General features: G+C 47.7%; 55 protein-coding genes (1 of these 55 running past the window's edge). 30 read left to right on the forward strand and 25 right to left on the reverse strand.

Going from position 1 to position 56,872, the window contains the following annotated elements; all coding sequences use genetic code 11:
- Window positions 1–39, reverse strand: partial view of a DUF3630 family protein gene (locus ACXAFQ_RS18340; RefSeq protein WP_474824847.1) — the 5' end (the start) only. Its footprint begins 270 nt before the window's first position; only the first 39 of its 309 coding nucleotides appear in the window; the start codon lies at window positions 37–39; the stop codon falls past the left edge of the window.
- Window positions 27–1,451, reverse strand: coding sequence for a protein adenylyltransferase SelO (locus ACXAFQ_RS18345; RefSeq protein WP_474824848.1), 1,425 nt, complete (start codon window positions 1,449–1,451; stop codon window positions 27–29). The genes ACXAFQ_RS18340 and ACXAFQ_RS18345 overlap by 13 nt, the downstream gene beginning before the upstream one ends.
- Window positions 1,452–1,658: 207 nt before the next feature.
- On the opposite strand from ACXAFQ_RS18345, the gene ACXAFQ_RS18350 reads away from it, so the two are divergent.
- Window positions 1,659–2,321, forward strand: a complete 663-nt coding sequence (locus ACXAFQ_RS18350) for a glutathione S-transferase family protein (protein WP_474824849.1) — start codon at window positions 1,659–1,661, stop codon at window positions 2,319–2,321.
- A gap of 24 nt (window positions 2,322–2,345) precedes the next feature.
- Here ACXAFQ_RS18350 and recQ read toward each other — a convergent pair whose 3' ends face one another.
- Window positions 2,346–4,190 (reverse strand): DNA helicase RecQ, encoded by a 1,845-nt coding sequence (gene recQ / locus ACXAFQ_RS18355; protein ID WP_474824850.1) that lies wholly within the window; start codon window positions 4,188–4,190, stop codon window positions 2,346–2,348.
- Window positions 4,191–4,315: 125 nt separating this feature from the next.
- Between recQ and ACXAFQ_RS18360 the strand changes: the two genes are divergently transcribed.
- Together ACXAFQ_RS18360 and rarD are read left to right on the forward strand one after the other, a co-directional pair.
- Window positions 4,316–5,653: a magnesium transporter gene (locus tag ACXAFQ_RS18360; RefSeq protein ID WP_070125848.1), complete on the forward strand. Its 1,338-nt coding sequence runs from the start codon at window positions 4,316–4,318 to the stop codon at window positions 5,651–5,653.
- A gap of 50 nt (window positions 5,654–5,703) precedes the next feature.
- Entirely contained in the window at window positions 5,704–6,663 is a 960-nt protein-coding gene (gene rarD / locus ACXAFQ_RS18365) for an EamA family transporter RarD (RefSeq protein WP_474824851.1), read from the forward strand.
- Here the strand turns inward: rarD and ACXAFQ_RS18370 are convergent.
- On the reverse strand, window positions 6,639–7,883 hold the full coding sequence (locus ACXAFQ_RS18370) for a diguanylate cyclase (RefSeq protein ID WP_474824852.1): 1,245 nt from the start codon (window positions 7,881–7,883) through the stop codon (window positions 6,639–6,641). The two genes, rarD and ACXAFQ_RS18370, sit on opposite strands and share 25 nt — an antisense overlap.
- Before the next feature lie 57 nt (window positions 7,884–7,940).
- Window positions 7,941–10,112, reverse strand: coding sequence for a DNA helicase II (uvrD, locus tag ACXAFQ_RS18375; protein WP_474824853.1), 2,172 nt, complete (start codon window positions 10,110–10,112; stop codon window positions 7,941–7,943).
- A gap of 300 nt (window positions 10,113–10,412) precedes the next feature.
- Between uvrD and ACXAFQ_RS18380 the strand changes: the two genes are divergently transcribed.
- Together ACXAFQ_RS18380 and ACXAFQ_RS18385 are read left to right on the forward strand one after the other, a co-directional pair.
- Window positions 10,413–11,549 carry a hypothetical protein gene (locus tag ACXAFQ_RS18380; RefSeq protein WP_474824854.1) on the forward strand — a complete coding sequence of 379 codons (1,137 nt, stop codon included), beginning with the start codon at window positions 10,413–10,415 and terminating at the stop codon, window positions 11,547–11,549.
- An 83-nt stretch (window positions 11,550–11,632) separates the two neighbouring features.
- Window positions 11,633–12,592: a YihY/virulence factor BrkB family protein gene (locus ACXAFQ_RS18385; RefSeq protein ID WP_474824855.1), complete on the forward strand. Its 960-nt coding sequence runs from the start codon at window positions 11,633–11,635 to the stop codon at window positions 12,590–12,592.
- Between the two features lie 87 nt (window positions 12,593–12,679).
- Here ACXAFQ_RS18385 and ACXAFQ_RS18390 read toward each other — a convergent pair whose 3' ends face one another.
- Window positions 12,680–12,871 carry a CsbD family protein gene (locus ACXAFQ_RS18390; protein ID WP_070125842.1) on the reverse strand — a complete coding sequence of 64 codons (192 nt, stop codon included), beginning with the start codon at window positions 12,869–12,871 and terminating at the stop codon, window positions 12,680–12,682.
- Window positions 12,872–13,249: 378 nt separating this feature from the next.
- Between ACXAFQ_RS18390 and cysE the strand changes: the two genes are divergently transcribed.
- Window positions 13,250–14,062: a serine O-acetyltransferase gene (gene cysE / locus ACXAFQ_RS18395; protein ID WP_474824856.1), complete on the forward strand. Its 813-nt coding sequence runs from the start codon at window positions 13,250–13,252 to the stop codon at window positions 14,060–14,062.
- Between the two features lie 32 nt (window positions 14,063–14,094).
- On the opposite strand, the gene ACXAFQ_RS18400 is transcribed toward cysE, so the two are convergent.
- The 8 genes from ACXAFQ_RS18400 to ACXAFQ_RS18435 are packed head-to-tail and all read right to left on the reverse strand — an operon-like array spanning window position 14,095 to window position 20,363.
- Complete coding sequence (locus tag ACXAFQ_RS18400; protein WP_474824857.1) at window positions 14,095–14,811, reverse strand: HAD-IA family hydrolase; 717 nt, start codon at window positions 14,809–14,811, stop codon at window positions 14,095–14,097.
- 23 nt (window positions 14,812–14,834) lie between these two features.
- Window positions 14,835–15,752, reverse strand: coding sequence for a tyrosine recombinase XerC (gene xerC / locus ACXAFQ_RS18405; protein WP_474824858.1), 918 nt, complete (start codon window positions 15,750–15,752; stop codon window positions 14,835–14,837).
- Window positions 15,752–16,450 carry a DUF484 family protein gene (locus ACXAFQ_RS18410; RefSeq protein ID WP_474824859.1) on the reverse strand — a complete coding sequence of 233 codons (699 nt, stop codon included), beginning with the start codon at window positions 16,448–16,450 and terminating at the stop codon, window positions 15,752–15,754. The genes xerC and ACXAFQ_RS18410 overlap by 1 nt, the downstream gene beginning before the upstream one ends.
- Window positions 16,447–17,277, reverse strand: coding sequence for a diaminopimelate epimerase (gene dapF, locus ACXAFQ_RS18415; protein WP_474824861.1), 831 nt, complete (start codon window positions 17,275–17,277; stop codon window positions 16,447–16,449). Before dapF ends, ACXAFQ_RS18410 begins: the two co-directional genes overlap by 4 nt.
- A 35-nt stretch (window positions 17,278–17,312) precedes the next feature.
- Window positions 17,313–18,563, reverse strand: a complete 1,251-nt coding sequence (gene lysA, locus ACXAFQ_RS18420) for a diaminopimelate decarboxylase (protein WP_474824862.1) — start codon at window positions 18,561–18,563, stop codon at window positions 17,313–17,315.
- Complete coding sequence (lptM, locus tag ACXAFQ_RS18425) at window positions 18,563–18,721, reverse strand: LPS translocon maturation chaperone LptM (protein ID WP_474824863.1); 159 nt, start codon at window positions 18,719–18,721, stop codon at window positions 18,563–18,565. Before lptM ends, lysA begins: the two co-directional genes overlap by 1 nt.
- 51 nt (window positions 18,722–18,772) lie before the next feature.
- Window positions 18,773–19,840, reverse strand: coding sequence for an MJ1255/VC2487 family glycosyltransferase (locus ACXAFQ_RS18430; RefSeq protein ID WP_474824864.1), 1,068 nt, complete (start codon window positions 19,838–19,840; stop codon window positions 18,773–18,775).
- Window position 19,841: 1 nt separating this feature from the next.
- Window positions 19,842–20,363: a phosphatase PAP2 family protein gene (locus tag ACXAFQ_RS18435; protein ID WP_474824865.1), complete on the reverse strand. Its 522-nt coding sequence runs from the start codon at window positions 20,361–20,363 to the stop codon at window positions 19,842–19,844.
- A gap of 302 nt (window positions 20,364–20,665) precedes the next feature.
- Between ACXAFQ_RS18435 and rraA the strand changes: the two genes are divergently transcribed.
- Window positions 20,666–21,151: a ribonuclease E activity regulator RraA gene (gene rraA / locus ACXAFQ_RS18440; RefSeq protein ID WP_474824866.1), complete on the forward strand. Its 486-nt coding sequence runs from the start codon at window positions 20,666–20,668 to the stop codon at window positions 21,149–21,151.
- A 65-nt stretch (window positions 21,152–21,216) separates the two neighbouring features.
- Here rraA and ACXAFQ_RS18445 read toward each other — a convergent pair whose 3' ends face one another.
- From ACXAFQ_RS18445 to mpl, 3 genes are read right to left on the reverse strand one after another with little or no spacing between them, the layout of a single operon-like run.
- Complete coding sequence (locus tag ACXAFQ_RS18445; RefSeq protein ID WP_474824867.1) at window positions 21,217–22,020, reverse strand: S1/P1 nuclease; 804 nt, start codon at window positions 22,018–22,020, stop codon at window positions 21,217–21,219.
- A 20-nt stretch (window positions 22,021–22,040) separates the two neighbouring features.
- On the reverse strand, window positions 22,041–22,664 hold the full coding sequence (locus tag ACXAFQ_RS18450) for a flavin prenyltransferase UbiX (protein ID WP_474824868.1): 624 nt from the start codon (window positions 22,662–22,664) through the stop codon (window positions 22,041–22,043).
- A gap of 47 nt (window positions 22,665–22,711) precedes the next feature.
- Window positions 22,712–24,061, reverse strand: a complete 1,350-nt coding sequence (gene mpl, locus ACXAFQ_RS18455; RefSeq protein WP_474824869.1) for a UDP-N-acetylmuramate:L-alanyl-gamma-D-glutamyl-meso-diaminopimelate ligase — start codon at window positions 24,059–24,061, stop codon at window positions 22,712–22,714.
- A 299-nt stretch (window positions 24,062–24,360) separates the two neighbouring features.
- On the opposite strand from mpl, the gene ACXAFQ_RS18460 reads away from it, so the two are divergent.
- The 4 genes from ACXAFQ_RS18460 to ACXAFQ_RS18475 all read left to right on the forward strand — a co-directional run bounded on the left by ACXAFQ_RS18460 (window position 24,361) and on the right by ACXAFQ_RS18475 (window position 29,473).
- Window positions 24,361–25,338, forward strand: coding sequence for a class 1 fructose-bisphosphatase (locus ACXAFQ_RS18460; protein ID WP_474824870.1), 978 nt, complete (start codon window positions 24,361–24,363; stop codon window positions 25,336–25,338).
- 182 nt (window positions 25,339–25,520) lie between these two features.
- Window positions 25,521–26,054 carry an inorganic diphosphatase gene (gene ppa, locus ACXAFQ_RS18465; RefSeq protein ID WP_070125827.1) on the forward strand — a complete coding sequence of 178 codons (534 nt, stop codon included), beginning with the start codon at window positions 25,521–25,523 and terminating at the stop codon, window positions 26,052–26,054.
- A 620-nt stretch (window positions 26,055–26,674) separates the two neighbouring features.
- A complete protein-coding gene (locus ACXAFQ_RS18470) occupies window positions 26,675–27,700 on the forward strand; it encodes a sensor histidine kinase (protein WP_474824871.1) in 1,026 nt (341 codons plus the stop codon).
- A gap of 192 nt (window positions 27,701–27,892) precedes the next feature.
- Window positions 27,893–29,473 (forward strand): methyl-accepting chemotaxis protein, encoded by a 1,581-nt coding sequence (locus ACXAFQ_RS18475; protein WP_474824872.1) that lies wholly within the window; start codon window positions 27,893–27,895, stop codon window positions 29,471–29,473.
- Between the two features lie 49 nt (window positions 29,474–29,522).
- Here ACXAFQ_RS18475 and ACXAFQ_RS18480 read toward each other — a convergent pair whose 3' ends face one another.
- A complete protein-coding gene (locus ACXAFQ_RS18480) occupies window positions 29,523–29,816 on the reverse strand; it encodes a YebG family protein (protein ID WP_474824873.1) in 294 nt (97 codons plus the stop codon).
- 100 nt (window positions 29,817–29,916) lie between these two features.
- Between ACXAFQ_RS18480 and ACXAFQ_RS18485 the strand changes: the two genes are divergently transcribed.
- The 3 genes from ACXAFQ_RS18485 to ACXAFQ_RS18495 all read left to right on the forward strand — a co-directional run bounded on the left by ACXAFQ_RS18485 (window position 29,917) and on the right by ACXAFQ_RS18495 (window position 32,188).
- Window positions 29,917–30,333: a S24 family peptidase gene (locus ACXAFQ_RS18485; RefSeq protein ID WP_474824874.1), complete on the forward strand. Its 417-nt coding sequence runs from the start codon at window positions 29,917–29,919 to the stop codon at window positions 30,331–30,333.
- Window positions 30,321–31,577 (forward strand): Y-family DNA polymerase, encoded by a 1,257-nt coding sequence (locus ACXAFQ_RS18490; protein WP_474824875.1) that lies wholly within the window; start codon window positions 30,321–30,323, stop codon window positions 31,575–31,577. Before ACXAFQ_RS18485 ends, ACXAFQ_RS18490 begins: the two co-directional genes overlap by 13 nt.
- A gap of 104 nt (window positions 31,578–31,681) precedes the next feature.
- Window positions 31,682–32,188: an HAD family hydrolase gene (locus tag ACXAFQ_RS18495; protein ID WP_474824876.1), complete on the forward strand. Its 507-nt coding sequence runs from the start codon at window positions 31,682–31,684 to the stop codon at window positions 32,186–32,188.
- Here ACXAFQ_RS18495 and ACXAFQ_RS18500 read toward each other — a convergent pair.
- Window positions 32,185–32,352: a hypothetical protein gene (locus tag ACXAFQ_RS18500; protein ID WP_474824877.1), complete on the reverse strand. Its 168-nt coding sequence runs from the start codon at window positions 32,350–32,352 to the stop codon at window positions 32,185–32,187. The genes ACXAFQ_RS18495 and ACXAFQ_RS18500 overlap by 4 nt on opposite strands.
- Before the next feature lie 253 nt (window positions 32,353–32,605).
- On the opposite strand from ACXAFQ_RS18500, the gene ACXAFQ_RS18505 reads away from it, so the two are divergent.
- From ACXAFQ_RS18505 to ACXAFQ_RS18515, 3 genes are all read left to right on the forward strand, one after another.
- Window positions 32,606–36,382 (forward strand): hybrid sensor histidine kinase/response regulator transcription factor, encoded by a 3,777-nt coding sequence (locus ACXAFQ_RS18505; RefSeq protein ID WP_474824878.1) that lies wholly within the window; start codon window positions 32,606–32,608, stop codon window positions 36,380–36,382.
- Window positions 36,383–36,597: 215 nt separating this feature from the next.
- Entirely contained in the window at window positions 36,598–37,884 is a 1,287-nt protein-coding gene (locus ACXAFQ_RS18510; RefSeq protein WP_474824879.1) for an ammonium transporter, read from the forward strand.
- Window positions 37,885–38,046: 162 nt separating this feature from the next.
- The gene (locus ACXAFQ_RS18515; protein WP_474824880.1) at window positions 38,047–38,790 is read left to right on the forward strand and encodes a sugar-binding protein; all 744 of its coding nucleotides are present in this window, start codon (window positions 38,047–38,049) and stop codon (window positions 38,788–38,790) included.
- A 57-nt stretch (window positions 38,791–38,847) separates the two neighbouring features.
- On the opposite strand, the gene ACXAFQ_RS18520 is transcribed toward ACXAFQ_RS18515, so the two are convergent.
- The 4 genes from ACXAFQ_RS18520 to ACXAFQ_RS18535 all read right to left on the reverse strand — a co-directional run bounded on the left by ACXAFQ_RS18520 (window position 38,848) and on the right by ACXAFQ_RS18535 (window position 45,235).
- Complete coding sequence (locus tag ACXAFQ_RS18520) at window positions 38,848–39,531, reverse strand: chemotaxis protein CheB (RefSeq protein WP_474824881.1); 684 nt, start codon at window positions 39,529–39,531, stop codon at window positions 38,848–38,850.
- Window positions 39,503–43,183 carry a chemotaxis protein CheB gene (locus tag ACXAFQ_RS18525; RefSeq protein ID WP_474824882.1) on the reverse strand — a complete coding sequence of 1,227 codons (3,681 nt, stop codon included), beginning with the start codon at window positions 43,181–43,183 and terminating at the stop codon, window positions 39,503–39,505. Before ACXAFQ_RS18525 ends, ACXAFQ_RS18520 begins: the two co-directional genes overlap by 29 nt.
- A gap of 152 nt (window positions 43,184–43,335) precedes the next feature.
- Entirely contained in the window at window positions 43,336–44,502 is a 1,167-nt protein-coding gene (locus ACXAFQ_RS18530) for a flagellar assembly protein T N-terminal domain-containing protein (RefSeq protein WP_474824883.1), read from the reverse strand.
- 4 nt (window positions 44,503–44,506) lie between these two features.
- Window positions 44,507–45,235 (reverse strand): flagellar basal body L-ring protein FlgH, encoded by a 729-nt coding sequence (locus ACXAFQ_RS18535; protein ID WP_474824884.1) that lies wholly within the window; start codon window positions 45,233–45,235, stop codon window positions 44,507–44,509.
- Between the two features lie 203 nt (window positions 45,236–45,438).
- On the opposite strand from ACXAFQ_RS18535, the gene ACXAFQ_RS18540 reads away from it, so the two are divergent.
- Entirely contained in the window at window positions 45,439–46,260 is an 822-nt protein-coding gene (locus tag ACXAFQ_RS18540) for a hypothetical protein (protein WP_474824885.1), read from the forward strand.
- Between the two features lie 39 nt (window positions 46,261–46,299).
- Here the strand turns inward: ACXAFQ_RS18540 and ACXAFQ_RS18545 are convergent, their stop codons facing one another.
- Window positions 46,300–48,522: an ATPase, T2SS/T4P/T4SS family gene (locus ACXAFQ_RS18545; RefSeq protein WP_474824886.1), complete on the reverse strand. Its 2,223-nt coding sequence runs from the start codon at window positions 48,520–48,522 to the stop codon at window positions 46,300–46,302.
- A 496-nt stretch (window positions 48,523–49,018) separates the two neighbouring features.
- Here ACXAFQ_RS18545 and rpsJ point away from each other — a divergent pair, with 496 nt between their 5' ends.
- The 12 genes from rpsJ to ACXAFQ_RS18605 all read left to right on the forward strand — a co-directional run bounded on the left by rpsJ (window position 49,019) and on the right by ACXAFQ_RS18605 (window position 56,082).
- A complete protein-coding gene (gene rpsJ, locus ACXAFQ_RS18550; protein ID WP_008845776.1) occupies window positions 49,019–49,330 on the forward strand; it encodes a 30S ribosomal protein S10 in 312 nt (103 codons plus the stop codon).
- A gap of 18 nt (window positions 49,331–49,348) precedes the next feature.
- On the forward strand, window positions 49,349–49,987 hold the full coding sequence (gene rplC, locus ACXAFQ_RS18555) for a 50S ribosomal protein L3 (protein WP_474824887.1): 639 nt from the start codon (window positions 49,349–49,351) through the stop codon (window positions 49,985–49,987).
- Between the two features lie 18 nt (window positions 49,988–50,005).
- On the forward strand, window positions 50,006–50,611 hold the full coding sequence (gene rplD / locus ACXAFQ_RS18560) for a 50S ribosomal protein L4 (protein WP_474824888.1): 606 nt from the start codon (window positions 50,006–50,008) through the stop codon (window positions 50,609–50,611).
- Window positions 50,608–50,907: a 50S ribosomal protein L23 gene (gene rplW, locus ACXAFQ_RS18565; RefSeq protein WP_474824889.1), complete on the forward strand. Its 300-nt coding sequence runs from the start codon at window positions 50,608–50,610 to the stop codon at window positions 50,905–50,907. Before rplD ends, rplW begins: the two co-directional genes overlap by 4 nt.
- Window positions 50,908–50,921: 14 nt before the next feature.
- A complete protein-coding gene (gene rplB, locus ACXAFQ_RS18570; RefSeq protein WP_070125807.1) occupies window positions 50,922–51,746 on the forward strand; it encodes a 50S ribosomal protein L2 in 825 nt (274 codons plus the stop codon).
- Window positions 51,747–51,761: 15 nt separating this feature from the next.
- Window positions 51,762–52,037 (forward strand): 30S ribosomal protein S19, encoded by a 276-nt coding sequence (rpsS, locus tag ACXAFQ_RS18575; protein ID WP_115592705.1) that lies wholly within the window; start codon window positions 51,762–51,764, stop codon window positions 52,035–52,037.
- Between the two features lie 10 nt (window positions 52,038–52,047).
- A complete protein-coding gene (gene rplV / locus ACXAFQ_RS18580; protein ID WP_070125805.1) occupies window positions 52,048–52,380 on the forward strand; it encodes a 50S ribosomal protein L22 in 333 nt (110 codons plus the stop codon).
- A 9-nt stretch (window positions 52,381–52,389) separates the two neighbouring features.
- Window positions 52,390–53,094, forward strand: coding sequence for a 30S ribosomal protein S3 (gene rpsC, locus ACXAFQ_RS18585; protein ID WP_119499834.1), 705 nt, complete (start codon window positions 52,390–52,392; stop codon window positions 53,092–53,094).
- Window positions 53,095–53,097: 3 nt separating this feature from the next.
- A complete protein-coding gene (rplP, locus tag ACXAFQ_RS18590; protein WP_070125803.1) occupies window positions 53,098–53,511 on the forward strand; it encodes a 50S ribosomal protein L16 in 414 nt (137 codons plus the stop codon).
- Window positions 53,511–53,702, forward strand: coding sequence for a 50S ribosomal protein L29 (rpmC, locus tag ACXAFQ_RS18595; protein WP_070125802.1), 192 nt, complete (start codon window positions 53,511–53,513; stop codon window positions 53,700–53,702). The genes rplP and rpmC overlap by 1 nt, the downstream gene beginning before the upstream one ends.
- On the forward strand, window positions 53,702–53,959 hold the full coding sequence (rpsQ, locus tag ACXAFQ_RS18600; RefSeq protein WP_070125801.1) for a 30S ribosomal protein S17: 258 nt from the start codon (window positions 53,702–53,704) through the stop codon (window positions 53,957–53,959). The genes rpmC and rpsQ overlap by 1 nt, the downstream gene beginning before the upstream one ends.
- A 245-nt stretch (window positions 53,960–54,204) precedes the next feature.
- Entirely contained in the window at window positions 54,205–56,082 is a 1,878-nt protein-coding gene (locus tag ACXAFQ_RS18605) for a DUF885 domain-containing protein (RefSeq protein WP_474824890.1), read from the forward strand.
- Between the two features lie 82 nt (window positions 56,083–56,164).
- Here ACXAFQ_RS18605 and ACXAFQ_RS18610 read toward each other — a convergent pair whose 3' ends face one another.
- The gene (locus ACXAFQ_RS18610) at window positions 56,165–56,809 is read right to left on the reverse strand and encodes an MOSC domain-containing protein (RefSeq protein WP_474824891.1); all 645 of its coding nucleotides are present in this window, start codon (window positions 56,807–56,809) and stop codon (window positions 56,165–56,167) included.
- Between the last annotated feature and the right edge of the window lie 63 nt (window positions 56,810–56,872).

Raw genomic sequence — 56,872 nt, forward strand, 5'->3', positions numbered from 1 at the left:
TGCGGACTGCCGGATTTGGTTCACGTCTAACTGCTGCACGACAACATGCCTCCTTGATTGGCTTCTGAGGGTTTGGCGTATTTATGGTTATCCCAGCATGTGTCGAAAGGCGACGTTACGGCCTGAAACAACGCTTCGCACTCGCTAAAATCGCCAGCCTCTGCGTGCTCAATGGCTTGTTGTAGCAAATGGGTGCGCGGCACAACCACAGGGTTCAAATTGAGCAGCGTGTTTTGGGATACTGAATGATCTCGATATTGTTGGTACTGATGCCACCAACTATCGAACTGCTGCCGGTCGATAAAGTTGTCGCGCAAGGTAGACGGGTTATCTGTATGGTTGGTAAGTGCTAACTTTCTAAATGACGACGTATAATCAGCACGCTCTTTTTCAATGAGTTCGAGCCACTGGTTCACTATATTCTGCGTTTCCGGTGCATCTGCAGGAAGGCCCATGCGTGCAGCCATTACATGCTGGAATTGGCTAATAAACGTTGTCTCGTATTTCATTAGTGCAGCGCGAATGCCATCAACTGAACAATAATCACTGAAACAGTGCGCCAATACATTCAGGTTCCATAAGCCAATGCTTGGCTGTTGGTCGAAGGCATAGCGGCCCTGATGGTCAGAATGATTAAACACCGCATTGCTCTTGAATGATTCCATAAACGCATAAGGACCATAATCGAAGGTAATGCCGTGAATTGACATATTATCGGTGTTCATGACGCCATGGACAAAGCCGTGATTTTGCCAAAGGGCGATGAGTCGAGCGGTACGAAGCACAATAGTGTTAAGTAGCGCCAAGTGCGGATTTTCTGCGTCTAAGCATTCAGGGAAATGGTTGGCTAATGTGTACTGAAACAATGCGTCCAGTTTCTCTTTTTCACCGCTATGATAATAAAACTCGAAGTGTCCAAAGCGAATATGACTGGGGCTAGTTCGAATCATCATTGCGCCGGGTTCGGGCTGTTCACGAAACACAGTTTCATCGCTACTGAACAGACATAAACTTCGGGATGAGGCAATGCCAAGCGAATGCAGGGCTTCGCTGCCAAGGTATTCACGAATTGTAGAACGTAATACGGCGCGTCCATCAGCACCCCGTGAATAAGGCGTCTGGCCTGCCCCCTTGAGGTGAAGGTCAAAAGAATGTCCGTTCTTGTCTGTAGCTTCACCCAACAGTAACCCTCGTCCATCACCGAGATACGGGTTCCATTGTCCAAACTGATGGCCTCCGTATTTCTGTGCAACGGCGCCAGCGCTCAGCACTGAAGCTGGGCAGGACAATTGCTCGGTAATGTGATTTTGCTGCCACCAGGATTCTGGCAGTCCAAGGGAAGTCGCAAGTGCATGGTTTACTAATTGAAGACGCTGACCAGACAACACCTGCGGCGTAACGGGGGATGCCAGGGCCGACAGATTTTCTGCATAGCGATGAGTAAGCGGCATAATGACCACCAGATTGACAATCAGGTGGGCAGTGTAAGAAATCCGGCGTCAGTGTGCCAGTGTTCTCAGGTGATTGATAACTTTCATTTCGCCCCTCTGTATTCACATTCGTGTTGTTAATGAAATTTAATATTCACAACGCTAAACTGCCTGAGTAGACATTGCGTAACGATTACTACCAATTCTTACTTTGCAGGGAGTTTGCACGTGTTAACGATTCACCATTTAAATAACTCGCGTTCGCAGCGCATTTTGTGGCTGTTGGAAGAACTGGGTGTGGAGTATCACCTGGAAAAATATCAGCGTGATGCGAAAACCGGCCTTGCCCCTGCTGAAATGAAAGCCGTACATCCGCTGGGTCGTTCACCTGTGTTAACCACCGATACCACGACGCTCGCTGAATCTGGCGCCATTATCGAATTCATTGTCCGGCACTACGGGAAAGACAGCTTTGCAAAGCCGTCGAACGAGCAAAGTTTGCAACAGTATGAATTTTGGATGCACTTTTCAGAAGGGTCATTAATGCCTGCGAAGGTAGCATTAATGGTGTTTTCGAAAGCAGAAGAGAAAGTGCCGGGGCTTATTCGCCCTATGGTTCGCAAACTCTTAGGCGAAATTGCCAACGCCTACTATCGGCCTAACCTGAAGCAGAGTTTGAAGTACACCGAAAGCCATTTGCAGAACCATGCCTGGTTTGCCGGTAGCGAACCCACAGGGGCCGATGTGCAAATGATTTTCCCTTTGGAAGCCATGGTGGCTACAGGGAAGGCAGCTGATTACCCGGCCATTAAAGCTTATGTAGAAAAGGTGCATCAACGCCCGGCCTACCAACGTGCATTGGAGAAAGGTGGTAAGTACGACTATGCCTGATCACTGCTGCCGCTTTTCGGCGCTTTAATCATTTAGGGTGCTGTCGAGGTAATCTTTTATTAACTGCAGGAAAGCCTCGCCATAACGCTCAAGCTTTGTTTTACCCACTCCGCTAACATCCAGGAAATCGTTCACAGTTGTCGGTGTTTTTGCAGCCATGTCGGCCAGTGTCGCATCACTGAAGATAACGTAAGGCGGCACGCTGTGTTCTTCTGCCAGCGCTTTTCGAAGGTGTTTCAAGCGTTTGAAGAGGGCCTTATCGTAAATTGCTGGTGTTTTGCTCACCCGTGTATCAGGTTTAAAGCTCAAACGCGGCACAGCAAGCTCCAGTGCCACTTCGCCTTTCAATACCTGACGGGCATTTTCATTCAGTCTTAACATGGCTCCGGCGGTAAGGTCGACTCTCACCAGTCCTTTGTGAATAAGCTGGTTAATCATACTATGCCAGTAACCGTCGGGCTTTTCCTTTCCGATCCCATAGGTACTTAAATTTTGATGACCGGCTTCCATGATGCGCTTCAATGCTTTGCCACGAAGCACATCAATAAGGTATTGCGAGCCAGCCTGTTGTTCTAGACGTAAAATACACGACAGAATTTTTTGCCCAATCACCAGGCCATCTATGAGTTTGGGTGGGTCGATGCAAATATCGCAGTTACCGCAGGCGGTATCACTGTATTGAGAGAAATAGTTAAGTAATACCTGACGGCGGCAGGTTTGCGCTTCAGCGAACGCTTCCATAGAGGCAAATTTCTGTAACTCTACGTTTAACCTGTCAGTGGCTTCGCCTTGTTCAATCCACTGCCGAACCCGCGCGGCATCCTTTTCATCGTAAAGCAGCATCGCTTCAGACTCGAGGCCATCACGACCAGCGCGCCCCGTTTCCTGGTAGTAGTTTTCAATACTGCGGGGTACGTCGTGATGCACAACAAAGCGTACGTTAGATTTATTGATACCCATGCCGAACGCGACCGTGGCAATAACGACATCGACCTGATCGTTGAGGAAGCGGCGCTGCACATACTCTCGCTCATCGGCGTCCATTCCGGCGTGATAGGCTGCACAGCTGATGCCCTCTCTGTGTAAGCGGGCGTGTAAATCGTCTACCTTGGCACGGCTATTACAATAAATAATGCCACTGCCGTCTTGTTGTTTAACATAGTCACGTACTTGATCAAAGGCTTTGTATTTTGCCATTACCCGATAGCGAATATTCGGTCGATCGAAACTACCTTTATAAACGAAGGGCTCGTTGAGATTTAATTGCACCAGAATGTCCGCCTGGGTGGCGGCATCTGCGGTGGCGGTGAGGCCGATAACTGGAATATTTGGGAAGCGCTGTTTTAGTAAGCCCAGCGCGCGATAATCCTGGCGGAAATCGTGACCCCAGTGGGAAACACAGTGGGCTTCATCCACGGCAAACAGCGCAACGGTTTGGGCTTGCAGAAAAGACATGAGCCAAGGAGTGAGCAATTTTTCAGGCGATACGTATAAGAGCTGCAAGTTGCCACTGGTGATACGCGCAAGAACGGACTGCTGTTGTTCCTGGTCTTGCGTGGAGTTAATGTAAGCGGCGCTAACACCCACTTCCCGCAGTTGTTCAACTTGGTCTTGCATGAGTGAAATTAGTGGTGATACCACCACTGCCACCCCTTGCCTGACAAGCGCCGGAATTTGATAACACAGAGATTTTCCGCCACCTGTGGGCAACAGCACCAACGCATCCTGCCCGTTCACTACGGCATCGATAACAGCTTGTTGGCCATCTCTGAATTTATCGTAGCCGAAAACTTTCGACAGTACCTCTAGGGGCGTCGACGGCAGTTCAGGCGTTATATTTTCGGCGGTTGGGGAGTCAGAAGTTGTCATCGGCGGTGATTTTACGTGTTTTCTCGCAAGTGTTCACGGCATTTGCGGTACAGTTTACTTTATGTTGTTGTGTTGCCGTGAAAAAAAGCTAACATCAGCAGCACAGAATGTTGGAGGAATGAAATATGGCCGAACCGTTACCGGATCTCATTGAGGAGTTGGTTTCTGACGCTCAGAACGAAGATCCCGCCGCCGTATTAACAACGCTTGCCAGCGAAGATGATGTCTCTATCGCTACGGTGCTGGAATCATTACCTGTAGAGCTGCGTATTTCTACCTGGGAAGGGCTACCGCGGGATCGTAAAATCGACGTGCTGGTTGAGATGCGTAGTGATCCCCGGGAAATTTTAATAGATGCGACACCGGATACAGAATGGGCGCTGATGTTTGCAGACATCGAGGCGGAGTCGCTGCTGGAGCTAATGGATTCGCTACCGTCGCGACTCATGGACCTGGCTTTCAAAGCCCTGGATGAACAGCAACAAGCCTTCTTTCGCGAAGCCACGCAGTTTACTGACAGCGAGATTGGTCACTGGATTTCCCACGAGCAATTGGCGCTGCCCATCAACGCTAAAGTACGAGACGCCTTGCGTCTGATTCGCCGGAATGTGCCTAGTCACTCTGACACGATTTTCCTGACTAACCGCTCTGGTCAGTTCTCTGCTGCGGTAAAGCTGACTAAGGTGTTCGGGGCGCCTGAGCACGTTCCGCTGGTAGAACTCACCATCGAGAATATGCCGGTGCTGAAGGTTACCGATGACACCACCGTTGCCTCGCTGCAGTTACAACGCTCGGGCTTCGCGTCGCTGCCTGTGGTAGACGACAACAATAAGCTTATGGGGCGCTTAGATGTGACCTCTGCCAGTGAATTGGTTAATGAGAATTACGAACGTCAAGTCATGGCGTCTGCAGGTATGGATGAAGACGAGGATTTGTTCTCGCCCGTTGCAAAAAGTGCCCGAAACCGCGCCCTGTGGCTAGGCATTAACTTGCTAACGGCATTTTTGGCTTCCTGGTTTATTGGCATGTTTGAGGGAACGTTGCAGCAAGTCGTTGCGCTGGCGGTACTGATGCCGGTGGTGGCTAGCATGGGCGGTATCGCCGGTAGCCAAACGCTTACACTGATTGTGCGGGGGCTAGCACTGGGCCAAGTAACCAAAGCTAACTTCCGGGCGCTAATGATGAAAGAGCTCAAAGTCGGCGGCCTTAATGGTGTTATTTGGGCGATTATTATCGGTATTGTTGCGTCGGTATGGTTCTCCAGCGCTGCCCTGGGTATTGTGATTTGCCTGGCTATTCTGGTGAACATTGTATCAGCGGCCCTTGCCGGGGTGTTTCTGCCGGTATTGCTGGACAAGCTGAAAATCGACCCCGCGCTTAGCGGCTCCGTCATCCTCACAACCGTGACAGACATCGTCGGCTTTGTCGCATTTCTCGGATTGGGAACGCTTTTTCTGCTGTAATCTGCCTGCTATCTCAAAGGACTTGCGTTTGATGAAACATATCATCAACAATGCAGGTCCTTTTTTGTTTCCGTGGAATTCCATTGAGTCAGTCCTCCGCCTCCCAGGCCACCAAAGTCGGCGTCATTTGCGCCATTGCCGCTTACACGATGTGGGGCGTTGCACCTGTGTATTTTAAGCAGCTGCAGGTCTTACCGGCCATGGATATACTGATGCACCGGATAGTCTGGTCTGCAGTACTGTTATTTGGGCTCATTTTTGCGCTGAAACAATGGCCGAAAGTCTCTGCTGCACTACGCAGCCCCACCGTCATGAAAGTCCTGTTCTGCGCCGGCTTGCTATTAGGTGCGAACTGGCTGCTTTTCATTTGGGCAATTAATAACGATCACTTGTTGGAAGCCAGTTTAGGTTATTACATCAATCCATTGATAAACGTGTTCTTTGGGCGCTTGTTCCTGGGAGAAGTATTGCGGCCAATGCAAAAAGTAGCGGTAGGATTGGCACTCACTGGGGTAGGGATCCTGATTTTCACTTTTGGTCATTTACCCTGGATAGCGTTGGTGCTGGCTATCACTTTCAGTATTTACGGTTTACTGCGTAAGAAAGTGGCGGTGGATTCTTTGCCGGGGTTGTTTATAGAAACCACATTACTGTTGCCATTTGCATTGGTTTACTGGGTGGGTTTCGCCAGTGAACAAAGCGATTTATTTGCCAATGAATGGTCTCTGAATGCCTTAATTGTGGCTGCTGGTTTAGTGACTACGGCACCCTTACTGTGTTTTACAGCAGCTGCCCGTCGCATAATGTATTCCACTCTCGGCTTTTTTCAGTACATTGGGCCGTCGATCATGTTTGTGCTGGCCTTATTCGTGTACAACGAGCCGTTTGAGATGTCCAGATTGATTACCTTCGGCTTTGTCTGGTTGGCGCTGGTGGTGTTCAGTACCGATTCATTGCGCGCGTATCGTCAGCAACAGCGCAAACTTCAGATAGAGCGGGCGCAAACCTGATTTCGCCCGCTCGACTTCGCCTTATAAAGCAGCTTGTCGGCTTCTGTAAGCAAGGTTTCAATATTCTCCCCATGAGCAAACACCAATCCGATACTGCTGGTAATGCTAAGCAACTTGTCTTTGTAAAGAACGGGGGTTTCTGACACCAGAAGACGGAAATCTTCAACACGCTTTTGCGCTTCTTGTGCCGACTGGAAAGGCAGAAATACACAAAATTCTTCACCGCCGAAACGTGCCACTGGCACATCACTAAAGAGTGATGCGATAAGTTCAGCAACGGTTTTCAACACCGCATCGCCGGCATCGTGGCCGTAGGTATCGTTCACCGATTTAAAGTGGTCTAGGTCGATAAGTGCTAATGCCTGATTTTCTGGCGACTGTCGATATTGCGTGGCAATAGAAAAAAAGAAATGACGGCGGTTTGGTAAGCCAGTGAGGTAATCAGAATTGGCTACCCTACGCAGGGTTTCAACATTCTCTAGCAATTCCAGGTTCTGCATGACCCGGCACAAGAACTCTTCATGGCAAAAGGGGCTACGTAAAAAGTCATTGGCGCCGCTTTTTAAAAACGTAGCTGGCAGTAGGCCTGTTCGGTCTTCCGCGATACCAATAATCGCCATTTCTTCTTTTGAATAGGCCCGGCGTAGCTCAGCGATAAAATGAATGCCTTCGTTACCATCTATGGTGTAATCGACAAGCATCAGCTGAATATGCGGATTGTCCGATAAGTACGCCATGGCCTCGTCTTGCCCATTGGCAGAATAAACGAGAAAGTTGTGACGTCGCAGCAGCGATACCATGGCGGTGCGACTTTTACGCTTGTCATCGACCACCAATACACCAATCGATTTATTTTTATCCAACCGGGCAAGCAGGCGGCTTAAATAGTCGTAAATTTGATGATTATCTTTTACTAGATAATCAACAATTTCACGGCCGAGAATGGCTTTACGGGTTTCGGCATCGGCTTGGTCTGTCACCACAATGGTGGGCATGAACGCAGAAATGGTAAAGTCGATCGCCTCGCCATGTGGTGCATCGGGCAGGCTGTAAGCGACTACCGCACAGAGGTATTCCTCTGGAGTAGACAGAGAAAAGCGCACTTGGGCTTCGGTAAGGGAGCTCACTCCAACAGGGATCAAGCCAGCCTTACGCACTAGCTTTGACACCAATTGAAGGCCCTTCTGGCTACTTTCAATCACCAGCACTTTCGTTTGCATTTCCGACCCCAGCGAGGCTAACTCTGTAAACTATAGACGTATCTGAAAGGTATCGGCTTAGGCTGGCTGAAGTTTAGCGTAAGCCAGCACCAGCCATTTACTGCCGAATTCATCAAAGTTTACCTGCACTCGGGCATGGTCGCCAGAACCCTCGTAATTCAGCACAATACCTTCACCGAATTTGCGGTGAGTCACCCGCTGCCCTAACTGGAAGCCGGTTTGTTCGAAGCTTTCGTGTGATGTGGCACGAGAGAAACGGTTATGTACCGGACGTGATACCGTGGATTTAAGCCGCACTTCTTCAACGCACTCAGTGGGAATTTCACGAATAAAACGGGAAGCCGTATGGTATTTATCCTGTCCATATAGGCGACGACTTTCTGCATAAGTGATAAACAGCTTCTTCATGGCTCGCGTCATACCTACATACGCAAGTCGACGCTCTTCTTCCATGCGGCCGGGTTCGTCGTTGGTCATTTGGCTTGGGAACATGCCTTCTTCCACCCCGGCCATAAATACCAGGGGGAACTCCAGACCTTTCGCTGTATGGATGGTCATCATTTGCACCGCGTCTTGATCGGAGTCGGCCTGGGTTTCTCCTGCTTCAAGAGAAGCGTGGGCAAGAAAGGCACTCAGCGGCGTCATTTCATCGGCCTCTTCTGGCACGACAAACTGCTTACAGGCGGTAACCAACTCTTCAAGGTTTTCTAATCTTGCCTGGGCCTTTTCCCCTTTTTCAGCCTGGTACATGGCATAAAGGCCGGACTGACGGATGGCTTTATCTGCCTGTTCTTCCAGTGGCTGGCCTTCGGTAGCCTGTTCAAGCTCTGTGATCAGTAAAATAAAACTCTGTAGTGCATTGGCTGCGCGGCCTTTTAATGCGCCCTCAGCGATTAATAAATTACTCGCCTGCCACAGTGAACAGTTGTGCGCTCGCGCTGTTTCCCGGATGGTGGACAGGGTTTTTTCTCCCATACCTCGACTTGGTGTATTCACCACGCGCTCGTAAGCGGCATCGTCGTGTGGATGGTTAATCATGCGCAGGTAACCAAGAGCGTCTTTGATTTCCTGACGTTCGAAGAATCGTAAACCACCATAAATACGGTACGCCAAACCTTCATGAAGTAGAGCTTCTTCCAAAACCCGCGACTGGGCATTGTTACGATACAAAATGGCGGATTCAGCCAGCGGATGACCTTGCTGCAACCAGGATTTAATTTGCGAGACGATGAAACGGGCTTCATCAAGCTCATTAAAGCCGGCATACACCGATACCAGTTCACCTTCGGCGCCGTCAGTCCAGAGTTCTTTACCCAGGCGGCCGGTATTATTGTCGATAACGGCGTTAGCGGCTTTGAGTATGGTACTGGTAGACCGATAGTTCTGCTCTAGGCGGATTGTTTCTGGCTTGGGGAAGTCTTTTAGAAATTTATGAATGTTATCGACGTTAGCACCACGCCACCCGTAAATTGACTGGTCGTCATCACCTACGATCATAATGGTGTTATCACCAGTGCTACACAGCATGCGTAGCCAGGCGTACTGAATATTGTTGGTGTCCTGGAATTCGTCGACCAGTATAGCGCGGAACCGCTTCTGATAGTGAGCGAGGATCTCTGGATTGCGAGCCCATAGTTCGTGGGCACGCAGTAGTAACTCGGCAAAATCCACCAATCCTGAACGATCACAAGACTCCTGGTAAGCCGCGTAGATGTCGCGCATTTTTTGTTGGGTATGGTCGTTGTGCGTATCAATGTGCTGGGGGCGTAAGCCTTCGTCTTTATTGCCGTTGATATACCACTGCACCTGCCTTGGCGGCCAATGCTTTTCGTCCAAATTCATGGCTTTGAGGATACGTCGGATTAGGCGGTACTGATCGTCTGAGTCGAGGATCTGAAAGTTTTCCGGTAACCCGGCTTCGGCGTGATGCGCGCGCAGCAACCGGTGAGCTAAACCGTGAAACGTGCCCATCCACATGGTATGCATGCTACGTTTCATCAAACTTTCAATGCGGCCACGCATTTCTTTGGCCGCTTTATTGGTGAACGTAACCGCCAAAATTGAGAAAGGCGCAATGTTCTCTACTTCCATCAGCCAGGCGATTCGATGAACCAGCACTCTGGTTTTACCACTTCCCGCGCCGGCTAACACTAGCATGTTGGTTTGTGGGGCTGCTACGGCTTCACGTTGTTTATCGTTGAGGTCGTCGAGAAGTAAAGATACATCCATCAGGCAAGTCACCGCTGAGTTGATTAGTAAAACCGCCTGATTATGCCAGACCCCGCTGTGAATTTATACAGTAACTAAAAGGAATAGTTATTCTCGAAACACCTCGACAGCAAGATTAAATATCAGTAACTTTGACTAAAGTATAATGAACGGAAAATAACCAGTCTGGTACAGTCTTACAAATACTGTTTGTTAATTCATCGATGCGGTGTGCAGTTACGGGTAGCAGTATTTTTAGGCTTAAGCAATAAACGTTGAGTTTTCTGAATTGGAATGCTGACCTCGGATGGCCGAACTGTTATGGATTACGACGTTAAAAATGAAACCGTAGATTTCGATAACCTTATTATCGAAATCTACGATGCAGCACTTACCCGGAAGTGGGGAAGAGTGCTTGCCACATGCAATCAGGTTTTTCAGGCAGATAAAACCTTCCTGTTGCTCAGAGATCTCGTCAACGAACGGGAAGTCGCCCTTCGCATTAAAGTGCAGGAAGAAGCAGTCCATAATCCTGAAGCACTTGCTTCTCTCTCCTCTCTCTCTGTTTTTAAGCCTTTGTTTCTAAAACTCCACGAAGGCGATATTTTCGATACCAGCGAAAAGGTATTTCGTGATCAGAAAGATGCGCCCACTTTCATCGAGCAGATCCTGTCTCCGCTGAATGCTGAAAAAATGCTTGGGGCGCTATTAATGCGGGATGCCCGCTATGAAGCTTACCTGGGCGTGTGCAGAGCAGAGCAAAACGACGACTTTTCGACCTTCGAGCATGTTGCATTCAAACGATTAGTGCCTCATTTTATTCGTGCTGCCCGCTTCTTTCGAGACGAAGAAGTCTTCAGGCAACAGCGCCACTTAGCGCAAGGTTTGTACGATCATATCAAAACGGCGTTTGTGGTGTGTAACAGTAAGCTAGAAGTACAGGCGTACAATGTTCAGGCCGAATCCTATTTCGCGGAAAGCGGTGTGCTTGCGGTGAAAAATCGTAAACTCGCATTTAGCGCTTCGTCTCAGCAGAGCCGTTTTAGCGATAAGGTCAGCGAGTGCCTTCATGAAGCTGGGCTGGGAGTGGGGTCGGAAAAAGTATTGGTGATTGATGACCATGTAGACAAAATCGAGATCTTCCACATTCACAAGCTGGGCTCTCAGGCTGAAGGCGAGCGTAGAGAGGCCATGGTGGTGGTAAATATTCAATCTCGAATTAAACCCGACTGGAAAAACGTGCAGTCATGCTATGCACTGAATAAGAAAGAAGTTTTGATAGCTCGCATGCTCTATAAAGATACCCCGTACGGCGATATCTCAGTGGCCGTAAACCTGCCTGAAAGCGAAGTGAAAGATCATGTACACCGTATTTTAAAAGCAGTAAATGTTCGTAATGAGGAAGCGCTTATTGGTAAGCTGTCGATGTTTGCTCATTCTCTTTCTGGCATAGAGTAAGTGGCTGGAAAACTGCACTAACCGGTAAACATTTGCGTACCAAGCCTAATGGTTTCGCATTGTTTTAATTACCGGAGTGTACTTTGACTCACCGTAAACACTATTCGTCAGAAGCGGAGAAGCTCTCAGATTTTTCTTTAGGCGCCTGGTGGCAAATTGCAAAGCGTACTTATGTTCGTCAGAACGCTCACGATCTCTCGCTGGTTTCCGCAGGCGTGGCATTCTATTTTCTACTCGCCGTATTTCCTTTACTTACGGCGGTCATTTCACTGTACGGACTTTTAGTTACGCCGGAACAATTGCACAGTCACATGGCTCATCTCATTGACGTTGTGCCAACAGATAGTCGCTATATCATTGAAGAACAACTCACCAAACTTACCGGAAACTCAGATACGACCCTCAGTTGGGGGGTAATGCTGAGCCTGCTCATTACCACCTGGAGTAGCTCAAAGGGAGCGAATGCCCTAATCACGGCTTGCAACATCACTTACAACGAGAAAGAAGGGCGTCCATTTTTATGGGGATTGGTGGCACGCATGGTGTTAACCGTTGGCATCATTGCTTTTGTTATTGTGGCATTGTTGTGTATCTCAGTGTTGCCAGAAGTGCTGAGTTATATTGCGGGTGCTGCATTAAGTGAAAAAGCGGCGATGTGGCTCACTTGGCCGGTTATGATTTTGCTATTTAATGTCGCGTTGGCAGCGCTATATCGATATGGCCCACATCGTCGCCCAGCTAAATGGCGCTGGGTGACAGCAGGGTCACTGTTTGCGTCCATTTTCTGGGTCGTAGCGTCTTATGCGTTTTCTATGTATCTGAACGCCTTCGCCTCGTACAGTAAAACCTATGGGTCACTGGGTGGCATTGTTATTCTTTTGATGTGGTTTTACCTAAGCGCCTATATCATTTTATTAGGGGCAGAACTGAATTCAGCGACAGAATATCAAACTGACCAGGACAGTACAGCAGGGGAAGACAAACCTAAGGGGAAGCGGGGCGCTTATGTTGCCGACCATTCTCCGGGGGACGGTAAAAACTGAGTGAAAGCCGTAAATGAAAATGGCCGGATAAACCGGCCATTTTAAAGAGTCAGAAATTGATATACGCTGACTCGAGAATCCTACAGATTAATTAAAGTAGCGATCTACTTCTTTCTCTGCTTCATCACGGCTTTTGCCGTAATTTTTCTGAATCTTACCTACTAACTCTTCGCGGCGACCATCAATCTTGTCGAGATCATCATTAGTGAGTTTACCCCACTGTTGTTGGATTTTACCTTTCATTTCTTTCCAGTTACCTTCAATACGATCGCTGTTCATATCAGTCTCCTCGTGTTGTTAACTTGTTTCGCCGCGTTGTGCGACTGAATGTTTCAGAATGAGTAATACAAGGCCTGTTCCAACAAGTTGCATCTCAAGATAAATACATGAATTCAATTAATTATTTTATATTCTCGATTGCGATGGTACCGAATGGTTGATAGCGGTACGATGTAGAACTTTCACACCGCCCGGTAAAAGCGTTTCGGTTTACCCAAGGTGCTTAAAAGTTTGTAATTTAGATCGGTTAATGCCGGTCTGTGGTATTAAAGATGTTGTTGACCGACTTGGGTCGGTATTTGGTAACAAGCCACTTGATAAATGGCGTCGAATCACTATCTTTTCCCGCTATGCACGAATGCATCAATAGGAAAGTCAATGCTCGTAACTACTCAAAATGCTGATTTCTGGTTAACGCTGAAATCTGAAGCTCAGGCAATTGCTGATAATGAACCGCTTCTTGCGAGCTATATTCATGCATGCATTCTTACTCATCATAATTTTGAATCGTCGCTAAGCTTTATTCTGGCCAATAAAATGGCGGATGAAGTGATGCCTGCCATGGCAATTCGTGAGGTGTTTGAAGAGGCGTATTTACTCGACCCGATGATTATTGAATCGGCAGTTGAAGATATAAAAGCCGTTTATAATCGTGATGCAGCGGTAACAAACTTTCTGACTCCATTACTGTATTTTAAAGGCTTCCACGCTGTACAAGCGCATCGTCTTGCGCATTATCTTTGGCAGCGGGGGCGCCATCAGTTAGCCCTGTTTCTTCAAAGCCGTAACTCGGAAACCTTCGGCGTAGACATTCATCCGGCCGCCAAAATCGGCAAAGGTGTCATGTTCGACCATGCAACGGGTATTGTGGTGGGTGAAACGGCGGTTGTCGAAGATAACGTGAGTATTCTGCAGAGCGTGACGCTTGGCGGTACAGGCAATGAATCTGGCGATCGTCATCCCAAGATTCGTCAAGGTGTCCTTGTTGGCGCCGGTGCAAAAATTCTTGGGAATATCGAAATCGGAGAAGGGTCTAAAGTTGGCGCGGGGAGCGTTGTGCTTGATAACGTTCCAGCTCACGTGACGGTAGTTGGTGTTCCTGCCAAAGTGGTGGGTAAGCCCTGTTGCAAACGTCCGTGCGACTCCATGCGCCAGAACGTATTAGAGGACAGCGAGCAAACAGCAAGCTAGTAAGTCCGGTTTAAAACGATATTGAGGCTGGTTTATGCCAGCCTGAGTAAGTCATCCAGCGCCGATAACTCGACGTGAGGCAGCAAAGTTACGGCTTCACGGCTTAAGTTCATCTCCCGATTAGCGGCTATCCACGCACTTTGCATGCCTGCCTTAATCGCACCCATCACATCTTTTTCTAAGTTGTCACCCACATGCAGTATTGCTTCCGGTGACAGGCTCAGCATGTCTGCGGCTTCGTGGAACATGTCTGGCGCGGGCTTCGAGGGGCGAATGACGCTGGCATGCAACACCGCTTCGAAATACTCTGTTAATCCTGTTTTCTGCGTATCTACGTTTCCGTTAGTAATCGCGATAAGAGGTATTTTTTTCGCTAACGCCGACATGACTTCATGAACCTCATCATCTAGCCGGAAATCACTGCGGGCATGGTAAAAGCAATTAAAGCAATCCTGTGCTGCCTGCTCGAGCGCAGAGCCTGGTGCGACATCATCAGCCAACGCGACGCGCAGCGTTTCCAGTCGTAGTAACCCCATATCAGAACCCAACGGGGGATTGTTTATAATAAGTTCGCGTTTTATTTCGTTCCAGCGAGAGCGAGGAAGCGCTGCAGCACGAGGGAAATTTGCAGCAATAAACGCAGTTAGCGCAGCATCGGCCTGACTAATGATCGGTTCATTATTATACAAGGTGTCATCAAGGTCGAAGGTCATCGCCTTTATCGGAGTAAGCGGTCTATAAAATCGCATGGTGCCTCTGTGAGTCTTGCTTGTTACTTTTTACGGGCGCGGGGGTGTGCCGAATCGTACACCTTTGCTAAATGCTGAAAATCCAGATGCGTATAGACCTGGGTAGTGGAGAGATTAGCATGTCCTAACAGTTCTTGTACGGCGCGCAAATCACCACTAGATTCTAATACGTGTGTGGCGAAGGAATGGCGCAGTTTGTGAGGGTGAACGGTCTGGTTCATGCCTTGTGATTGCGCCAGCGCGTTAAGGCGGTTTTCTACCTGACGGTTAGAAATGCGGTTGCCTCTTTTACTGACGAATACAGCAGGTTCGTAGGGGGAGGCGAAATCACCGCGTACTTTCAGCCAGGCGCTAAGGGCTTTCTGTGCAGTTCTTCCCAACGGCACTATGCGCTGTTTATTTCCCTTACCCGTCACTCTTAACGTACCGTCAGATTTGTTCCAGTCAGCCAGTCGCAGACCGGTGAGTTCATTTAAACGTAATCCACAGCCATACAGCAGTTCCGCCATAGCCATATCTCTGCATTCAATGCCAGAATCCTGCGGCGTAGAAAGCAGTTGCTGCATGTCATCTACACTGATTTGCTTAGGCAGTGGTCGACCAAGCTTTGGGGCTTGAATGCCTTCAACGGGGTTGCTGAACAGTTCGTTCTTCTCTATTAAATAGTGACATAGCGTACGCAGAGAAGAGAGCATGAGCGCAATTGAGCGGGCATGCTTTCCTTGGCGTTTGGCAATAGCCATTACCCTTTTTACATCAGAAGGCGTCAGGCCAGACCAATCCTCCAGTGCGAGCTCGCGGGCGATGGAGGTAAGTTGTCGGCGATAGTTGGAAATGGTGTGAGATGACAGACCCCGCTCCACTTCAAGGTGCAGGAGAAATTTATCAAGCCATTGCTGGCAGGTATCAGACAGAGGGGGCTGTTGCTCCGCCGCTGGCATCAATACCCCAACAAATCCGGCATAGTAATATTCAGGACTTCCTGTAGTTGCTTAAGCAGAAGGGTATCCATGTCTGGCGTGAAGTGACTGGCATCGTTAGAGCCTATGGCCAGAATGCCCAAATCACGATTATCACCAAGCAGGATCAGCGCGACAGACTCGGCGGTTTCTTCACCAAAAATCACTTGTCGCTCGTGCTGGCTCAAACGGCCGAAAAAGAATGTGCTGTCTTTAAAGCGTTTTTCAATAACCAGGCGACGCTGCAGTTCCTGCATGGCGTGAGGGCCTTTGAAAAGCTGCAATACCACCGAGTGGAGATCTAAGCGTTCCTGCAGTACTGTTTCCAGTTTGTACTGAATCTCAGACACTGATTTACAACGCAGTAATTCTACGTTCAGGTCGGTATACACCCGATAGATTTTTTCGTTCTGCTTGGCAACGCCAATAAGCTGATTGAGCTTGAAATTTAGCTGGCGTACCTTTTTGCGTAGCTGTTCGCTCTGTCTTTCAACCAGCGAAATTGCCCCTTTTTCCTCGTGAGGAATAACCAGGCGCTCTAAGATATCCGGATTCTGGTTGAAAAATTCGGGGTGTTTTAGAAGAAACGCCCTGACTTCTTCAGCGGTGAGTCCGAATGCCTCGTCGTAATTTGGTTCCAGCGTTACCGGTTGCTTAGTTTGACCTGAAGCATCACTCATAGGTTAATCTGTCCGTCGTAAATATGCTCAGCCGGCCCGGTCATCTTAAGTGCCGAGTCCTCGCCCTGCCAGCGAATACGTAAACTGCCGCCGGGTAAATCTACCCTGACTTCCTTATCTAATTTGCCTTGAATCTGACCGACAGCGACCGCCGCACAAGCGCCACTGCCGCACGCCAGGGTTTCCCCTGAGCCGCGTTCAAACACCCGAAGTTTAATATGTTCCTTCGACACCACCTGCATAAAGCCAACATTAACCCCTTCAGGAAAACGCTCATGACGCTCCAAAAGCGGGCCTAGTACATGCACATCCGCGGTGTCGACATCATCGACTTCCATCACACAGTGAGGGTTGCCCATCGATGCCGCGCCTAAGAATACCGTTCTGTCGTCAACACGGAAAATGTAAGTCTTTTCTTGTTTGTTGGCGACCATGGGAACCCGGGTGGGCTCGAAGTCAGGTACACCCATATTCACGGTGACCTGACCATCCTTTTCCAGATACAACACCATTTTTCCTGCTTTGGTGCTGACCTTAATTTTATTGCGGTTGATTAACCCTTTCATTTTGACGAAACGGGCAAAACAACGGGCGCCGTTGCCACATTGTGACACTTCGGAGCCGTCTGCATTGAAGATGCGGTAATGGAAATCCTGTTCAGGATCATAGGGAGGTTCTACCAACAAAAGCTGGTCGAAGCCAATACCAAAGTGCCGATCCGCGAGTTGCTGGATCTTCTCCTTTGAAAAGAAAACGTTCTGGGTAACGTTATCAATAACCACGAAGTCATTACCCAGGCCGTGCATTTTGGAAAATTGAACTTGCATTAAGCGCACATCTTTCTTATTTGTATTTCTCTAGTTTACGTAAGTTTATGCTCACCTTTCCAGAGATCTTTTAACATTTCTCGTTCACGCACTACAGTAACGGTAGTTCCATCGACCATAATTTCAGGTGGACGGCAGCGAGTATTATAGTTTGAAGCCATAACAAAACCATAGGCGCCAGCGCTGCGAACCGCCAGCAAATCACCGGGTTTAATTGCAAGTTCGCGGTCTTTACCGATGAAATCACCGGTTTCGCAAATTGGGCCAACCACGTCATATACCCGTTGCGTTGCATCGGTGTCTTGTTCAACGCGACCAATATGTTGCCATGCTGAATATAATGAGGGGCGGATAAGGTCGTTCATCGCCGCATCAACAATGGCGAAGTGCTTTTCATCGCCTTCTTTTACAAACTCAACCTCGGTGATCATGATGCCCGCGTTCGCTGCAATGGCGCGTCCCGGTTCCATAATCAATTTTAGGTGTTCACGGCCAGACATTTTTTCAGCCAGTGCGGCGGCATACTCTTTCGGGTGAGGTGGCGTTTCGTTGTTGTAGGTTACGCCAAGGCCTCCACCGACATCCAGGTGACTGATGGTGATGCCTTTCGATGCTAACACGTCAATCAGTTCCAGCAGGCGCTCAAGGGCATCCACAAAGGGTTCGATGGTGGTGAGCTGCGAACCAATATGACAATCCATGCCTTTTACTTCAAGATTCGGCAGGCTGTCTGCTAACTCGTAAGTGGCAATGGCACGCTCACGGGGAATGCCGAACTTGTTCGCTTTCAGACCGGTAGAAATATACGGGTGAGTTTTGGCATCCACGTCAGGATTAATACGTAGAGAAATAGGCGCTGTGACCCCCATTTCTGCAGCTACCGCGTTGATGCGCTCTAGTTCTGGTTCAGACTCTACGTTAAAGCACAGAATACCTTGCTCCAGCGCATAGCGGATCTCCTCACGCGTTTTACCTACACCAGAAAATACCACTTTACCGGCATCGCCGCCGGCTTCCAGTACCCGTGCCAATTCACCACCAGATACAATGTCAAAGCCAGAGCCCAGCTTTGCCAGAACACTAAGTACACCAATATTGGAGTTGGCCTTTACCGCGTAACAAATAAGATGCGGGTGTTCGCCTAGCGCTTGGTCAAAGGCATGCCAATGACGCTCAAGGGTTGCGCGAGAGTAAATGTAAGCCGGGGTGCCATACTGGTTGGCAATATCAGAAACCGCCACGTCTTCAGCGAAAAGGCGGCCGTCACGGTAAGCGAAAAAATCCATTACTGGGTATCTCCGGATTGATCGGCGGGTGACTCGGCAGGAGTCGGTTTGTTGTTTTGAGACTCATCTGGAAGAGTGAGTGCCCCGCGATATCCACATGCCGCCAGGCTGCTGGCAGCCAAAAGCAGCACGATTAAAAAGAAGGGTTTTCTGCGCACAACGAACCCGCAAAGAAAGACTGAAATTGCTGCTATGATGGCACCGCGGTGCTAAATTGCAAGCGCCAATAATCGCTCTTTAGTTTTATCGCCATATTGTACCTGTGCCCACAGTGCGTCGCACAAGGTTTGGGTATCGTGCAGGTCACCATTTTTCAACCAATTAATCAGTAGTGATGGGTCTTGCGGGAATTGAATTGCTTCGTTTTCTGGGGCGTCGAGCCATTCTTCTACAATGTCGGTATCGAGCTGGAAAAGGGTATGACACAAACCCATTTTATCCAGTGTCAGCACATTGGATAACTGTTCAAACTGCCCGTGTAGTGGTTTGATCAACAGCTTCTTACCTAGGTGGAGAGCTTCGCTAGACAATTCAAAGCCGCCATTGGCAATTACCCCATTGCAGTGTTGCAGGTCGTGCTGAAACCCTTTTTTCGATGGTGGGTGCCAGCTAATGTGGCGATTTTGGAAATGCCCTTTTATTGCTGGGTGATAGCAAATAAATTGCTGTTCGGTGAGAGGTTCCAGCATCAGGCGAATATCGTCGATATGCTCGAAGGGCAAATAAACTAACACATGGCTTTTAGTTGGCCGGGCGATACGCTCATCGGCGACAAAGGGAGGCACAATGGGCTGGTTGAAGTGAAACCAGTGCACGCCGAGCTGTACTTGCGTAGGGGCAAAATATTTCAAAATAAGCTTGTTAAGCACGCCATCACCGGCCTTGGGTACCGGATAGCTGAAACAGGCTTGGTGGCTAATTGAAATTGACGGTAGCCCTACACGTTTCGCTGCCCATGCGGTGATAGGCTCGAAATCGTTAATCAGCAGGTCGTAACCAGACACGTCAAAATGACGCACGTCTTTAATAAACTGGCTAAAATTGTTCGATTTAACCGTGGCAATGTTGTCTACTCTGCCATGGCTGGTGATAAAGGTTAGTCCTTGGAAGGTGCGGTAGTTTCCAAACACATCCATGTCGAAGTATTTGTCGGTGTCGCGACCTGAAAAAACAAAATCAACTTGAAAATCATCACGATGGGCAAACGCTGCCGCCATAATTCGCGCACGCGCGATATGACCGTTACCGGTGCCCTGTACGCCATAGAGAATTCTCATACTACCCCAGAATAGTCAGACTCGCAGATGCAATGGTGAGGCCCAGCAACGCGCCGGCAATGACATCCGTTGGATAATGCACGCCCAGAAGAATACGGGATAAGCCAATCAATGCAGCCCAGCTATAAGCAATGACAGCGAACGGCGGATAAAAGTGCGCGACAATACTGGCCATCAGCCAGGCTGCGGCAGTATGCCCAGAGGGAAGGCTGAATTTATCTGACGGCGTGACGTGCGCGTTCAGATTATGCAGAAAGTCGCAAGGACGCGGGCGCTTGAACATACGTTTAAGCACCACATAAACGGGCAGTTCCAATGCGTAAGCCATAAGCGCCGTATACAAAAACAGTTCACCAAATTCAGGCTCGAACGCCCAGAGCAATAATCCAATGGCAAAATACAGGTAGCCGTCGCCGGTTTTTGACAACCAGACAATCGCGGTGCAGTTTCGTTTTTGTGTACGTCGGTAAAGCCAGTAGAACAAATCAGTATCGGCTTTGGTCAAGGATTTCCGGTTTAGCATAGCCTTGGCCTACATAATATTGGTTAAGAACTAAGCTAATCGCGATCTGTGAACTGCAGGTGACAGAAAAAAGAAACCTTTGTGACAGGGGTTCAAGAGGGAAATATTTGTGCCTGATAAACGCGGGGCAGGTGTTTTTATTACAGCAAATAATGCTATGCTAACAATAGTTTCTGTTGATACGCCGTATGCTTTTAAGCTTACATGAATAGGGCGGTTTTCCGGCCTGTTGCGTATAACGAGTTTACAATCGGTTTCACAACCAGCACCTCCCTTTCTCTCATCAGCAATAAGGCACAGCGATGGACTATAACACCTCTGAATTATGCGATTTATTTGCAGACAGCGTAGACGTGGTCGACCCTATGTTCGTCAGTTATGGCGGGCGTTATTCGTTTGGCGGCGAAGTCACAACGATTAAGTGCTTCGAAGATCGCGGTCTTATCGATCGTGTATTGGCTCAGCCGGGTGAAGGAAAGGTATTGTTGGTTGACGGTGGCGGTTCTACCCGTCGTGCGCTGGTCGATGCCGCTTCTGCCCAGCTTGCTATCGATAATGACTGGGAAGGCATTGTGGTATACGGGAGTGTTCGTGAGGTAGATACACTAGCAGATATGGACATCGGTATTCTTGCCGTAGCTTCTATTCCGGTAAATGCCGAGTCAGAAAGCGTTGGAGAAGTGGATATCCCAGTTAATTTCGGTGGTGTGACATTCTTACCTGAAGATCATCTGTATGCAGACAGCACCGGCGTTATTCTGTCTCCGGAACCGCTTGATTTGGATTAGTCTGAGGTTTAACACCCCAGTACTGAAAAACCTTCCGCGCATGTGCCCGGAAGGTTTTTTTAACGCTATTTCTTAGCAAATACGTTATTCAGGTAAGCCGCAATACGCACACCAGCTTGTTGCAAGCGGGTTTTGGCTACCGGTAGAAAGTCGTAAACATAGTCGTAAGACATGTTGTTCGCATCTTCCGGGTACAGAGTATCGCGAATTTCAGTGCTCTCTTTGATCCAGACATTGGGGTCAAGTTCTTGCCAATCTTCGGCCTGTTTGGCAGTAATTTTTCTATCCAGCCAGTCGGTCCACTCTGTGTACGACAGGTTTTTTGAATCAATCATGCCCGAATCCCAAACTGAATGAAGATTGCTGTCTTCCCAGAAGAAACGCACTTTTACTGAATTTCCACCGCGATCTGTGCCGTTACCTGCGTGTAAAGGCTGATGTAAATCGCCGATAATATGTACGATAAAGCGCAACGCAACCTGACGATCTTCTCGGCTGGCTTGCGGGTCTTTAATCACTTTTGTGTAGTGCTGTAGCGCGCTATAAGCATCGCCTTGTTCTGGGGCACCCACCTCATGATACTCATGGCCTTTGGGCACGGTAACGTAGTGCCAGGGCGGCGAAATTTTGCGCCAGAATTCACTCGGATTAGAACGCATTTCATCAGGATACGTGGAGGCTTCTGCCAGTGATTCATGGGGTAGCAGTTTTACTACAGCCGCTTTCGCTGCGGGTGAAAGATGGTTTTCAGCAATAGCGCCGGTAACCCGGTGACCGGTTTGTCCCCAGCCAAATGCCGGTAAACTGGTGGCCAGCGTGGATACCAGGCAGAAAGAAAGTGCAACAGTCCGTTTTGCAAACACCTGCATATCGGTTCCTCTTAAAATTGTTATTTGTCGTTAGTGTGGTGGTAGCCCCAGCGCATCATGAGTGTTTGGTCGATGCCCAGGTGGTCGAGTACTCTGGCCACGACGAAATCAACCAAATCGCTGATTTTCTGTGGATTATGATAGAAGCCTGGAGATGCAGGCATGATTGTGGCACCCATTTGTGACAGTTTTAGCATGTTTTCCAGATGAATAGTTGAAAGGGGCATTTCCCGGGCAACCAGGATTAACTGTCCGCGTTCCTTCAACACTACATCTGCAGCGCGCTCGATAAGGTTGTCGCTGGCGCCCACGGAAATGGCCGACAAAGTGCCGGTAGAGCAGGGGCAAACTACCATCTTCTTTGGTGCCGCAGAGCCAGATGCTACCGGGGAGAACCATTCTTCTTTACCGCAAACGGTGATCTGGCCTTCGCGAGCACCAAATCGCTCGCTGAAAAACGCGGCAGCATCTTCAGGGCGAGAGGGAATTTTTACCTCTTCTTCAGTGGCGAAAACCACCTTCGCTGCCGATGATATCAGCACGAATATGTCGTAGTCTGCCTTGACCAGAATTTGCAGTAACCGCAATGCGTAGGGCGCGCCTGATGCTCCAGTAATCGCTAGCGTGACGGTATTCGTCGTCATGTAAAAACCTCTGATTAACTCTGTGAGTTGGTGCTTTTCCTTTGAATCTATTTGCTACCAAGGGCGTCTAGTAAACGCTGATGAATACCTTCAAAACCGCCATTACTCATTACCAATACGTGGTCGCCCGGCTGACTGATAGCAGCCACCTTTTGCACAATACTTTCTACATCATGATAGCAGTAAGCAGGCGTTTCACTGTGTTCGGCTATCTCGTTGAGCGACCAGTTCATCCCTGCAGGCTCGAATAAAATGACTTCATCTGCCTGTTGCCAGCTATTCCCTAAAGTATGTTGATGTACGCCCATTTTCATAGTGTTAGAGCGCGGCTCAAGTACAGCGATAATACGTGCGTTACCCACTTTATTGCGTAGTCCCGCTATCGTAGTGGTGATTGCCGTAGGGTGATGGGCAAAATCGTCATAAACGGTAATGTTGTTTACCGAGCCTTTGCATTCCATGCGGCGCTTCACGTTTTTAAACGTTTCCAGTGCTGCGATTGCATCGCTTAACGTTACACCTGCGTGGTGGGCCGCAGCGATAGCCATCAACGCATTATCAACATTATGCTGACCCAACAGCGACCAATTTACCGTGCCAGCCAGTCCGCCTTGATATATTACGTCGAAGCGGCTGCCGTCGGCTGCGTGCAGCTCGGCTTTCCAGTCAGAGCCAACAAATTGTTGCTCTGACCAGCAGCCTTTTTGCAATGTGTCGTTCAATGCTTCGTCATGCTGCGGAGACAGGATAAGGCCGTTTTGCGGTACCATGCGCACCAGGTGGTGAAACTGGGTTTGAATGGCCGCTAAATCGGGAAAAATGTCCGCGTGATCAAATTCTAAGTTGTTCAGTATTAGCGTGCGCGGGCGGTAGTGCACAAATTTGGAACGTTTGTCGAAAAAGGCACTGTCGTACTCGTCTGCTTCAATCACAAAAAATGGGCTTTCGCCAATGCGTGCCGATACGCCGAAGTTTTCCGGAATACCGCCAATCAGAAAACCAGGTTTAAGACCGGCATATTCGAGAATCCATGCCACCATGCTTGAAGTGGTGGTTTTCCCGTGGGTGCCCGCAACACCGATAACCCAGCGGCTGGTGAGCAGGTTATCGAGCAACCACTGAGGGCCACTGGTGTAAGGAAGATTGCGATTCAGTACATATTCAACGGCAGGATTTCCCCGCGACATGGCGTTACCAATAATCACCATATCCGGTGCTGGCTCAAACTGTGCAGTATCGTAGCCTTCGGTAAGCGTTATGCCCAGTGCTTCCAGTTGCGTACTCATTGGGGGGTAAACGTTGCGATCTGAGCCGGTAACTTTGTGGCCCAGTGATTTGGCGATTGCGGCAATACCACCCATGAAGCTGCCGCAGATCCCGAGAATATGAACGTGCATAAAAATCCTGTATCCAATTAAGAGCGCTACTTTAGCAGAACTCCTACCGTGCGCGCCAACATGAGCGTTGTGACCAGGAGTAAAAGCCAATCTGTGAATAAGCCGTTTCCCTGAGCGGCATTCGCGGTTACAATCATTTTTAACTGCTGCTGTACAAATAAAACATGATCGAAATCGTGTTTAATTTCCAATAATAATAACTAACCACTGCAGTTCTGATTTGTTCGCCAAAGACGGGCGGGAATGCCCGGCAGCGTTCAGTCGTTACCCTACATAAATCAAAAAGGCTATTGCACACAATGAAACGTTTAAATTCTCAACTTCAACAAGACGGCGCTCCCCTCGAACTGATCCTGCTTATCCGTACTTTGCTTGCGGGCTGTAAGGAAATTTCGTTCCGGGTAAGTCAGGGCGCACTGGCAGGTGTACTGGGCTCCACGTTGAGTGAAAACGTACAGGGCGAAACGCAGAAGAAGCTGGATGTGATTTCCAACCAAATTCTGAAAGATACGTTGCGCGACTCGGGTTACGTTAAAGCGATTTCGTCTGAAGAAGAAGATACGGTTGTGCCATGTAATCCTGAAGGGAATTACCTGGTGAGCTTTGATCCGTTAGACGGCTCATCGAATACTGAGATTAACAGTCTAATTGGTACCATATTCTCTATCGCCCATGCGCCACAGTGGATGGAAGCGGATGATCCTTCTGCGTTTCTGCAGCCAGGCACGCAAATGGTTGCTGCTGGTTATGTGCTGTATGGCCCGTCTACCATGATGGCGTTAACCACAGGTCGCGGTACCCACATTTATACGCTGGATAAAACCCATGGTGGTTTCCTGCTAACGCACCCCAATGTGCAGGTGCCAGAGCAAACGTCAGAGTTTTCCATCAACGCATCGAATCAGCGTCATTGGGAAGCGTCAATGAAAGCATACATCGCAGATTTGCTGGCCGGTACCGATGGTCCACGCGAAAAGAATTTCAACATGCGCTGGGTAGCAGCCATGGTAGGTGATATTCACCGCTTACTGTGTCGCGGTGGTATTTTTATGTATCCGTACGACAACCGTAATCCGTCAAAAGCCGGTAAGCTTCGTTTATTATATGAAGCCAACCCGATGGCATTTTTGATGGAGCAGGCGGGTGGTCTGGCAGATACTGGAACTGGCCGTATCATGGAGGTGATGCCAACAGAAATTCACCAACGAGTACCGGTGATTTTGGGTTCCAAAGAAGAAGTGGAAACCTGTCTGAGTTATCAGAACAAAGCTGAATAGGCTCTATTCAGCAAAGAAATAACGAGAAATAACGAAAGCTGCTTAAGACATGGGTCGTAAGCAGTTTTTATTTGTCCGGAGTCACCGTATACTTAGGCGGCGATTTCGCCGGGAAAGGGAATGAATAAGTTTCCTTTCCCGGAAAAATCCTATTTTAATTTAGCAAACCAAAGGACTATTTCATGAGCCTTAATAACGTTCCAGCTGGTAAAGATATGCCAGAAGTGGTGAATGTCATCATCGAAATCCCAGCTCACGCTGATCCGGTAAAATACGAAGTAGATAAAGACACCGGTGCAATGTTTGTTGACCGTTTCATGGCTACTTGCATGCACTATCCGGTAAACTACGGCTACGTGAACAACACACTGTCTTTAGACGGTGACCCGGTTGACGTACTGGTTATGACCCCGTTCCCAATCATTAGCGGTTCTGTCATCAAGTGTCGTCCTGTTGGCGTTCTGAACATGACCGATGAGTCTGGTACCGATGCAAAAGTGCTGGCAGTGCCAGTAGACAAGCTGTCTACTATCTATCGTGATGTTAAAGACATCAACGATGTGCCAGAACTGACTAAACAGCAAATTGAGCACTTCTTCTCTCACTATAAAGATCTGGAACCAGGCAAGTGGGTTAAGATCGACGGTTGGGCAGATGCTGAAGCAGCAAAAGCTGAAATCGTATCTAGCGCTAAGCGTTATCAAGAAGGCGAATAAGCCCTCAACGCATGTTTATGCTTACGTATTTGGAAGCCCGGTAAGCCGGGCTTTTTTGTCTCTGCTTACCCTGATCGGGTTGTATTATAAATACGAAAAAGATCCGATCTGATCTGCATTTTAGCTTGCATTTTCCTGACTTTTCCGAAACAGCGATCCACAAACAGTTTGACAATTTCCACAGGCACAACTTTTGTTGTATTTGCCAAAGGCTATAGTTACTTCATCTACTATTTATATCTGCTGAATTGATCGACACCTTGCCATATAGGGTCTTGACGGCTGTTGAATGGCTTCACTATGCGGCTTGCAGAGCGATTTAGTCCACCTCATCAACGCTATGTATACAAACAATGCACAAAGTTATCCACAGGTTGTTGGCGATCATTTACTCTGATCCGGATCGCAATAAAAGCGTGATCAATTCGCGGCCAGCACACATGTTTGTAGACGATGAAATTAGACTGGCTCGATTGGAAAAGTGGGGCGTATGTTGTAATTTGTGCTAGAAGTAGTAGATGGTTTGACAATCTTGTGCTGCGCCTGGCTGTGTTCAGGACGTCCGTTGTCTTATCCAATTGTAACGGCCGCACAAAGTCGCGCGGCTGCCGGAGAGTGATGTGAGTTCAGAAATCAGTAAACTTCAACAGCAAATAGCAGTATTGCAGCGCAAGCTGAGTCGAGAACAACTTGCCCGAGTGGCAGCAGAAGACATGCTAAACAACTACTCTCGGGATGCTTACCTGGCCAATCAGAATTTGCGTAAAGCCCTCAGTGAAACACGCGCAATTTATCAACACTTACTCACTCACTTGCCCGAAGAAAAAGCGGCGAAGCTAGATACTGCTTCAAAAGCTGATTTTCATGACGCAGGTATGGTAGACCGCATGACTCTTCTCAGTCAGCTTGCAGCGGGTATTGCTCACGAAATCAATAACCCCATCGGCTTTATTAAGAGTAACTGTGAGATTCAGGGCCACATGCTTAGAGATGTGTTCGAAGCTTGGGATGAACTCAAAAGCGAGATAGTTCGGTCGGACTCTGAATTGAAAGACCTCCCTCATGATCTTGAGCTGAAATACATGCTACAGGACGTGCGTGAAATGTTAGACGACATTCAGCAGTCCTCCCTTGAGGGAGCGAGTCGTATTGCTGAGATAGTATCGTCGCTGCAAATATTTTCCTCGCCAGTCACCGTTGAAAAACGTTGGGAAGAAATTGACGATTTATTGCAATATTGCGTTGAAGACATTATTCATAAATTACCAGCGTCGATTAGCCTTGAGATGATGCCCACCCTCACACATGAAGGCATTGAAGTTAACCGTAAGCAAATTAAGCGTGTTATAGAATCGCTGATTGAAAATTCCGCAGATGCTTGTGGCAAGAAAGGTGCAATTACGGTGGTCACCGCCATTATGCCGGGAGCACTGAAAATCTATATTAAGGATAACGGTGAAGGTATAAAGCCTGAACACAAACCACTCATTTTTACTCCTTTCTTTACAACCAAGCCACCCGGTGGTGGTACTGGACTCGGCCTGTCTGTAGCGCAAGCTTTGATGGAGTCGCATACCGGTTGGATCAACATAGACAGCACTGAAGGTGTTGGTACCACGGTGACGCTAAACTTCCCACTTAGCTGAGCGTTTTTCTGGGGCTCACATCAGTGTGGCCATAGATAATTATAAATTCTGCAATTTCAATCACTTGTATGCCCTTTATAATCAGGAACAGATTTTTTTATCGGGTCAATTACTCATTAGTTGTAATTTGCACTAAGGTTTACTTAACGATATTTAATCTATCTTGAAAAAATAGGGATATGATTCAGAAATATGCGAAATAATCAGCCGGTTACTCAAAAGCTTTATTCGATTCCCAAACAGTACCGCCTTATCTCGTCTACGGATAAGCGAGGGATTATTACTCACTGCAATGATGAATTTGTTGAGGTGAGTGGCTTTGAGCGCGATGAACTCATTGGGAAAAACCACAATCTTGTTAGACACCCCGATATGCCGCCTGGTGTTTTCAGGGAAATGTGGGAGACATTGTCTGCCGGCAAGATCTGGATGGGATTAGTGAAGAACCGCCGCAAAAATGGCGACCACTATTGGGTATCTGCGTTCGTAACGCCGGTATTTGAAAGCGGAGCTATTGTTGGCTATGAGTCGGTACGGGTACCAGCCTCGCAGAATGAGATAGACCGAGCGGAATTTCGTTATGCCCGCTTGCGCAAAGACCAGTCTAGTACGTCGATGGGTGAACTTATTGTTCACTGTATCAAGTCGAATCTGCCTTTTGTTATTGTTGGAGCGACGACAGTTTGCGGGCTGTTAATGGTTTCCGGACTGCTCCCCGCGTTAGTGGGGCTAATTGGATTCGTGCTCTGCGCCCTATGGATGGCACATCAAAATAAGCAGGATTGGCTAAGTATCATTTCACTTTCGCCGGAGAGTTATTCGAACCCATTGGTTGCGCAAACCTATTTTGCTGATTACGGAAACAAAGCCAGAGCTAAACTCATTTTGGGCTGTGAACTCGCGCGAAGCCGCACTGCATTGGCACGCATTGAGGATGCAGCAGGTGGTTTGGACGTGATAGCCAACACAACTCATGAACAGGCAGAAATCACCAGTACGGCTGTAGTACAGCAAAACGAGGCTACGCAGAATATTGCTTCAGCAGTTAATCAGATGTCACAAGCCATTCAAAGCGTGTCTGAACGGGTGGATATGAACGCAGACAGTGCGCGCTCGGCATCAAAAAATGTGGAAGAAGGAAATCGCAAAGCAGACGATGCGTTAAACGCGATTATGTCGCTGAAACAGGCAGTGGGTTCTATCTCAAAAACGGTACAGGAACTTGCGCAGTCAACCAATGACATTGGTGAAGCGGCCAGCTTGATATCTACCATCGCAGAACAAACGAATTTGCTGGCGCTCAATGCTGCCATTGAAGCTGCTCGTGCCGGCGAGCAAGGGCGGGGATTTGCCGTAGTGGCCGACGAAGTTCGTTCTCTGGCTTCGAAAACACGGGAGTCCACCGACAAAATTCATAATATCATACATGTCCTGGCTGAACGCTCTGAAAGGGCCGTTAGGGTTTCTAACGACGGTATGGAGTCTGCAGAGCAAGGTGCGAATATCGTAGAAGATACCCGCAAAACCCTGTCTGAAATTAACTCTGCCGTGAGCGTTATTGCCGATCAAACCTTTGAAATGGCGTCAGCGGTGGAAGAGCAAAGTTCGGTGGCCGAGCATATTAATCAGCAAATTGTGGAGATTGCTGATGGCGCTAAAGACACCCAGCGGGCTTCAGAGTCTTCGCTGGATGCTAGCCAAAAACTTCGCAATACCGTTACCGAGGTGTATTCAGTCATTACCCGGTTTGCGAGCAAAAGTAATATTGTTTGACTCGACATACCCACGCCTATCGCTGCGCGCTGGCGTTAGTTACAGGCCGTTAGCTTTTGCTATTGGCCTGTAGCTTTACCACTTCAGCGGATTCGCTTTCCAGTACATCATCGGCAGAAGCGCCTTTAAGCAGCTTTGTTAGCGCATCTTTATTTTTTGCCAGCATGACTGACAAATCTTCAATCACTTCTTCATCTAGCTTAATGCCTTTCGCGCCTATGTAGGTGGCGATATTGTCGGCGGCATCCAGCATCTTATCGTACTGATCGGCTTCCTTTTTATCTGTAGTCACCAGTTTCTCTACCCCTTTATGCGAAACAACATATTGCACTGTAATAGCCATGATGGTTCTCCGAAAGTCTGCGCGTTGTGAAATTTAATTGTTACTCGATTCGTAATTACTGTATAAATAAACAGTATCAAGAGCAACTATTTTTTGACCTATGCTGAGAATTATTCCTGTTGTCGCACAAGCCGGTATTACCGGATTCGAATCGCCCGCGGCGGAGTACAGAGAGCTCGGGCTGGATCTCGACGCCCTGCTTATCGATCATCCCACGGCCACCTTTATCGGTCAGGCCCAGGGCGATTCTATGACGGGGGTGGGCATTTTTGACGGTGATCTGCTTATTGTCGATCGCTCGGCTGCGCCCACATCGTTAGATGTAGTGGTGGCAAACCTTAACGGTGTTTTCGTGTGCAAGCTGTTCGACCGTAAATCCATGGTGCTGATTTCACCGGGTAAAAGCCATAATCCTTATGTACTGAGCGAGGGGGACGTGTTTGAGGAAGAGGGCATTGTGGTGCGCTCTGTGCGCATGCACCGCTATACCAGGATGCTGCGCCAATGTTTGCGTTAGTCGATGCCAACGGATTTTACGCCTCAGCCGAAAAGGTGTTCGACCCATCCATACGTAATAAGCCTGTTGTGGTGCTTACCAATAACGATGGCTGTATTTGCGCGCTGTGCGATATTGCCAAACAACTTGGCGTGAAAAAGTTCGGGCCCTATTACAAAGTACAGAAGTTTCTTGAAAAACACGGTGCAGTCGTGCGGTCATCCAACTATGAACTGTACGACTATTTGTCTAATCGCATGATGGCGGTGGTTGCCGGTTTTGCGCCTTATCAGCATGTGTATTCCATTGATGAGTGCTTCCTGTATTTCGATAACTGGCAGCCGCAAGAAGGCTGGTATGCCTATGGCGAACGTATTCGTAAAGCCGTGTGGGAGCAGCTGCGCCTACCTGTAGGCGTGGGCTTTGGCCTTACGCCAACGCTGGCGAAAGCCGCCAGTCATGCGGGTAAACGATTAGGCGACAAGTCCGGTATTGCAGTGCTGGCCAATCGCACAGCCATTCAAAGCACACTGCAACAAATGACACCGCAAGATGTGTGGGGAATAGGGCGGCGTATTGGCGAAAAGCTGGAACAGTCTGGCATGCAGACAGCGTGGGATTTTGCCTGCGCCGATGCAAAATCCATTCGTAAGCGCTTTTCCGTGGAAATTGAGCGCACGATAAGAGAACTGAATGGCACCCGCTGTATGGAGTGGGAAGAATACCGGCCCAAGAAAAAGCAGATTTACGCCACCCGCGCATTCGGACAACCCGTTGCCGATATTCAAAGCCTTAGACAGGCATTGTGTTGGCATGCCGAGCGGGTAGCCGAAAAGCTTAGGCGGCAAAACAGTAGCGTAAAAACACTGACCCTGTTTGCGCATGCCAACCCGTTTGCTGCCAGTGGGCATTATCACAAGGCCGTTCAGCACCAGTTCGCCTGCGCCACCGCAGATTCCCGCCAACTGGTAGCCACCGCCAGCAAAGCCGCTGATACACTGTATTGCGCTGGTGTACAGTTTCATAAGTGTGGCGTGGGCGCGATAGAAGTACAAGACGACGATGTTAAGCAGCCCGACCTGTTCGACGAGAACCCCACTAACAATAAACTTATGGCTTGTATGGATGCCATAAATGCGCGTTATGGCAGCAGTACCATTGGCGTGGCGGCAAAAGGGAAAAATCAGCAGTGGCGCATGAAACGGGCGTACCTGTCGCCGCGTTATACCACCAACTGGCAGCACATTCCTCAGTGCAAGTGCTAGTACAACTCGGTCAAGAGCAGGTTTACCTAAGTTTAATAGAGATGGCTGAATTCAAAGGTATACTCAGAGTTTGAATTGATAAACCAGAGGCAGGAGTGAATGGAATGCTGAACCTTGAAGGCATAAAAGGTGTGATCTTTGACTTAGACGGCACGCTGGTGGAATCGTCTCTGGATTTCACCGCCATGCGCAAAACCATTGGCTGCCCGCAAGATGAAGACATTCTTACCTTCATTGATAACCTGCCCGATAGCGAGCAGCAAAAAGCCGCGCATCAGGTGATTCTAGACCACGAACTCGCCGACGCCAGAGAGGCCCGCTGGCTAGACAACGGCAAAGCGATGGTAGAAGCCGTTCAAAAGGCCAACCTGCCCATGGCCATAGTAACTCGTAATTGCCGCCAAGCCTCAGACATAAAAATTACCAACAACAATATACCCATCACTAATGTGCTTACCCGGGAATGCGCCCCCGCTAAACCCGATCCCACCGCACTATTAATGATTGCCGAACAATGGCAAATAGCCCCCGCACACTGTTTGTATGTGGGGGACTATATTTACGACCAGCTTGCTGCAGAAAATGCAGGGATGAGTTGGGTTTTGGTTTAGTTTTTTGGCGTTGGCTCTAACGGAAGCTTGGGGGGCTTTTTAGGAATTATATAGTCAACCAAAAATAAACTAGAATTTGCAGAAGCCATGCCACCGTGAACCAAATTTAATACAGACTCATCTGTAATAACATGCATCTTGTTTTTTCTTTCTAACTTTTTCATTGAATTTTTTCCCTATTGTGTAATTAATAATAAAGTTCGCATGTAACTCGCCGAATACATTATTACTAGACACTCTTCTTCGCTTGTTCATCTAAGACGTGAGGTATTTAACTTGGGCGCTTTCAGAGCTTTTGTCCTAATTTTTTTGTTGCTTGTCCCGCTGTGCAAAATCGCAAAGGCGACTGATTCACGACGCGACTATTCAAACAATCGCTCATCACAACAAGTTGGAAGTCCTTCTTCGGTCCTAGTCTTGAACGATGCGATTTGGATTGGAGGGGAAAACGGTTTACTAAATATACGAGATAACACGAAGATAGAATTTGATTTAAATGGAAGCGAGGAGGAGTCGAATTGGGTTACTGATCTCAATCGTCTCGACAAAAATCACATATTAATAAGCGTTTTTGGTAATGCAATTTTCGTACTAAATATTGAATCGCTAGAAGTAGAAAAAATCAAGACTGGAGAGCTGACTAGAAAGGGGTTTTGGAAAGCATCTGTTGGCTCAGAGGTGTTCGCCGTCAGCACACTCAATGACATTTATGTATTTGAAAAAGCGAATAGGAATTTTGACTTTAGCTTTGTTGAAAAAGGCATCAAGGTTGGTAGTCGAGTTGTAGATCTAGTTGTCGATAGTGCTGATGAAAAAATTTGGTGGATTGATTCAGAGCAAGGTTTATATAGCTATTCACTAAGAACTGAAAAATGGGGGCCCGTCGAGCTAGGTGTTGAAGGTGAGTTTGAGTATTTTAGTTTAAAGCAGAGCGATGGCGCGCTTTTCATTGGTACGGATAGTGGACTGATAATACTAGACGTAAGTACACAAGAGAGCAGACTCATTACACAGCGAGTGGACACACCTAACAATGTTCAGCCCGTTCGCACAGTGTTGCAAAGCAAAGATGGAACCATATGGGTTGCAGCGGAAACCCTTTACACCCTCGATGTAGAATCCCAAAAGTTTGTCACAAACGGTTTTCTCAACTCTTCTCTTAACGAAGAAAGTCTTCTTATCATCACAGATATGGACGAAGATCAGCATGGAAATATCTTTGCTACTGACACTGTTGATGGATTAGTTGCATTTTCGAATCTAACTTCGGCTACCGAAATAATTGGGGATATTCCAGTAGATAAGAAGTTTATTCAGTTAGGAGCGACAAAAAGTCCCTCACGAATAATCGTCGAGTATTCTGATTTTGTTAAGGTTATTAATAGCTCTCCTGATAAAGAAAACACTATGGACGTAGATTTAAAACCTTTTTATACCACGTCTGAGATTTTATTTTTAAATCGTAATTTTGAAGTCTATCGAGATGGTGAAACAGAAGAGTTGAAGTCACTGGAAATGAGTGATGATGCAAAAACTAAAGTTTTTTTTGATTCAATCGTCAGAGTGTACGATTTAAATGGTAGAGCGATATTTCTGATTAATAGAAAGGACAAACTAGTTCTAGTCGATGGCACACAGGGAAATGAACAGATATTTCCCTACGAAATATCAAACAGCTACCTCAAAGACGATGGGGCGCTTCTGGTAACTGTCGATGCCGTCGGATTATTCGAGATAGATTCAGATGGGCGAATATTTAAATACGCTCTCGACGTCGATCATTCTTACCATGTTTTTAGCTCAATATACGCTGATAATAATGTAATTGCAGTCGGCACGTCGGGTAGTGGAGCTTTTATCATTTCCGAAGAAACTAAAGAACTAGAGAAAGTACATTCTGAGCCACGTTTTGTGAGGGGCATCAGCGGAATAGATGAATATTGGTTGATAGCTTCTAACCATGGGGCGTATGCCATAGGAAAAGAGCATGAAGAAAAGATCTTAATTGGCGCGGGCTTCGGCGTTTCTGATAGTGATTTTGAGTTTGGTGGGCTTGCTGCTTCAGAAGAGCATGTGATTTTAAAAGGTGACAGGAGTTTATATCGCCTGAAAAGGCCTGAACTTGACCATATTTTAGGTAACCTGAGTACAGCCGAACATATTATCCCTTTATCTTCCATTGAAGTGTCTTCTAATGGAGCCGAGCACTGGAGAGAACTGTCACCCTCTGGGTCTGTGCGTCAGGAAGAATCTGACCTGCACATAAAACTTCCGTCAGTAAATTATATGGATAGGTCTATAGTTTCCTATCAGTATCGTTCAGGCAATAGTGAATGGAAACAGCTCGAACCAGAAGACTGGGTAATCGAACTGGCTGAACTTGAAATAGGCAATCATTCGCTGGAAATTCGGATGATTGATTCGCGCAGCTATATTGAACAGCCTGTTACCAAGATAAATATAATAATTATCCCACCATGGTGGCGTACTTGGCAGGCGATGATTGGATATATCATTGCGCTGATGGCTTTGAGCTACCTGGGGTATCGCAATTACCTTCATCGTGTCAGCGAGCAGGGGGAGATGCTATCCAAGCTGGTGGATGAGAAACATACCGCATTAGAAAACAGCGGCGAATTTCTAAATCATGTTTTGGGGCAAAGGCAGCGAATTATGGCCAATTTGTCTCACGAAATCCGCACACCTCTTGCTCTAGTGGTTGGCCCGATAAGCCAAATTATGAAATCCCCCGCTGATGCTGAAGTGCCTGAACTACTTGATACGGCAAATCGCAACGCGCTGCGTATTCAGGTGTTGGTCGATCAGATGCTTGAGCTGGAAAAGCTCGATTATATGCGCAGTCGACCTAAACAGCTTTACGACCTTGACCACGATATCCCCAAAATTACCTACGACCTGAAGCCATTTGCAGCAGCGAAAGAGCAGACATTGTCAGTCAAGTGTTCTACCGGAAAATCAATTCTGCTGTATGAGGATTCCCTCGAAAAAATACTAAGTAACTTAGTTTCTAATGCGGTGAAATATACCCACGTGGGGGGCAATATCACGGTTAAGATCAGTGAGCGTTCGATGCAATTACTCATTGAGGTTAGCGATAATGGGCAAGGTATTCCCGATGATATGAAAGGGAAAATTTTCGAGCGTTACGCGCAACTGGATAAAAGTAAAGATGGGGTGGGTGTCGGTCTTGCACTGGTCAAAGAATTGGTAAACGTTAACGACGGCCATATTAAGCTCAAGTCATCGTTGGATGAAGGCACTAGCGTAAGCATTTGGTTGCCCCTGATTAATACAGAATATCAGCAGAGTGAGGAAAATTCTGTTGTCGCCGCTAATGAGCCAGAGCGTCCAGACTACGATGTCATGTTAACGCCGCCGTTGGAAGACAAGCTCATTTTGATTGTCGACGACAACGATGAGTTGCGTCACTACCTGCATAAACAAGTTAGAAGCCATTATCATTGCTTGGTCGCAGGATCAGGCAGACAAGCGTTAGAAATTGCATCTCGCATGCGACCCGATCTCATCGTCACAGATTATAAAATGCCGGGTATGGATGGGCTGGAATTAATTGTGAAGGTAAGAGAGCAGTTTGACGAGCTTCGCATACCAGTCATCGTCATGTCGGCATTTGGCGACCCTAAGAGTATCCGCGATGCGCTTTCAGCCGGCGCTGATAGCTACTTAACGAAGCCCGTGGAATCTGAGCTGCTCCTGTTACGAATCAGAAACGTACTTGAAAGACAGCAGATCCAAATCGTCGAGGTGAGTACAGAAAATTCAGATAATGAAGCGCCAAGCCTACCTGATTTTGTTGATGAAAAAGATCAAAACTTCTACTTCAAATTCGTCAACATCTTAGAAAGTAAATACACAGAAGAAAGTTTTAACAGGGCAGCCATGGCCAGCGAAATGGCGGTGAGTGAAAGACAGCTTTCCCGTAAACTTCGAGCAATATTTGATAAAACGTTTAACGAACTGCTGAAAGAATTCCGCCTGGATCAGGCAAAACAGATGCTGGCAGAAGGTATGCAGGTTACACAAGTAGGATTAGAAGTGGGATTCTCTTCACCTTCTCAGTTCAGTCGTGTATTTCGTGATGTGCTCGACATGACCCCCACACAATATCAGCAGGAAAACGCAAAGCCTGTGCGAAGGACAAGCCAACTTTAAGCATTTCCACTAATTTATACTTTTTACTAATACGTCTCCCCCCGGTATATTTGGTAAAAAGTGCGTCTCGCAACAATAAAACCAACAAGCGCGACCGGAAGGCATGAATAGCAGGGCAAAGACCATTGCAGCATGCGGCCTACAATACGGACATAAAAAGACGCCACCACGGCGCAAATAAATCCAAACTCATTTAGTACAATCAGGACATCATTATGCGTAACTGGCTTTTAGCTGTTGCTTTACTCTTGCCGTACCCGGCGTTTGCTCAGGCGTCTGCCGACACCGGCGATACTGCCTGGATCCTCACTTCCACCGCACTGGTATTGTTTATGACCTTACCGGGCCTGTCATTTTTCTATGCCGGCCTAGTGCGCAGTAAAAACGTGCTTTCGGTGCTGATGCAGTGCTTCGCTATTGCCTGTGGTGCGTCGCTCATCTGGCTGATTGCCGGTTACAGCCTTGCGTTTGGTGAAGGGAATAGCTTCATCGGCGATTTCTCGAAAATGTTCTTAGATGGGGTGGGCAAAGACACCCTTTCCGGCACCATTCCCGAAGTCTTGTTCTTCATGTTCCAGCTTACCTTCGCGGTTATTACGCCTGCGCTGATGGTGGGCGGTTTCGCTGAAAGAATGAAGTTCTCCTCTGTATTGATTTTCGCCCTGGTGTGGTTGGTACTGGTGTATCTTCCGGTGTGTCACTGGGTGTGGGGCGGCGGCTGGCTTGCGCAGATGGGCCTGCTGGACTTCGCTGGCGGTACGGTAGTGCATATCACTGCAGGTGTGGGCGCACTGGTGGCTGCGCTGGTTGTAGGTAACCGTTTGGGTTACGGCAGCGCCAACCTTATTCCGCACAACCTCACTATGACGGTAGCCGGTGCCGGTATGCTGTGGGTAGGCTGGTTTGGCTTTAATGGTGGTAGTGCTGTAGCGGCTAATGGCGATGCGGCTATGGCTATGCTGGTCACGCATATCAGTGCGGCAGCCGGTTCACTGGCGTGGATGACCATTGAATGGAAAAAATACGGCAAGCCATCGGTACTGGGCATTGTTACCGGCATGGTAGCTGGCTTGGGTACCATTACCCCAGCATCTGGCTATGTGGGCCCAGCGGCTGGTTTGGTGATTGGTTTGCTTGCGGGTGTGGTGTGCTTCTACTGCACAAACCTTATCAAACAGAAGTGGAAAATCGACGACTCATTAGACGTATTTCCCGTACACGGTGTTGGCGGTATTTTGGGGACTTTCCTGGCCGGTGTTTTCTGTTCACCCGATCTTGGCTTATTCAGCGGCTACGGCTTTGGTGGTGATAACACCTCTATCAGCGAGCAGCTAACAGTGCAATTGATCGGCATTGTTGCGGTATTCGCCTATACGGCCGTGGTGTCCTGGCTGCTATTAAAAGTCGTATCAGTGCTTACAAATGGTTTACGAGTGAGCGAAGAAGTCGAGCAAAAAGGTTTGGATATTTCCAGCCACGAAGAGCGTGGTTACAACCTGTAATACGCAATCTGCCGCCCGGGTTCTCTGGGCGGCAATCACGTTCTTTCATCACATCAACCTTTTATCTACAGCACGATAGCAGTTCACATTCCAACCTCAGTGTGTAAAAATCATGTGAAATGTTACCGATAACGTTAACGCTTTCTTGTTCAAGGAATACTTATGAAAACGAATTTGTTTGCCCTGTCTGCATTAAGCTTGAGTCTACTGTCACCTGCGGCGTTGGCCATGGATGCAAGCTTTGCAAAAGACGGCGTAGTGGTTAACGGGGCAGCCGATGATGCTGTGTGGGAAACTTCACAGTGGTACCCGCTAGAGCATTTGATGGTGGGCACTATGCCCTCCAAAGAGGATTTTTCTGGCCGTTTTAAACTGGCATGGGATGAAGGTAAGCTATATTTGTTGGTGGAAATGCTCGATGACGTGTTGATAGATACACATCCTGATCCCAAAGATAAGTACTGGGACGATGATGCTCTGGAAGTCTTTATCGATGAAGATGCGTCTGGCGGCAATCATCAGTACAGTTACAATGCGTTTGCTTATCATATTGCATTAGACGGCAATGCAGCAGACTTCGGCGACAAAGGCGATAACGACGGCGTGGTGTTGTTAAACGACCACGTGACGAGTGTGTTACATCGCGCAGAAGCAGCGCCGTATACCATTACCTGGGAAGTGGCTATCGACATTTACGACGATTCCTTTACCACGGCGAAACCGGGTAAACCTGTTACGCTTAGCGAAGGCAAAGTAATGGGGTTCATGTTGGCTTACTGTGATAACGACGGTAGTCAAGAACGCGAACATTTCGTCGGCTCACACGAAATCACGCCAGTAGATGGCAGTAAAAATTTGGGTTATATCGATGCGTCGGTATTTGGAAAAATCACCTTGAAAAAATAGTCCTGAATGACAGGATATGCATTCGCATCCTGCGAATACAACAAGGCCGCCAGAAGTTTACTTCAGGCGGCTTTTTAGTTGTTGGGCAACAACGGCAGATTCCTCGGCCACCGTTTTCTGAACATCAGAAAATGGGTGCTGCGCCAGTTCGCACATCAGTGCAGGAATATCATTCAGCGGCAACACGTGTGACGGGTGGTCGTTGAGCACGGCATTTAGTGGCAAGTAAGGCGCGTAAGCGTCTTCCGGTGATTGTGCCACGGTGATGCCACCCTGTGCAGATGTTTCCCGCAGGCCAGCAACACCATCATCAAGGTTCCCAGTAAGCAGAATACAGATAGCCCGTTCAGTGTATTCTTTTGCCGCCGACTTAAACAAAAAGTCGATAGACGGACGCCAGTAAGAGAAGTCAGGCTCTTCATAAAAGCGGATGCGATTGTCCTCTACGCCAATGTGCAGGTTGTCTGGGGGCAGGTAAATGTGACCACCGCGAACGACCTCACCGTCTTGTGCATTTTTCACGGTAAGCTGGGTTTTCGCCTGAAATACCATTTGCATATCGCCGCCTTTCTTGTCGCTGTCTTTAATTCGGTGCAGCAATAAAAAGACAGGGGCAGGAAAATCATCGGGTAGTTTTTCCACCAGAGAGATAAACGCTTTTACACCGCCAAGAGAGGCACCGATAAAATAAACCGGGCCTGGCTCAGGGTACCTAATCTTCGTTTTTGGTGTTTCTTCCATTCAGGTATCTTAAAAGAATTTCATGTAAGTTGGTTATTTCTACGGGCTTAGGCAGAAAATCGCTCATACCGGCTTTTAGGCAGCGTGCAATTATGTCTTGATGAACGTGGGCCGAGACTGCGATTACGTCTGTTTTGCTCGCAATATCGGGTTTCTCTGTAGTCAGCACTTCAAAGAATTCGAAGCCATCCATGACGTCCATTTGCAAGTCTAGTAAAATGACATCGTAGTGCTGCTTCTCTACCTGTTCTAACGCTTGCTTACCGTTTTCAGCCACATCGTAGGTCAGGCCGAGTTCTTCCAGATACGTAGTAAGAATAAAGACGTTAGCATCGTTATCTTCCACAACTAAAACGCGGCTATTGTCGGCGGTGGCTAACTTACTAATTTGCTTGTCAGACTGGGGGCGTTTTTCCATAACAGCTTTGGGCGTTTGCAATGGCAGTGTAATAGTAAAGGTAGTACCCGCGTTCTCTTTACTGGAAACAGAGATCGTACCGGCCATCAGCGCCACTAACTCTTTAACAATCGACAGACCTAATCCTGACCCGCCAAAGCGTCGCGCAATACTGGAATTCGCCTGGGTAAATTTCTCGAAAATCTGCTGCAGGTTTTCTTCTGACATACCGATGCCAGTATCAGTAACTTTGACCAGCAGGCGATATACACCACTATCCCAATGTCCACTAAGAGACACTTTGACACTTCCCGACTCGGTAAATTTAATCGCATTGGAAAGCAGGTTGGTGACAATTTGTTGTATTCGCAACGGATCGCCGATAAATGCATCGGGTAGATCTTCACTGAAGTTCGCTGAGATTTTGCGGTCTTCTCTTTCGTTATCAACTGCGTAAAGCTCAATTAAGTCTTCAACTAAATCTTTCGGAGAAAACTCCGTGTGTTCAAGAGATAGTTGGCCCGATTCCAACTTGGCAAAATCGAGCAGATCATTGAGCAAATCTTTTAGTTTGCGGGTAGCGTTGTCGAGGATCTTAAGTAATTGCTCTCGCTTCGAATCGTCGTCAACGCTAAGGCCGAACACCTCGTTCACACCGACAATTGCATTTAGCGGGGTGCGAATTTCATGACTGACATTGGCCAGGAACTCCGTTTTTGCCAGGTTAGCACGTTGCGCCTGTTCACGTTTTTCGTTGAGTTCGTGTTGATGATTAACCAGCACGGTGTTATCAATAAAGCTAAAAATAGCGCCTTCAACTTTGTTGTTAGTTGAAAAGTAAGGAGTAACCTGAAGGCTGTAGTATACGTTTTCGCCTTCCAGAGGAACGGTTAACTCTTTACCGGAATCAGTTACGCCATCGACTAAATCACGCACTTTAATGCCGTCGAACCGCTCGCGGATGCGCTCGTTAAAATTGTCCAAATCGGAATTTAACTTAAACGTTGCTTTGGCAGCTTGGTTGGCTCGTACAACCGTGTAGTTGCTATCAAGATAAACCAACGGGAAAGCCAGAGAGTTTTTAATGTTGACCAACTCATTGGTCACTTGCTCAAGCGACGTGGTTTTGTCGTTGAGCTGGTCGTTCATTGTTACCAGTTCTTCATTGGTAGATTGGAGTTCTTCATTCGTGGTTTCCAGTTCTTCATTGGAAGATTGCAACTCTTCATTCGACGATTGCAGCTCTTCGTTCATCGACTGCAATTCTTCGTTTGATGTTTCGAGTTCTTCCACCACGGTTTGAATATGCTCACGAGCCATGGATAGCTCGTCTTCAAGCTCTTTTATCCGCGCAGCACTCTCGTCAAGAATAACCGCATCCGATTCATTGATAGCTTCAGCTGAGCGTTCGAAACAGACCAGCAGAAACTTTTCATCCTGCTCTTCAATCTGAACCGGCAGCACCTTCATTTTAACCTGATACTTCTTGCCATCAATCGTCATGCGGCGCAGTTGACTTTCAGACTGCTTTTTCGTGCGGGTGACTTTGTAAACCAGTGGTCGAATTTCGTGTCTGAACATTTCCAGCACGATTTCACTCAGGTTAAACGACGGCTTTCCTTTCGGAAACTTGATGTAGTTGGTGCTATTGCCATAAGTATGTTCTACATCCAGGTTATCGTTTATCAGAATGCAGGCATCGCCAAGCTGTTCTACCAGGGCGTCGGGTAGTTGCGGTGGTTGGCTGGTATCCGTAGTTCTTGCCGGCATTTCAGTTAGTCTAACCGACGCCTTTCCACTTAAATGAAAGCGTTGCGGGTTATAGGAAGACACGCTTCGTTTTTGAAAAATCTTTTCCTGTGAATTAACAGCACGGAAAATATCCGTAACCTGAGAGGTACTTTCAGATTTGCCCAGAAATAAGTGTCCACGGTCTCGCAAGGAGTAGTGGAATATACGATACACTTTTTTCTGCAATTCCTGATCGAAGTAGATAAGCAGGTTGCGGCAGGTAATGAGGTCGATACGCAGGAACGGTGGATCGTCAATGATATTGTGACCGGAGAACAAGATAATACGCTTGATCTCATCAATCACTTCATACGCATTGCCTTTCTTGCGAAAGTACTTCTCTTTGAACTGCTGCGGTACATCTGCCATGGATGCTTCGCTATAAATACCGCGGCGAGCAACGGTGAGCGCATCGGTGTCTACGTCAGATGCGAAAATCTGATGCTCTTCGCTGCTCAGTTTCTCCACGCCACCGAGAGCCTCACACAGCATAATCGCTAAACTGTAGGCTTCTTCACCGGTTGCGCAGCCTACCACCCACAATCGAATAGGATCGCCATTACTCTTACTGTCTTTAATCGACTCCAGCACTGGCGCAAGTTGGCTGAAAGTATTGGGGTCGCGGAAGAAGTTAGTAACGGAAATCAGAATATCTTTGTACAGCAGGCGCACCTCTTCGCTATCGTCACGAATCAAATCGACGTACTCTGAGAAGCTGTCGACCTTCCGCGCCAGCATTCTACGTTCGATGCGTCGTTGCAATGTGGCTTTTTTATAATGCTTGAAAGACACACCACATTGCTTTCTGACAATACTAATGAGTTCGAGAAATTTATCCTGAACCCCTTCACCTTCGATTTTGATTTGCAAATCTCGGGGCAGTTTTGTGCTGAGGTCGTGAAGATGAACGCCGATATCTGACGGATTCAGTACAAAATCAACGCAATCGGTGTCTAGTGCTGCGCGCGGCATGCCATCGTATCCGGCAGAGGTAGGATCTTGTGCGTAAGTTACGCCACCTGACGCTCTGATCACTTTAATTCCGTGTGCGCCATCAGAACCGGTTCCAGATAATACAACACCGATGGCATGTTCCCGCTTTTCTTCAGCAAGTGACACAAATAAGGTGTTAACGGAAGGCTTCGCAAAGTTGGCGGAATCCAACTCAGAGAGATAAATCTTTTTCCCTTTAACCCGAACATCATACTTTGGTGGCGTGATGTAAATCGTGTTCGGTTGCGCCTCAATACCATTGGTAATGGTTTGCACTTTCAGGCGTGTTTCTCGCTGAACCAACTCAGTAAGCTTACTTTCATGTTTAGGTGAGAGGTGCTGTGCCACAATGTAAATCATATTTGCATCGTTTGGCAGCTGCTCACAGAGGGTTTGGATAGGTTCGAGTCCGCCCGCAGAAGCACCGATCCCCACCCAGTAATAAGCTTGTTCAGCAGAACTTGTAGTCATCTAAATGTCATATTCAACAAGAAAATATGAATCTAATACTATCATTTAGTCTAACGAGATCCATCATTAACGACCGAGTGCATGACAAACTGCTGACTCACTTTTTTGCTAGGCATTCATACAAAAAATGATATCGAAGATTCTGTATTTGATTATCGATGTGGCGTAACTAAATCATACAGATCGGCAATCGTGCTGTTTACCTTCTGACTGGTTTCGAGAACAGCACCATGTGCATTGACTGCGCTTACACTAAACAGCACATTCTCTAGCGGGTACTGGATTGTTAGTCCAGTGGTATTGGTGCGACTGAGCGTACGAGTTTTCAGTAATGCAAAGGTGTCGCCTACTGCCACGCCGTCGGCAGCCCCCATACCTATCACCAGGTTATCTTCAAGTTTGTCTGCAACTTGCGTAACCGAAGGCTCACACGTAATGATATTGGCGATATCCGTTACTGCCGCATTTACCGTATTCAACACAATTCTGCCGTAGTCCTTGCGCCAGAACAGGCTGTTGTTGGTATCTACTTGTTGGCCTTCAGGGTAATTCCAGTCGGCTTCTGAATGGTAGCTCTCCTGGAAAAGCAGTGAGCTTCGATAAGCATCCACCACATACACGTCTAGGGTGAAGTTTCTTCTGAGCGCGCTTTCGTCGTCATCCGTTATATCAAACTGCTCGAACAAGCTGATATCACGTATATAACCGAAGACAACAAACTGACGACCCTGGGTTTGTGCAAGATAGGAGGCTTTATCATAAATGATTTGTGGAGTCAGAGAGTTGAACGCCGCTCTTGAAGCAAACGCTTTATCCAGTAGTTGCACGTTCATAGCCTGTTGCTGCCGCAGTAATTGCTGCTCGAAGCGCTTGCTGATTTGGTTGCCAAAGTCGTAAATATCGCCGTACGCTGCCTGCCGGGGTCGCAAAAGCTGAAGTTGGGTAACCAATACCGAGCGATGATATTTATCGCTTTCACAAGAGAATAGTGGCGTGATGTTTACTCTAACTACCACATGCAATGTGCCGTCAGCTATTGTCTCATCAATAATTTCTACCCGCTGTATACGACCCGTAGAGTGAATTTCAGCTTTGCTGCTTACCAGTAGTCCGTTAAGCACCACATCTTCTGCGGTGATCACACTGCCAGATTTAAACGAGGCATCAGCAATAGCATTTTTTATCGCAACTAACCTAACGTCATCTAATGGTGCATCTTTTACCATCAGAGAGGCTTCTCCCTGTACCCATTCGGCGCGGGAAATAAACGACATAGCAGAGAGAACAAAAAGTATGGCTAAAGGAAAACCACGAAACATAAGATTACCCGAAAATGGAGAAGAGTTTGCTAAGCAAGCTGCGCTTCTGATTATCTTGAAGCTCCCCTTTTCCGCTGTACTCAATTAATGCGTTCCCGACTTTGGCGGAACTGACGGTATTGTTTACATCAATATCGCGAATCCTTACTTCGCCGGAAAAGCGAATGAATTCCTTACCCTGATTCATCGTGATCCACTTTTCACCGGCCACCACCAGATTATCGTTAGGCAACATCTCAACCACATAAACGGTAATTTGTCCTTCCAGCGAATTCGACTGGCTGGTATTGGCTGAGCTGTTAAATTCGCCACTTTGCTGGTGGTCCATGTTCAAGTCATCATCGCTGATGTGTATCGGGCCGGCATTCACGGTTAGCGGTTGAATCTGAAAACGGGTGTTTTTGTCTTCGTTGTAATCGACTGATTTCTGGGATGAAGTCTGCTCATCGAGAGAGATCAGGATCATGTCTCCTACACTGAAATTGTGATGCAGTTCATACAAACCCGCTGCATGAGCGGGGTCGAAGAGCGAACCGGTAGGTACGCTTACCACTGAAACTTTCTCGCTGCGGGGCGGACGAAAGGCCGCCTCACCCGGAGAAGCCTCTCGCTCGCGGGTATCGACAGAGCGTTGCGATACATTTGGATTCGTTGGGCTACTTGCAATAACTTGCGCTTCTTCCGAAGGCGTTTGGCTGCATGCCGCAATGTGTAAAGAAATGAAAAGAATCAAAATTTGGCATCGTAATTTCATAGCTGCGTCGCTCGGTGTCAGATTTCTGACAATAAATATCGTTAATTATAGGGAGAAAGTGCCGCCGTCCTTTGCGAACCCGAATTGAATACTAACTGAGGTTTTGGCTTTCAGCACTGCTGTAGCTTATTGATTTTCAGTACCTTTACAGAGTTTACAATGCCCGCTGGGTAGGGGGATTTATGCAAATTTTAGAGACGATGAGCGGTTACTTCACGAACACCGTTGATGTGGGCGACACTGTGGACAGTACCCAATCGACGCGTGATTCAACACTGATCACTGCGACGGAGACGGCAGATGGTTTTACGGCAATGTTATCTACCCTTACGTTGGGAGATACCAATACCAGTGCGCAGTCAGACGAACTGGTCTCTGGCATTCAATCGGCGTTTATGCGTTCTTTGGGTCTCGGTGGGGGCGCTGATGAAGCGCTGAACTTACTGACTTCTGATGAAGGCTTAGCCAAACTTCAGGGCTCTCTTTTGTCAGTGCTGAAAACCGATTTACTTAAGTCAGCGGTTTCTGCTTCGTCGGGTGATGCACAAGGCGTGACTGAAGAGGTGGTTGAAACGGAATCGGCAGACAGCGAAAACATGGCGTCATCTGACTGGGCCACCTTTGTAGATAGCGCGTTTGGTGAAGATGGTGTCGACTGGAATGATGGATTCGATGCCGTTAATCTGCTGCATCATATTCCCTTGGTGTCCGACTTTTATCAGAATGTGTCTTCGAGTCATATTAGTGCCGCATCCGATTTAGCAGGTAGCTTTCTGTACGGCGGCCCTGCAGGGTTGGCTTATTCGGCGGTGAATCTGGGTGTAAAGGAAATGACCGGAGATTCCATCACAAATCATTTATGGTCGGCTGGCCATGACTGGTTGTTCAGCGAAGAAACCACAGGGACAGATGAGAGTGTGACAGAAGGTGTGGTTGGTGAACACGGTGAGGCAGTAGCGCAGTCGGCATACCAGTTCGCGAAGCGGAAATTCGATGCAGATTAAGCGGCAACAACGTGCCGCTTCTGCATAACTTGGGTAACGTTATTCCGCACCACTGACAATTTGCACTTGCGCGAGATCGGTATCGCCCTTGATCACTTTATAAATAGCATCCTGAACCAGTGTACGCATGCCGTCTTTCATCGCCTGATCTTTCATGTCAGATACACTGCCTTCTTTATATACCAGACTGCGTAGTTCCGGTGTCATGCCCAGTAGTTCGTGTACACCGGTCCGGCCGCGATAACCTGTACCACCACAATCATCGCAGCCCTCCGCTTTGTGCAGCATAAGCGGCGTTGGAAGGTTCAGTTCTGTAAGGTAGTCTTCACCATATTGACGTTTGATAAACGCCACGTCGCTCTCTGATGCTGGGTACTCTTTCTTACAGCTCTTACACAATGTGCGAATTAGTCGCTGCGCTAGAATACCCACACAAGCATCTGAGAAGTTTACCGGGTCCAGACCTAAATCCAGCAGACGGGTGATGGTTTCTGGTGCAGAGTTGGTGTGCAGAGTCGATAACACAAGGTGACCAGTAAGTGACGCTTCGATACCGGCATGTGCGGTTTCTTTGTCACGCATTTCACCAATGAGGATGATGTCCGGGTCGGCCCGCAGGAACGCCCGTAGTGCCGCCGCGAAGGTAAAACCAATCTTCGGACTTACCTGCACCTGCTGTAAACCGGCCTGAGTAATTTCCACCGGGTCTTCGGCAGTCCAGATTTTCTTCTCCGGCGTGTTCAGATAGCCCAATACCGCGTGGAGCGTGGTGGTTTTACCTGAACCGGTAGGTCCTACAACCAATAGAATGCCGTGAGGCTTACGAATCATACTTTCAAGGCGCTGCATGTTCGATGGCGCAAGGTTCATTTTATCGATGGGCATAGCACCACCGGAAGCCAGGATTCGCATTACTACGCCTTCACCAGCAACGGTAGGAATGGTGGCAACCCGCACTTCAACGAGCTGACCATTCATGCGGAATGACAGCTTACCGTCTTGTGGCACCCGTTTTTCTGCAATATTCAGGTTCGATAGAATTTTAATACGAGCGATTACCGCACTGTGGTGAGATTGCGGAATTTGACTCATATCTCGACACACGCCATCCACACGCATTCTCACGCGGGTAGGGCCCCCTTTTTCGGGGTCAATGTGGATATCCGACGCGTTTAGCCGCTTTGCATCGTGCAGAACCCGGCTCACCAGACGCACCACGGCTGGCGCGTCGTCAGACATTTCATCAACCTGGTCGTCACTGTCTTCATCGCCGGCACTGATCTCGTCGAGAATCTCGCTCATCTCGCCGGGGGCGCCACCGCCGCTACCTTCGCCAAGGTATTGCATAACTTGATTAGGCAACGCGACGGCGATTTCGTAGGTATCTATACCCAGCGCACTCTCTATTTCCATAAGCAGCGCAGCGTTGTTCGGCTCTGCCATTAATACAGTTGGGCGTTCGTGCGCATCGGCAATCACGGCAACAAGATTACGCTTCAGATAAGAGAGGTTTAACTTACTGTTGTTTTGATACAGGTGATACTTTTCCGGCAGGTACGGAATATAAGGGACCTGATAATGCACAGAAAGCGTATTACCGAGATCATTCTCGCGGATGCTGTGTTCAGACATCAATCGCTGCACGAGAGCACGGTGATCGTTGGCGCTTTCTATTAACTCTGCCAGCGCTGTGGATGAAATTAGGTTTTTATGCAGCAACAGGTCGAAGGGGTTGTTAGTACCACCTAGCTCATATCGAAACTTATTTCCCAGCAGTTCCGTGAGGTTTTGAGCGACGGTGAGGTCGGTATCGTTGAACGGTCCTGTTTCCTTATTAATAAGCTGCATAACGCCAAGCAGAACGCCGGCATTCAAAATGGGCACACACAGAATATTATTGGTACGGAAATTTGTGCTCTTATCGAATTTGTCGGCGAAACGAAGACGGGGATGAATACTGGCTAATTCTTCAGTGTCGTAAGGGTTAGCAACGATCACAGGTCGTTGAGCAAGCGCGACATAACCTGCAATGGACATTGGCGAAATGGGAACCTTAATTTCCTGTGTGGCCTTTCCAGTTTTAAAGCGAGCAACCAAATCCTGGTGTTGCCGACGACGCATAAAAATACTCATACGCTGCGTATCGAACAAATCAAGAATGATGGATTCAATTTCGCTATAGGCATCAAGTAAGGAAGAGTGCTTCTCAAGGATGCTGTTGATTTTATCAAATGCCAACTGCTGACTACTGTTTCCGAGCATAAATAAAGGTTCTATTATTAAGACAAACCGACAATACGAGACATACCGGGCGAAAAAACGTGGTAGTGCCCGAAACTAATGCATTTCACAATACCCCTTTATGGTTAAACCAGCAACTGACCGACGAGGCAGAAACTGCGATTTACCTGATACCGACAATGACTTACGTATAAATAACGCAGTACAACCTACCCACTGAATAAAAATAGATCAATTTTTACAATTCGTGGTTGCTTTGATTCATTAGTTCTGTATAATTCGCGCCCACTTGCCATGTACAACTTGTACAAAAGGCATGGTTTCGGCCGCAGCTACACTGCTTTTAGGGTAGATGCCGAAGCTACAACACCAGTAAACCGGTAACGTAGCGGGCGTGTCAGAAACAAAGAACAAGATTCCAATTGGGAATCACTGGTTTATACGCACATCTTTTCATCCCATATATAAGAGGGAGTGAGAAGATGATTTTTTTGTTCTTTCGATTGGAGCTTAATCGATGCCAAATCAAAGAATTCGTATTCGTCTTAAAGCGTTTGATCACAAGTTGATCGATCAGTCTACGGCTGAAATCGTAGAAACGGCGAAACGTACTGGTGCTCAGGTAAGCGGTCCTATTCCTCTGCCTACTCGCAAAGAACGCTATACAGTTCTGGTTTCTCCGCACGTTAACAAAGACGCGCGTGACCAATACGAAATCCGTACTCACAAGCGTTTGGTAGACATCATCGAGCCAACTGATAAAACAGTTGACGCGCTGATGCGTTTGGACTTGGCTGCTGGCGTTGATGTTCAAATCAGCCTGGGCTAATAAGAGAGGGTATTAACAATGGCGATTGGTCTAGTCGGTCGTAAAGTGGGTATGACTCGCATCTTCACTGAAGATGGCACGTCTATCCCTGTGACTGTTATCGAAGCGACCCCAAACCGCGTTACTCAGGTTCGTTCTGAGGAAACTGACGGTTATCGCGCTCTTCAGGTTACTACTGGTACTAAGAAAGCGAACCGCGTAAACAAAGCTGAAGCAGGTCACTTTGCTAAAGCTGGCGTTGAAGCTGGCCGCACTCTGGTAGAATTCCGCCTGGAAGACAACGAAGGTGCTGAAATTGAAGTTGGCAGTGAAATCACTGTAGAAATCTTCAACGACACCAAGAAAATTGATGTAACTGGTACTTCTAAAGGTAAAGGTTTCCAAGGTGCAATCAAACGTTGGAACTTCAGTTCACAACGTATGACTCACGGTAACTCTTTGTCTCACCGTGCTCCTGGTTCAATTGGTCAAAACCAATCTCCAGGTAAAGTTTTCAAAGGCAAGAAAATGGCTGGCCAGCTTGGTAACAAGCAAGTCACCACGCAGTCTCTGGAAGTTGTACGTGTAGACGTAGAAAACAGCCTGATCCTGGTTAAAGGTGCCGTACCTGGCGCAACTGGCAGCGATGTAGTCGTAAAGCCAGCTGTTAAAGCGTAACGTCTGGGGAGTTAAGTGATGGAATTAACATTGAAAGACGCGCAAAGCGCTCTTGAAGTATCCGAAGCGACCTTTGGACGTGAGTTTAACGAAGCTCTGGTACACCAGGTAGTTGTTGCTTACGGCAATGCTGCCCGTCAGGGTTCTAAAGCTCAGAAGACTCGTTCTGAAGTTCGCGGTGGTGGTAAGAAGCCATGGCGTCAAAAAGGTACTGGCCGTGCACGTGCTGGTACAATCCGCAGCCCAATCTGGGTTGGTGGTGGCCGCGCATTCGCTGCGAAGCCTCGTGACTTTGAGCAAAAAGTTAACAAGAAAATGTATCGTGGTGCTATCAAAAGCATCCTGTCTGAACTGATTCGTCAAGACCGTCTGGTTGTTGTTGAAAAGTTCGGCATCGATGAGCCTAAAACTAAGGCACTGGTAGCTAAGCTGGGTGAATTAGAACTGTCTGACGTTCTGATCGTTACTCCAGAAGTAGACGAGAACCTGTTCCTGTCTGCTCGCAACCTGTACAAAGTTGATGTACGTGATGTTGCTGGTATCGACCCTGTTAGCCTGATCGCATTTGAAAAAGTGCTGATTACTGCGGATGCAGTGAAACAACTTGAGGAGGCGTTAGCATGAAAGAAGAACGTCTACTGAAGGTGCTTAAGGCACCACACGTTTCAGAAAAGTCTACTATGGCTGCTGAAGCGAGCAACACGGTTGTATTCAAAGTAGCTAAAGACGCGAACAAAGCTGAAATCAAAGCAGCAGTTGAAAAACTGTTTGAAGTTGAAGTCGCTGACGTACGCACTGTGAACGTTAAGGGTAAAACCAAGCGTCACGGCATGTCTTTCGGTAAGCGTAGCGACTGGAAAAAAGCGTATGTATCGCTTAAAGAAGGTCAGGACATCGACTTTGTCGGTGGCGCTGAATAAGAAGGGGATTAGAAATGCCATTAATGAAAGCTAAGCCAACTTCTGCCGGTCGTCGTCACGTTGTTCAGGTTGTTAACCCTGATCTGCACAAAGGTGCGCCTCACGCGCCTCTGTTAGACAAGAACAGCAAATCTGGTGGCCGCAACAACAATGGTCGTATTACCGTACGTCACCACGGTGGTGGTCACAAGCAACACTACCGTATCGTTGACTTCAAGCGTAACAAAGACGGCGTACCTGCCAAAATTGAACGTTTAGAATACGATCCAAACCGCTCTGCAAACATTGCTCTGGTACTGTATGCAGACGGTGAGCGTAAGTACATCCTGGCACCTAAAGGTCTGAAAGCAGGTGATGCGATTCAGTCTGGTTCAGATGCAGCGATTAAAGCAGGTAATGCCCTGCCTATGCGCAACATCCCAGTAGGTACCACTGTACACGCTATCGAAATGAAGCCTGGCAAAGGCGCGCAAATCGCTCGCTCTGCTGGTCAATACGCTCAGATCCTGGCACGTGAAGGTAACTACGTTACTCTGCGTCTGCGTTCAGGTGAAATGCGTAAAGTATTGTCTGACTGCCGTGCAACAATCGGTGAAGTTGGCAATGCAGAACACATGCTGCGTTCACTGGGTAAAGCCGGTGCGAGCCGCTGGCGTGGTATTCGTCCTACAGTCCGTGGTGTTGTAATGAACCCGGTAGATCACCCGCACGGTGGTGGTGAAGGACGTACGTCTGGTGGTCGTCACCCAGTGACTCCATGGGGTGTTCCTACCAAAGGTAAGAAAACCCGTAGCAACAAGCGTACTGATAAGCTTATCGTACGTCGTCGTAACAAGTAATAGCGAGGATTCACCATGCCACGTTCTCTCAAGAAAGGTCCATTTATTGACCTTCACTTGCTGAAGAAGGTAGAGGCTGCAGTGGAAAAGAACGACCGTAAACCAATTAAAACCTGGTCACGTCGTTCTATGATCATCCCAGATATGATTGGGTTGACCATTGCGGTCCATAACGGTCGCCAACATGTACCTGTCATCGTAAGTGACGAAATGGTCGGCCACAAGTTGGGCGAATTTGCGCCAACGCGTACTTACCGCGGCCATGTCGCGGACAAGAAAAGCAAACGTTAAGGGGTAGGAAATGGAAGCATTAGCTAAACATCGCTTTGCCCGCACGTCGGCTCAAAAAGCACGCTTGGTTGCGGATCAAATTCGCGGCCTGAACGTTGAAAAAGCTCTTGAAGTTTTAGCGTACAGCCCGAAGAAAAGCGCAGCATTAGTTAAGAAAGTACTGGAGTCTGCTATTGCTAACGCAGAGCATAATGAAGGTGCTGACATCGACGAGCTGAAAGTTGCGAAAATCTTCGTTGACGAAGGTCCAACGATGAAACGTATCAAACCACGTGCTAAAGGCCGTGCTGATCGTATCTTTAAGCGCAGCAGCCACATCACTGTAGTTGTAGCGGATAACTAGGAGTAGAAAATGGGACAGAAGGTACATCCTACAGGTATACGCCTGGGTATCAGCAAACCATGGACTTCGACCTGGTACGCTAATACTGCAGACTATGCAGACAACCTGTATAACGATCATCAGGTACGTCAGTATCTGACTAAGCAGCTGAAAAACGCTTCACTTTCTAAAATCGTGATCGAGCGTCCTGCTAAGAGCATCCGTGTGACTATTCACACTGCTCGTCCAGGCGTTGTTATCGGTAAGAAAGGTGAAGACGTAGAAAAACTGCGTAATCACGTATCTAAGTTGGCCGGTGTGCCTGCTCAGATCAACATTGCAGAAGTACGCAAGCCAGAGCTGGATGCACAGTTAGTAGCTGACAGCATCTCTAGCCAGCTGGAGCGTCGTGTAATGTTCCGTCGCGCTATGAAGCGTGCGGTACAAAATGCAATGCGCCTTGGTGCCAAAGGTATCAAAGTTGAAGTTAGCGGCCGTCTGGGCGGTGCAGAGATTGCACGTTCTGAGTGGTACCGTGAAGGTCGCGTTCCTCTGCACACTTTCCGTGCGGACATCGATTATGCGACTTCTGAAGCTTTAACTACCTACGGTATCATTGGTACTAAAGTTTGGATCTTCAAAGGTGAGGTTCTGGGCGGTCTGCCTACAAACCAGGAGCCGGCTGCGCCAGCTCAACCTAAGAAGAAAGGCCGCAACGCTAAGCGAGAGGGCTAAATCATGTTACAACCAAAACGCATGAAATTTCGTAAAATGCATAAAGGTCGTAACCGTGGTCTTGCTATTGCTGGTGGCAAAGTAAGCTTCGGCACTTATGGCCTGAAAGCAGTTGGCCGTGGTCGTATGACTGCGCGCCAAATCGAAGCAGCGCGTCGTGCTATGACTCGTCACGTTAAGCGTCAAGGTAAAATCTGGATTCGGGTTTTCCCTGACAAACCAATTACTGAGAAGCCTCTTGAAGTGCGTCAAGGTAAAGGTAAAGGTAACGTTGAGTACTGGGTATGCCAAATTCAACCTGGCCGTGTTCTGTATGAGATGGAAGGTGTTCCTGAGTCTCTGGCACGCGAAGCGTTTGAACTGGCAGCGGCAAAACTGCCATTTAAAACAACCTTTGTAACTCGGACGGTGATGTAATGAAAGCGACTGAACTGAAAGATAAAAGCGTAGAAGAGCTGAACGCAGAGTTGTTAAACCTGCTACGCGAACAGTTCAACTTGCGCATGCAGCATTCAACTGGTCAGCTTGAAAAAACAGACCAGCTGAAGAAAGTGCGTCGTAACATCGCGCGTGTTAAAACCATTCTGACTCAAAAGGCTGATGCGTAATGACTGAGCAAAATGTTCGTACAGTACAAGGTCGTGTGGTTAGCAACAAAGGTGATAAGTCTATCACTGTTGTTGTTGAGCGTTTCGTTAAACACCCTATCTACGGGAAGTTCATCAAGCGTTCTACTAAGCTTCACGCACACGACGAAAGCAACACTGCTAACGAAGGCGATACCGTGACTATTCGCGAGTGCCGCCCTGTTTCCAAGACTAAGACTTGGACTCTGGTAAGCGTTGTAGAAAAAGCTAGCATGTAATTGCTGTTTTTATCTTGAAAAAGCCCGGTTTATCCGGGCTTTTTTGTACCTGAAATTTAGTGTTTCTTACTCATCCGTTAATAATTGCTTACATACACAATTCACTTCGTATACGAAATAGCGGTATGCTGTCGTTCACAAGGCGGTGTACGGTTATTGCTCCGTCTAATTACATCAAAAAATCACGTAACGATTAGATAAACCCAAACATCAACGATAATTCTAATAAACAAAGGGAAACAAGCATGAAATCTTCTGTAAAAGCCAGTTTTGGTTTTGCATTAAGTATAGTGGCTACCGCCATGATGGGTTGTTCGCCAGCGAATGAAGCCCCGAAAGAACAGTCAGAAGTTGTCGGCGAGGTGCAGGCAGAACAAACAGAAACCGAACGTCTGAATGCGTGGTTTGAAGAGCAATATGAAGAAGGGCTGAAAAAGTCTCCTCTTGCGTTAACTATGCAGGGTAGAAAGGAACGTTACGGTGAGCTGGATCAGATGTCTGAGCAAGCCTCCAACGAACGTTTTGCAGATATGGAAGCTGCAGTTAAGGAAATGAAAGAAACTTTCGACTACGACAAGCTGGATGACGACGCCAAGATTTCCTGGAATGTATTCCTGTTCGGATACGAGCAGCAAAAAGCGATGAAGCCGTTCGAACGTCGTGAATATACATTTAACCAGATGTTCGGCATGCATTCCCAGCTTCCGACTGTGTTGATTAACTACCACAAAGTCAGCAGCGAGCAAGATCTTAAAGACTACGTGAGCCGTTTAGGTGAAGCTGGCCGTGCAGTGAATCAACTGATTGATCGTGCTCGAGTGGCAGCTGATCAAGGCGTTAAAGCACCGTACTTCGCTTATGAAGGGGTAATACAACAGAGCAAAGGCATTATCTCAGGCAAGCCGTTCGATGATTCAGAAAATGACAATGCGCTTTACGGCGACTTCAAGGCAAAAGCCGAAGCGCTGGTCGAGCAGGGTACCCTGACACAAGAGCAGGCCGACGAGTACATTGAAGAAGCCGCTACCATGCTCACCTCCAAGGTAGGACCTGCCTACCAGACCCTGATTGACTGGTTTGAAGACGATTTGCCAAACCTCGACAAAGAAGCAAAAGGTGTTTGGGCACTACCAGACGGTGAGGCCTATTACAATGTGATGCTCGCCCAATCTACCACGACAGACATGACCGCAGATGAGATCCATGAGTTGGGTCTGAAAGAAGTTTCGCGTATCCGTGCTGAAATGGAAAAGGTGAAAGGCGAGCTGGGTTTCGATGGCACATTGCGCGAAATGTTCGATTACCTTCGCGAAGATAAATCTGACGAGCGCCTTTACTATGCAAATACCGATGAGGGTCGCGAAGCCTATCTGGAAGATGCCCGCAAATACATCAACGATATGAAGGAAATTCTGCCTGACTATTTTGGTCGTTTGCCAAAAGCTGATCTGGTCGTGAAGCGGGTTGAAGCATTTCGTGAGCAGCCAGGCGCCGCACAACATTACTATCCAAGTTCACCGGATGGTTCTAATCCGGGTGTATATTATGTACATCTAATTGATATGACCATGATGCCTAAAAGTGAGATGGAAGCGATTGCCTATCATGAAGGTGTACCGGGACACCACATGCAAATCGCCATTGCGCAGGAACTGGAAGATATACCTACATTCCGTACTCAACAGTTCTTTACCAGCTACGTCGAAGGTTGGGCACTTTATTCAGAGCGTTTAGCTAAAGAGATGGGCATGTATAAAGAACCGATTAACGATTTCGGTCGTCTGCATTCCGAAATGTGGCGTGCAATTCGTCTCGTTCTGGATACCGGCATTCACGCGAAGAAGTGGACCGAAGCGCAGTCTATTGAATATTTCATCAATAACACGCCAATCTCTGAAGGCCAGGCCAAATCGGAAGTACGTCGGTACTTTGTAATGCCAGGACAGGCTACCGCTTATAAGATTGGTATGCTGAAAATTCTGGAATTAAGAGAAAAGGCGAAAACCGAGCTTGGCGAGAAATTCGATATCAAGGCGTTCCACGATCTGGTACTCGGTGGCGGTGCAGTGCCGCTAAGTACGCTGGAGCTTATGGTTAACGACTGGATAGCCTCGCAAAAGTAAGCAAAGTAAGCGTGATTTCGTATTTATGAAAAAGGCACATCAGCATTGATGTGCCTTTTGTACTTATAGGCAAATAAAAGGTTCAGGATGCCCGTTTAATGACGCGTTCGCATTTCTCTCGCCACTCATCATCGAGTACCTCGATACCGACATAATCTTTCGCTTTCTCAGGTTGGCCTTTGTCGTATACCGCCGTCATGAGTGCAGCAATACTCACTGTGTGTTGCGGGCGTGAGACTAATGCTACGGCGTCCCCCACTTGCAAAACACCGGTTTCAAGCACTCGATAGTACCAGCCTGTAATGCCATTAAGCCCAACGAAGCGATCCAGGTTCTTAATCTCATAGCGATGGGATATTTTATTGCACGGTGCCCGAGGAGCGCTAACCTGCAGTAGCACGTTACCCATTTTATATACATCACCAACATGCACGTTGTTGTCGTCCATACCGGCCACAATCATATTCTCACCGATCGTTCCAACGGTGAAGGCTTTTTCAGGAAATGCCTCAGTTAATGCCTGATAACCTTTATGGCTAAATTGATGCAGTACCTTTTCAGGGCCACCGTGTAGTTTTTTGTTTCCTTGTTCATCTTCATCTGTTCCATCGATATTAACGTGAAGCTGTTGAACTGCTTGTTTCTGAATGGCGCTAGGTGCACCACGAGGGCCGAAGGGAACTGGTTTGGCAGCAAAAAGCGCTTCAAGGTGCATATCTGAATGCATGGCGATGTCCTGTGGTAATTGGTAGGTGACTAATGTAAAAAAAACCAAGACGCATTTAAACCA

It is taken from the genome of Alteromonas sp. ABH2_165 (assembly GCF_056159945.1).

Excerpts from the sequence above, each read along its gene's own strand:
- ACXAFQ_RS18515 (WP_474824880.1), top strand. The coding sequence starts at position 38,047 with ATGAAAACGAATTTGTTTGCCCTGTCTGCATTAAGCTTGAGTCTACTG.
- rplP (WP_070125803.1), top strand. The coding sequence starts at position 53,098 with ATGTTACAACCAAAACGCATGAAATTTCGTAAAATGCATAAAGGTCGT.
- ACXAFQ_RS18520 (WP_474824881.1), bottom strand. The coding sequence starts at position 39,531 with ATGGAAGAAACACCAAAAACGAAGATTAGGTACCCTGAGCCAGGCCCG.
- rpsC (WP_119499834.1), top strand. The coding sequence starts at position 52,390 with ATGGGACAGAAGGTACATCCTACAGGTATACGCCTGGGTATCAGCAAA.
- ACXAFQ_RS18410 (WP_474824859.1), bottom strand. The coding sequence starts at position 16,450 with ATGAGTGATGCTTCAGGTCAAACTAAGCAACCGGTAACGCTGGAACCA.
- rplD (WP_474824888.1), top strand. The coding sequence starts at position 50,006 with ATGGAATTAACATTGAAAGACGCGCAAAGCGCTCTTGAAGTATCCGAA.
- ACXAFQ_RS18370 (WP_474824852.1), bottom strand. The coding sequence starts at position 7,883 with ATGCAAACGAAAGTGCTGGTGATTGAAAGTAGCCAGAAGGGCCTTCAA.
- ACXAFQ_RS18390 (WP_070125842.1), bottom strand. The coding sequence starts at position 12,871 with ATGAACAGCGATCGTATTGAAGGTAACTGGAAAGAAATGAAAGGTAAA.
- rpsS (WP_115592705.1), top strand. The coding sequence starts at position 51,762 with ATGCCACGTTCTCTCAAGAAAGGTCCATTTATTGACCTTCACTTGCTG.
- ACXAFQ_RS18400 (WP_474824857.1), bottom strand. The coding sequence starts at position 14,811 with ATGCGATTTTATAGACCGCTTACTCCGATAAAGGCGATGACCTTCGAC.
- ACXAFQ_RS18430 (WP_474824864.1), bottom strand. The coding sequence starts at position 19,840 with ATGAGAATTCTCTATGGCGTACAGGGCACCGGTAACGGTCATATCGCG.
- rraA (WP_474824866.1), top strand. The coding sequence starts at position 20,666 with ATGGACTATAACACCTCTGAATTATGCGATTTATTTGCAGACAGCGTA.
- ACXAFQ_RS18495 (WP_474824876.1), top strand. The coding sequence starts at position 31,682 with ATGCTGAACCTTGAAGGCATAAAAGGTGTGATCTTTGACTTAGACGGC.
- cysE (WP_474824856.1), top strand. The coding sequence starts at position 13,250 with ATGCTCGTAACTACTCAAAATGCTGATTTCTGGTTAACGCTGAAATCT.
- mpl (WP_474824869.1), bottom strand. The coding sequence starts at position 24,061 with ATGCACGTTCATATTCTCGGGATCTGCGGCAGCTTCATGGGTGGTATT.
- rarD (WP_474824851.1), top strand. The coding sequence starts at position 5,704 with ATGCAGGTCCTTTTTTGTTTCCGTGGAATTCCATTGAGTCAGTCCTCC.
- rplW (WP_474824889.1), top strand. The coding sequence starts at position 50,608 with ATGAAAGAAGAACGTCTACTGAAGGTGCTTAAGGCACCACACGTTTCA.
- ACXAFQ_RS18445 (WP_474824867.1), bottom strand. The coding sequence starts at position 22,020 with ATGCAGGTGTTTGCAAAACGGACTGTTGCACTTTCTTTCTGCCTGGTA.
- ACXAFQ_RS18380 (WP_474824854.1), top strand. The coding sequence starts at position 10,413 with ATGGATTACGACGTTAAAAATGAAACCGTAGATTTCGATAACCTTATT.
- rplB (WP_070125807.1), top strand. The coding sequence starts at position 50,922 with ATGCCATTAATGAAAGCTAAGCCAACTTCTGCCGGTCGTCGTCACGTT.
- ACXAFQ_RS18475 (WP_474824872.1), top strand. The coding sequence starts at position 27,893 with ATGCGAAATAATCAGCCGGTTACTCAAAAGCTTTATTCGATTCCCAAA.
- xerC (WP_474824858.1), bottom strand. The coding sequence starts at position 15,752 with ATGCCAGCGGCGGAGCAACAGCCCCCTCTGTCTGATACCTGCCAGCAA.
- ACXAFQ_RS18360 (WP_070125848.1), top strand. The coding sequence starts at position 4,316 with ATGGCCGAACCGTTACCGGATCTCATTGAGGAGTTGGTTTCTGACGCT.
- ACXAFQ_RS18525 (WP_474824882.1), bottom strand. The coding sequence starts at position 43,183 with ATGACTACAAGTTCTGCTGAACAAGCTTATTACTGGGTGGGGATCGGT.
- ACXAFQ_RS18490 (WP_474824875.1), top strand. The coding sequence starts at position 30,321 with ATGTTTGCGTTAGTCGATGCCAACGGATTTTACGCCTCAGCCGAAAAG.
- ACXAFQ_RS18540 (WP_474824885.1), top strand. The coding sequence starts at position 45,439 with ATGCAAATTTTAGAGACGATGAGCGGTTACTTCACGAACACCGTTGAT.
- ACXAFQ_RS18545 (WP_474824886.1), bottom strand. The coding sequence starts at position 48,522 with ATGCTCGGAAACAGTAGTCAGCAGTTGGCATTTGATAAAATCAACAGC.
- ACXAFQ_RS18510 (WP_474824879.1), top strand. The coding sequence starts at position 36,598 with ATGCGTAACTGGCTTTTAGCTGTTGCTTTACTCTTGCCGTACCCGGCG.
- ACXAFQ_RS18610 (WP_474824891.1), bottom strand. The coding sequence starts at position 56,809 with ATGCATTCAGATATGCACCTTGAAGCGCTTTTTGCTGCCAAACCAGTT.
- ACXAFQ_RS18345 (WP_474824848.1), bottom strand. The coding sequence starts at position 1,451 with ATGCCGCTTACTCATCGCTATGCAGAAAATCTGTCGGCCCTGGCATCC.
- ACXAFQ_RS18450 (WP_474824868.1), bottom strand. The coding sequence starts at position 22,664 with ATGACGACGAATACCGTCACGCTAGCGATTACTGGAGCATCAGGCGCG.
- dapF (WP_474824861.1), bottom strand. The coding sequence starts at position 17,277 with ATGCAAGTTCAATTTTCCAAAATGCACGGCCTGGGTAATGACTTCGTG.
- rpsJ (WP_008845776.1), top strand. The coding sequence starts at position 49,019 with ATGCCAAATCAAAGAATTCGTATTCGTCTTAAAGCGTTTGATCACAAG.
- ACXAFQ_RS18480 (WP_474824873.1), bottom strand. The coding sequence starts at position 29,816 with ATGGCTATTACAGTGCAATATGTTGTTTCGCATAAAGGGGTAGAGAAA.
- ACXAFQ_RS18605 (WP_474824890.1), top strand. The coding sequence starts at position 54,205 with ATGAAATCTTCTGTAAAAGCCAGTTTTGGTTTTGCATTAAGTATAGTG.
- ACXAFQ_RS18460 (WP_474824870.1), top strand. The coding sequence starts at position 24,361 with ATGAAACGTTTAAATTCTCAACTTCAACAAGACGGCGCTCCCCTCGAA.
- rpsQ (WP_070125801.1), top strand. The coding sequence starts at position 53,702 with ATGACTGAGCAAAATGTTCGTACAGTACAAGGTCGTGTGGTTAGCAAC.
- ACXAFQ_RS18435 (WP_474824865.1), bottom strand. The coding sequence starts at position 20,363 with ATGCTAAACCGGAAATCCTTGACCAAAGCCGATACTGATTTGTTCTAC.
- rplV (WP_070125805.1), top strand. The coding sequence starts at position 52,048 with ATGGAAGCATTAGCTAAACATCGCTTTGCCCGCACGTCGGCTCAAAAA.
- recQ (WP_474824850.1), bottom strand. The coding sequence starts at position 4,190 with ATGACAACTTCTGACTCCCCAACCGCCGAAAATATAACGCCTGAACTG.
- rpmC (WP_070125802.1), top strand. The coding sequence starts at position 53,511 with ATGAAAGCGACTGAACTGAAAGATAAAAGCGTAGAAGAGCTGAACGCA.
- ppa (WP_070125827.1), top strand. The coding sequence starts at position 25,521 with ATGAGCCTTAATAACGTTCCAGCTGGTAAAGATATGCCAGAAGTGGTG.
- ACXAFQ_RS18485 (WP_474824874.1), top strand. The coding sequence starts at position 29,917 with ATGCTGAGAATTATTCCTGTTGTCGCACAAGCCGGTATTACCGGATTC.
- ACXAFQ_RS18500 (WP_474824877.1), bottom strand. The coding sequence starts at position 32,352 with ATGAAAAAGTTAGAAAGAAAAAACAAGATGCATGTTATTACAGATGAG.
- uvrD (WP_474824853.1), bottom strand. The coding sequence starts at position 10,112 with ATGGATGTATCTTTACTTCTCGACGACCTCAACGATAAACAACGTGAA.
- lysA (WP_474824862.1), bottom strand. The coding sequence starts at position 18,563 with ATGGATTTTTTCGCTTACCGTGACGGCCGCCTTTTCGCTGAAGACGTG.
- rplC (WP_474824887.1), top strand. The coding sequence starts at position 49,349 with ATGGCGATTGGTCTAGTCGGTCGTAAAGTGGGTATGACTCGCATCTTC.
- ACXAFQ_RS18530 (WP_474824883.1), bottom strand. The coding sequence starts at position 44,502 with ATGTTTCGTGGTTTTCCTTTAGCCATACTTTTTGTTCTCTCTGCTATG.